General features: G+C 53.9%; 51 protein-coding genes and 1 pseudogene (1 of these 52 cut by a window edge). 30 read left to right on the top strand and 22 right to left on the bottom strand.

What is annotated here, in order from left to right:
• Together CUN67_RS29365 and CUN67_RS29370 are read left to right on the top strand one after the other, a co-directional pair.
• The coding region (locus CUN67_RS29365) for an ATP-binding protein (protein WP_208719150.1) at positions 1 to 216 on the top strand (216 nt) is incomplete at its 5' end.
• A gap of 109 nt (positions 217 to 325) precedes the next feature.
• Positions 326 to 701, top strand: a pseudogene (locus CUN67_RS29370) (IS66 family transposase); the annotation flags it as partial.
• Here CUN67_RS29370 and CUN67_RS29375 read toward each other — a convergent pair.
• Positions 698 to 1,603: a pyridoxal-phosphate dependent enzyme gene (locus CUN67_RS29375; protein ID WP_208719152.1), complete on the bottom strand. Its 906-nt coding sequence runs from the start codon at positions 1,601 to 1,603 to the stop codon at positions 698 to 700. The pseudogene CUN67_RS29370 and the gene CUN67_RS29375 overlap by 4 nt on opposite strands.
• 184 nt (positions 1,604 to 1,787) lie before the next feature.
• Here CUN67_RS29375 and CUN67_RS29380 point away from each other — a divergent pair, with 184 nt between their 5' ends.
• From CUN67_RS29380 to ccdB, 5 genes are all read left to right on the top strand, one after another.
• Entirely contained in the window at positions 1,788 to 2,210 is a 423-nt protein-coding gene (locus tag CUN67_RS29380) for a hypothetical protein (protein ID WP_254711460.1), read from the top strand.
• 381 nt (positions 2,211 to 2,591) lie between these two features.
• Positions 2,592 to 3,155 carry a hypothetical protein gene (locus CUN67_RS29385; RefSeq protein ID WP_208719154.1) on the top strand — a complete coding sequence of 188 codons (564 nt, stop codon included), beginning with the start codon at positions 2,592 to 2,594 and terminating at the stop codon, positions 3,153 to 3,155.
• Positions 3,156 to 3,203: 48 nt separating this feature from the next.
• Positions 3,204 to 3,533, top strand: a complete 330-nt coding sequence (locus CUN67_RS29390) for a hypothetical protein (protein ID WP_208717869.1) — start codon at positions 3,204 to 3,206, stop codon at positions 3,531 to 3,533.
• Between the two features lie 482 nt (positions 3,534 to 4,015).
• Positions 4,016 to 4,234, top strand: coding sequence for a type II toxin-antitoxin system antitoxin CcdA (gene ccdA, locus CUN67_RS29400; RefSeq protein WP_208719156.1), 219 nt, complete (start codon positions 4,016 to 4,018; stop codon positions 4,232 to 4,234).
• 2 nt (positions 4,235 to 4,236) lie between these two features.
• Positions 4,237 to 4,542, top strand: a complete 306-nt coding sequence (ccdB, locus tag CUN67_RS29405; protein ID WP_208719158.1) for a type II toxin-antitoxin system toxin CcdB — start codon at positions 4,237 to 4,239, stop codon at positions 4,540 to 4,542.
• A gap of 408 nt (positions 4,543 to 4,950) precedes the next feature.
• Here the strand turns inward: ccdB and CUN67_RS29410 are convergent, their stop codons facing one another.
• Complete coding sequence (locus CUN67_RS29410; RefSeq protein ID WP_208719159.1) at positions 4,951 to 5,430, bottom strand: Rrf2 family transcriptional regulator; 480 nt, start codon at positions 5,428 to 5,430, stop codon at positions 4,951 to 4,953.
• Positions 5,431 to 5,582: 152 nt separating this feature from the next.
• On the opposite strand from CUN67_RS29410, the gene CUN67_RS29415 reads away from it, so the two are divergent.
• The 3 genes from CUN67_RS29415 to CUN67_RS29425 all read left to right on the top strand — a co-directional run bounded on the left by CUN67_RS29415 (position 5,583) and on the right by CUN67_RS29425 (position 6,822).
• Positions 5,583 to 5,960 carry a DUF1360 domain-containing protein gene (locus CUN67_RS29415; protein WP_208719161.1) on the top strand — a complete coding sequence of 126 codons (378 nt, stop codon included), beginning with the start codon at positions 5,583 to 5,585 and terminating at the stop codon, positions 5,958 to 5,960.
• 515 nt (positions 5,961 to 6,475) lie between these two features.
• Positions 6,476 to 6,634 (top strand): hypothetical protein, encoded by a 159-nt coding sequence (locus CUN67_RS29420; RefSeq protein WP_208719163.1) that lies wholly within the window; start codon positions 6,476 to 6,478, stop codon positions 6,632 to 6,634.
• Between the two features lie 32 nt (positions 6,635 to 6,666).
• Entirely contained in the window at positions 6,667 to 6,822 is a 156-nt protein-coding gene (locus CUN67_RS29425; RefSeq protein WP_208719165.1) for a hypothetical protein, read from the top strand.
• A gap of 192 nt (positions 6,823 to 7,014) precedes the next feature.
• On the opposite strand, the gene CUN67_RS29430 is transcribed toward CUN67_RS29425, so the two are convergent.
• The gene (locus tag CUN67_RS29430; protein WP_208719167.1) at positions 7,015 to 7,329 is read right to left on the bottom strand and encodes a hypothetical protein; all 315 of its coding nucleotides are present in this window, start codon (positions 7,327 to 7,329) and stop codon (positions 7,015 to 7,017) included.
• Positions 7,330 to 7,341: 12 nt separating this feature from the next.
• Here CUN67_RS29430 and CUN67_RS29435 point away from each other — a divergent pair, with 12 nt between their 5' ends.
• Together CUN67_RS29435 and repA are read left to right on the top strand one after the other, a co-directional pair.
• Entirely contained in the window at positions 7,342 to 10,263 is a 2,922-nt protein-coding gene (locus tag CUN67_RS29435; RefSeq protein ID WP_217621312.1) for an AAA family ATPase, read from the top strand.
• Positions 10,203 to 10,655 (top strand): plasmid replication initiator RepA, encoded by a 453-nt coding sequence (gene repA, locus CUN67_RS29440; protein WP_208719171.1) that lies wholly within the window; start codon positions 10,203 to 10,205, stop codon positions 10,653 to 10,655. Before CUN67_RS29435 ends, repA begins: the two co-directional genes overlap by 61 nt.
• 526 nt (positions 10,656 to 11,181) lie before the next feature.
• Here the strand turns inward: repA and CUN67_RS29445 are convergent.
• The 3 genes from CUN67_RS29445 to CUN67_RS29455 form a co-directional block, all read right to left on the bottom strand.
• A complete protein-coding gene (locus tag CUN67_RS29445; protein WP_208719174.1) occupies positions 11,182 to 11,481 on the bottom strand; it encodes a helix-turn-helix domain-containing protein in 300 nt (99 codons plus the stop codon).
• On the bottom strand, positions 11,468 to 11,833 hold the full coding sequence (locus tag CUN67_RS29450) for a type II toxin-antitoxin system RelE/ParE family toxin (protein WP_208719176.1): 366 nt from the start codon (positions 11,831 to 11,833) through the stop codon (positions 11,468 to 11,470). Before CUN67_RS29450 ends, CUN67_RS29445 begins: the two co-directional genes overlap by 14 nt.
• A 946-nt stretch (positions 11,834 to 12,779) precedes the next feature.
• Positions 12,780 to 13,181 (bottom strand): H-NS family histone-like protein, encoded by a 402-nt coding sequence (locus tag CUN67_RS29455; RefSeq protein ID WP_208719178.1) that lies wholly within the window; start codon positions 13,179 to 13,181, stop codon positions 12,780 to 12,782.
• A 547-nt stretch (positions 13,182 to 13,728) separates the two neighbouring features.
• Between CUN67_RS29455 and CUN67_RS29460 the strand changes: the two genes are divergently transcribed.
• Positions 13,729 to 14,316: a DUF2913 family protein gene (locus CUN67_RS29460; RefSeq protein WP_208719616.1), complete on the top strand. Its 588-nt coding sequence runs from the start codon at positions 13,729 to 13,731 to the stop codon at positions 14,314 to 14,316.
• A gap of 270 nt (positions 14,317 to 14,586) precedes the next feature.
• Here the strand turns inward: CUN67_RS29460 and phnV are convergent, their stop codons facing one another.
• The 5 genes from phnV to phnR form a co-directional block, all read right to left on the bottom strand.
• The gene (gene phnV / locus CUN67_RS29465; RefSeq protein ID WP_208719180.1) at positions 14,587 to 15,384 is read right to left on the bottom strand and encodes a 2-aminoethylphosphonate ABC transport system, membrane component PhnV; all 798 of its coding nucleotides are present in this window, start codon (positions 15,382 to 15,384) and stop codon (positions 14,587 to 14,589) included.
• Entirely contained in the window at positions 15,378 to 16,235 is an 858-nt protein-coding gene (gene phnU / locus CUN67_RS29470) for a 2-aminoethylphosphonate ABC transporter permease subunit (protein ID WP_439332306.1), read from the bottom strand. The genes phnV and phnU overlap by 7 nt, the downstream gene beginning before the upstream one ends.
• Positions 16,236 to 16,248: 13 nt before the next feature.
• A complete protein-coding gene (phnT, locus tag CUN67_RS29475; RefSeq protein WP_208719618.1) occupies positions 16,249 to 17,367 on the bottom strand; it encodes a 2-aminoethylphosphonate ABC transport system ATP-binding subunit PhnT in 1,119 nt (372 codons plus the stop codon).
• A 6-nt stretch (positions 17,368 to 17,373) separates the two neighbouring features.
• Positions 17,374 to 18,387 carry a 2-aminoethylphosphonate ABC transporter substrate-binding protein gene (locus CUN67_RS29480; RefSeq protein WP_208719184.1) on the bottom strand — a complete coding sequence of 338 codons (1,014 nt, stop codon included), beginning with the start codon at positions 18,385 to 18,387 and terminating at the stop codon, positions 17,374 to 17,376.
• Between the two features lie 143 nt (positions 18,388 to 18,530).
• Positions 18,531 to 19,250 (bottom strand): phosphonate utilization transcriptional regulator PhnR, encoded by a 720-nt coding sequence (phnR, locus tag CUN67_RS29485; RefSeq protein ID WP_208719186.1) that lies wholly within the window; start codon positions 19,248 to 19,250, stop codon positions 18,531 to 18,533.
• A gap of 138 nt (positions 19,251 to 19,388) precedes the next feature.
• Here phnR and phnW point away from each other — a divergent pair, with 138 nt between their 5' ends.
• The 3 genes from phnW (at position 19,389) to CUN67_RS29500 (ending at position 22,712) form a co-directional block, all read left to right on the top strand.
• Complete coding sequence (phnW, locus tag CUN67_RS29490) at positions 19,389 to 20,492, top strand: 2-aminoethylphosphonate--pyruvate transaminase (RefSeq protein ID WP_208719188.1); 1,104 nt, start codon at positions 19,389 to 19,391, stop codon at positions 20,490 to 20,492.
• A gap of 9 nt (positions 20,493 to 20,501) precedes the next feature.
• Positions 20,502 to 21,311, top strand: a complete 810-nt coding sequence (gene phnX, locus CUN67_RS29495) for a phosphonoacetaldehyde hydrolase (RefSeq protein WP_208719190.1) — start codon at positions 20,502 to 20,504, stop codon at positions 21,309 to 21,311.
• Between the two features lie 348 nt (positions 21,312 to 21,659).
• Positions 21,660 to 22,712: an ABC transporter substrate-binding protein gene (locus CUN67_RS29500; protein ID WP_208719192.1), complete on the top strand. Its 1,053-nt coding sequence runs from the start codon at positions 21,660 to 21,662 to the stop codon at positions 22,710 to 22,712.
• On the opposite strand, the gene CUN67_RS29505 is transcribed toward CUN67_RS29500, so the two are convergent.
• From CUN67_RS29505 to CUN67_RS29535, 7 genes are all read right to left on the bottom strand, one after another.
• The gene (locus CUN67_RS29505; protein WP_208719194.1) at positions 22,697 to 23,941 is read right to left on the bottom strand and encodes a LysR family transcriptional regulator; all 1,245 of its coding nucleotides are present in this window, start codon (positions 23,939 to 23,941) and stop codon (positions 22,697 to 22,699) included. The genes CUN67_RS29500 and CUN67_RS29505 overlap by 16 nt on opposite strands.
• A 66-nt stretch (positions 23,942 to 24,007) precedes the next feature.
• Positions 24,008 to 24,886, bottom strand: coding sequence for a phosphate ABC transporter substrate-binding protein (locus tag CUN67_RS29510; RefSeq protein WP_208719196.1), 879 nt, complete (start codon positions 24,884 to 24,886; stop codon positions 24,008 to 24,010).
• Positions 24,887 to 24,913: 27 nt separating this feature from the next.
• On the bottom strand, positions 24,914 to 26,464 hold the full coding sequence (locus CUN67_RS29515) for an acetolactate synthase large subunit (RefSeq protein ID WP_208719198.1): 1,551 nt from the start codon (positions 26,462 to 26,464) through the stop codon (positions 24,914 to 24,916).
• A gap of 4 nt (positions 26,465 to 26,468) precedes the next feature.
• Positions 26,469 to 27,326: an HpcH/HpaI aldolase family protein gene (locus CUN67_RS29520; RefSeq protein WP_208719200.1), complete on the bottom strand. Its 858-nt coding sequence runs from the start codon at positions 27,324 to 27,326 to the stop codon at positions 26,469 to 26,471.
• Positions 27,327 to 27,355: 29 nt separating this feature from the next.
• Positions 27,356 to 28,201: an amidohydrolase family protein gene (locus CUN67_RS29525; protein WP_208719202.1), complete on the bottom strand. Its 846-nt coding sequence runs from the start codon at positions 28,199 to 28,201 to the stop codon at positions 27,356 to 27,358.
• Between the two features lie 14 nt (positions 28,202 to 28,215).
• Positions 28,216 to 29,241: an amidohydrolase family protein gene (locus CUN67_RS29530; protein ID WP_208719620.1), complete on the bottom strand. Its 1,026-nt coding sequence runs from the start codon at positions 29,239 to 29,241 to the stop codon at positions 28,216 to 28,218.
• An 11-nt stretch (positions 29,242 to 29,252) separates the two neighbouring features.
• A complete protein-coding gene (locus tag CUN67_RS29535; protein ID WP_208719204.1) occupies positions 29,253 to 30,212 on the bottom strand; it encodes an ABC transporter substrate-binding protein in 960 nt (319 codons plus the stop codon).
• Here CUN67_RS29535 and CUN67_RS29540 point away from each other — a divergent pair.
• From CUN67_RS29540 to CUN67_RS29575, 8 genes are all read left to right on the top strand, one after another.
• A complete protein-coding gene (locus CUN67_RS29540) occupies positions 30,211 to 30,351 on the top strand; it encodes a hypothetical protein (RefSeq protein WP_208719206.1) in 141 nt (46 codons plus the stop codon). The two genes, CUN67_RS29535 and CUN67_RS29540, sit on opposite strands and share 2 nt — an antisense overlap.
• Positions 30,352 to 30,402: 51 nt before the next feature.
• Positions 30,403 to 31,398: a LysR substrate-binding domain-containing protein gene (locus CUN67_RS29545; RefSeq protein WP_208719209.1), complete on the top strand. Its 996-nt coding sequence runs from the start codon at positions 30,403 to 30,405 to the stop codon at positions 31,396 to 31,398.
• Positions 31,399 to 31,607: 209 nt separating this feature from the next.
• Positions 31,608 to 32,639, top strand: a complete 1,032-nt coding sequence (locus tag CUN67_RS29550) for a Bug family tripartite tricarboxylate transporter substrate binding protein (RefSeq protein WP_208719211.1) — start codon at positions 31,608 to 31,610, stop codon at positions 32,637 to 32,639.
• A 109-nt stretch (positions 32,640 to 32,748) separates the two neighbouring features.
• A complete protein-coding gene (locus tag CUN67_RS29555) occupies positions 32,749 to 33,600 on the top strand; it encodes an amidohydrolase family protein (protein WP_208719213.1) in 852 nt (283 codons plus the stop codon).
• A gap of 119 nt (positions 33,601 to 33,719) precedes the next feature.
• A complete protein-coding gene (locus tag CUN67_RS29560; protein WP_208719215.1) occupies positions 33,720 to 35,711 on the top strand; it encodes a tripartite tricarboxylate transporter permease in 1,992 nt (663 codons plus the stop codon).
• A gap of 32 nt (positions 35,712 to 35,743) precedes the next feature.
• Positions 35,744 to 36,277 (top strand): carboxymuconolactone decarboxylase, encoded by a 534-nt coding sequence (locus CUN67_RS29565; protein ID WP_208719217.1) that lies wholly within the window; start codon positions 35,744 to 35,746, stop codon positions 36,275 to 36,277.
• A gap of 38 nt (positions 36,278 to 36,315) precedes the next feature.
• Positions 36,316 to 37,842: an aldehyde dehydrogenase (NADP(+)) gene (locus CUN67_RS29570; RefSeq protein ID WP_208719219.1), complete on the top strand. Its 1,527-nt coding sequence runs from the start codon at positions 36,316 to 36,318 to the stop codon at positions 37,840 to 37,842.
• Positions 37,843 to 38,017: 175 nt separating this feature from the next.
• Entirely contained in the window at positions 38,018 to 39,370 is a 1,353-nt protein-coding gene (locus CUN67_RS29575) for a porin (RefSeq protein ID WP_254711462.1), read from the top strand.
• Between the two features lie 78 nt (positions 39,371 to 39,448).
• Here CUN67_RS29575 and CUN67_RS29580 read toward each other — a convergent pair whose 3' ends face one another.
• Entirely contained in the window at positions 39,449 to 40,393 is a 945-nt protein-coding gene (locus CUN67_RS29580; protein ID WP_208719221.1) for a LysR substrate-binding domain-containing protein, read from the bottom strand.
• Positions 40,394 to 41,439: 1,046 nt separating this feature from the next.
• On the opposite strand from CUN67_RS29580, the gene CUN67_RS29585 reads away from it, so the two are divergent.
• Genes CUN67_RS29585 through CUN67_RS29595 form a run of 3 tightly spaced genes read left to right on the top strand, consistent with a single transcriptional unit; the run spans position 41,440 to position 54,542 of the window.
• Positions 41,440 to 43,104: a ShlB/FhaC/HecB family hemolysin secretion/activation protein gene (locus tag CUN67_RS29585; protein ID WP_208719223.1), complete on the top strand. Its 1,665-nt coding sequence runs from the start codon at positions 41,440 to 41,442 to the stop codon at positions 43,102 to 43,104.
• Between the two features lie 12 nt (positions 43,105 to 43,116).
• Positions 43,117 to 54,243, top strand: coding sequence for a hemagglutinin repeat-containing protein (locus tag CUN67_RS29590; protein WP_208719224.1), 11,127 nt, complete (start codon positions 43,117 to 43,119; stop codon positions 54,241 to 54,243).
• The gene (locus CUN67_RS29595) at positions 54,240 to 54,542 is read left to right on the top strand and encodes a hypothetical protein (RefSeq protein WP_208719226.1); all 303 of its coding nucleotides are present in this window, start codon (positions 54,240 to 54,242) and stop codon (positions 54,540 to 54,542) included. Before CUN67_RS29590 ends, CUN67_RS29595 begins: the two co-directional genes overlap by 4 nt.
• Positions 54,543 to 54,584: 42 nt before the next feature.
• Here CUN67_RS29595 and CUN67_RS29600 read toward each other — a convergent pair whose 3' ends face one another.
• Together CUN67_RS29600 and CUN67_RS30735 are read right to left on the bottom strand one after the other, a co-directional pair.
• Positions 54,585 to 54,767: a SymE family type I addiction module toxin gene (locus CUN67_RS29600; protein ID WP_208719228.1), complete on the bottom strand. Its 183-nt coding sequence runs from the start codon at positions 54,765 to 54,767 to the stop codon at positions 54,585 to 54,587.
• Between the two features lie 94 nt (positions 54,768 to 54,861).
• The gene (locus CUN67_RS30735; RefSeq protein WP_208719230.1) at positions 54,862 to 55,467 is read right to left on the bottom strand and encodes a hypothetical protein; all 606 of its coding nucleotides are present in this window, start codon (positions 55,465 to 55,467) and stop codon (positions 54,862 to 54,864) included.
• Here CUN67_RS30735 and CUN67_RS30545 point away from each other — a divergent pair.
• Entirely contained in the window at positions 55,457 to 55,765 is a 309-nt protein-coding gene (locus CUN67_RS30545; RefSeq protein WP_254711463.1) for a hypothetical protein, read from the top strand. The two genes, CUN67_RS30735 and CUN67_RS30545, sit on opposite strands and share 11 nt — an antisense overlap.
• Before the next feature lie 21 nt (positions 55,766 to 55,786).
• Positions 55,787 to 56,680 (top strand): polymorphic toxin type 25 domain-containing protein, encoded by an 894-nt coding sequence (locus tag CUN67_RS29610; protein ID WP_254711464.1) that lies wholly within the window; start codon positions 55,787 to 55,789, stop codon positions 56,678 to 56,680.
• 598 nt (positions 56,681 to 57,278) lie between these two features.
• On the opposite strand, the gene CUN67_RS29615 is transcribed toward CUN67_RS29610, so the two are convergent.
• Complete coding sequence (locus CUN67_RS29615) at positions 57,279 to 57,434, bottom strand: hypothetical protein (RefSeq protein WP_208719232.1); 156 nt, start codon at positions 57,432 to 57,434, stop codon at positions 57,279 to 57,281.
• A 95-nt stretch (positions 57,435 to 57,529) separates the two neighbouring features.
• Between CUN67_RS29615 and CUN67_RS29620 the strand changes: the two genes are divergently transcribed.
• Positions 57,530 to 57,671, top strand: the start of a protein-coding gene (locus CUN67_RS29620) for an alpha-amylase (protein WP_208719234.1). It continues 1,889 nt past the right edge of the window; only the first 142 of its 2,031 coding nucleotides appear in the window; its start codon is at positions 57,530 to 57,532; its stop codon lies off the right edge, out of view.

Consider the following 57,671-nt stretch of genomic DNA (forward strand, 5'->3'; position numbering starts at 1 on the left):
CGTTACGAGAAAGCGAGCATCATCCTGACGTCCAACAAGAGCTTCACGGACTGGGGCGAGGTGTTCGGAGATCACGTACTGGCAACGGCGATCCTGGACAGGTTGCTGCATCACTCAACCACAGTGAACATCAAAGGGGAAAGTTACCGTCTTAAAGATAAACGTAAGGCTGGTGCAGTACCAAAACCGGCGGTGAAGGAAGAAGCCGAAGAATAGATGCTAAAAAGCGGACACCGAAAATGGTGAAAACCGGGCAAAACGCGTGCTGAAAAACGGCCAGCCAGTCGTGGTGTTGACACAGAAAAGCCAGGTCTGTTCCGCGTAGTCGCTGTATGACTGGATGCAGCCGCAAATGGCAACGCTGTCGCGCCACTCAGATACGGCAAAAGCGTTCGCCTATGTGCTGAAGCAGTGAGATGCACTCAGCCTGGACTGCCGCAACGGCTGGACCGAAATAGACAATAACATCGCGGAGAACGCCTGCGTGGCGTTGCCTGGGCCGGAAAAACTGGTTATTTGCGGGCTCAGACAGCGGAGGCGAGCACGCCGCCGTTTTGTATTCGCTTATCGGTACCTGCCGTCTGAACGGCGTGAGCCCGGAGGTATGGCTGCGTTATGTCATCGGTCATATTCAGGACTGGCCGTCGAACCGTGTTCGTGACCGGTTACCGTGGAAATGCGACCTGACATCAATCAGTTAAGTCCCGGTGATGGTGTTAAGGCTAACGGAAGCACCACCACAAACAATGACGAGAACGTTGTCAGTTTCCCTGAAGGTTATTTCATCCCCATAAATAATCGACAGAGAAGCTCCGCAGGCAGGTTCGGTTAACACCCGATGATCCTCAATAAATTGCCGGCAGGCATCAAGAGTTTCGTCATCGGATACCAGTATACTGTTAACGTTCATTTTGCTGGCTACGTTAAATGCATTTTCGCAAACCCGACTGGCTGCCAGCGTGGTCGCAATACCACTGACTTTTTCCAGAGTAATCAGCTCATTAGCATTAATAGAAGCGTTCAGGGATCCAGTGCCATGCGTTTCCACGGCATACATCGGAATATGACTCAGCCGGTGCCTGTTCAGACCCTTGGCGATACCGGATAAAAGGCTGCCACCACCTACAGAAAAAACGACTGCGTCCGGTGTCAGACCCGCCTCAATCACTTCGTCTATCATCCGGGCGATACCTTCCCAGAGAAGGGGGTGATCAAAAGGATGAATATATACGGTATGGTCATCTGTTAAGGAAAGCGCATACTCATTAGCTTCACTCCATACTTTTCCTCTGACGACTAATCGTGCACCTTCCTGCTCAATCAGTTTTCTTGCTGTTTGAGATGTTGTTTCTGGCACTACAACCGTCACCGGTATACCTAGTTTACGGCCGCTGTGTGCCACTGCGATCCCGGCATTTCCGCCAGAGGAACTGACAAAAGCCTTAGCACCTTCTCTGGCGTAGTGGTGACATATATGACCTGCACTCCTGAGCTTGAATGAACCGGTAGGCTGAGAAGATTCCATCTTCAGCCATATATTGCAGCCTTTTCGCTGGCTCAAAGGAAGAGAGTGAATGAGAGGGGTCTTTATGCTTATTTCCATTTAATACAATCCTAAGAAGATGAATCGGAACATAGCTGGTCTTAATGGTTCATCATATGATTTATAACGAGAAAATGTTGGATACAAACCCTACCAATTAAAATGGTTACAGTTGAAACGTTGTTCTACCGATAAGTGGATTTAATACATAACGGAAACTGATGAAATTTAACAGACGGTTTCTATGAGCCGCTTACCTTTGCAGGACCAGGCAATCAGCCATTCTGCCGGTGGAGGAGTCCTTACTGATATGGCGGGGAGCGAGATCATGAAGGCCTGGCTTGTGTCCTTCCTGGTGGAATGGCAGGGCGTTTGTTCAGAGCATCATGTCCTTATCCGATCGCATGACAGTGAGCTGGCAGAGGTTGGTGTCATGCATATGGGGCGAGTCTGGTGGAGAAGTGAAGCGCGTGAAAGTGACGGATGCTACTGGTGCTTTGGACGATGCAATGATGTCTGGTTTACAACGATGTTGCCGCTTCCGCCATCAGAGACCGGCGTTCTTACCTCCCTGGTATTTCTCGATGAATGGACGGTGACCGGAACTCCGGATGTGCCGGAGGTCTGTGGCGGGAGTGGTTGCAAATGGGAGGAGTTCAGGGACTGATCATTACAGAACTCGTCTGCCAGGGCGTTAAGCCGGCAAAGGGAGGGCCGGTGCAGATGCACCGGCTTCCCCTTTGCCTTTATGTTTATCAGAAGCGCAACTGCTCTTTGTTTATTTTCTGAAGAACCCGTCAGATGTTCTCTATCCCACTCATGACAAATGAATACACCTAACACATGTCTCCCGGCCACCTTCGGCTCCCCGGTAAACCGGGGCGTCAGGCACTGCTGCGCTAACCGACAAAGCCGGTAAGCTCCGCCGAACCGCAGAAAGCGCGTTTCGGGCCTTGCGGCCACGGTCCGATGGCTTACATCTACGACCCCCCTGCCGCGACGTGAACTCACCGAAACATGGATAACGACCACCGACAGGAGTAACAGCATGAACACACACAACATCAAAACCGCCACAACGGAATCTTCCAAAACATGGGTTGAAAACCATTTCGATACTCAGCTGGCCGTACGCACCAATGCGCAGGTTCTGCTGGAAAAAATCGAAGGGGATCTGATGGTATTGAGTGCTTTCGACAGTCTCGGTATTGAAATCGCTGAAGTGGATGACATCTTGACCACGCTTCACATTGCTGCCCGTCATGTTGCCTGCATGATTGAAAATGGTGAAATCACCACCCCTGTCATTTATGCGCTGGCAACCTCTGTGCAGACATTGGCGCAAAAAGTCTGCTGCGATGCCTGGAAGTGTGGCTTTGAAGGGTTGCCGCCACTGGAAGAACTCCGTGCCGATGCGTTACATCAACGGGAGCGGATTAGAAATCTCATTGCTGAAAGTAAGCGATCCTTCCAAATTGAAGTAGATGGGCGGATGGAGTACCTGGAAGATGATCTCCGGTATGGGACTTTTTTCAGGGACAGCGCCATTACTCTCGGTGGGGCAGATTCAATTCCGGAGGCGATGAACCGCATCAGAGCGATGAAAACGTGAGGAAGCTGGCCCATCAGGGAAGAGGGTAAAGATTACTATGACCCTGATTTGGGTATTGATGCCGGACCAGTCAGCTTTCAGCCTCATCTTGCGATTATCAGAGACGTAGCCGGGCGCATCGTCATCAGAGGAAATGTTCGTCATCTCACCTGGTACAAACCCGCGACCGATCCGAATGAGATCGCCATGATTCAGATCCAGCAGCAGGCATTGTATGAAGAGGCAGCCTTTGAAAGTGGCTGGGACAACTACGAAACCGCGCGCATGTTGCTGGAAACCTCAGATGAGGTAGGGGCTCGACTGATTGATGAAGTCTGGATAGGGCACCCGGAGGTGCTGGCAGCGCTGATCGATTTTGAAGAGGGCAGGAAGCCATAAGCCGAACGGGAGACTGCTACGATTATAATTTATCGCAGAAGGGTTGTAGCGTGATTCCTGCCAGGCGATAGTGCGTAAATAATCCGGATCGACTGCAAACCATTTTCCCGCTTACTAAAGCAATCTGCGGTTGTGCTGGTGGAGAAAAATCCTGAGATCAGCATGAAAATAATGTGATTTGAAATGTGTATAGCCGTCCCTGGTTTTAAAATTTCCAGGAGCGTATCTTATCCGAGATATCATTAACGCCCAATTTCCTACACACCACTCGCAATCTCTGATCTGGACGTTACCCTATTCAATGGTACTTGCTTGCTGATGGGGAATTGCAGGTTAATTCTTTTAATTTCAAATAAAACAATGGGTTAAATTTAACCTCTCGAACGGTTTCCAACCGGAATTCGAAGAGTATTGCCATACTGTAGATTGAATAATGTACTAACTGAGTATACACTCAAGGTGTACATAAAAGGGGCTATCTTATGAAACACCGAGTCAACGTTACCGTAGATAAAGACAACTATCAGATTCTCAGTGCTGCTGGAGTGAACATATCTGGTCTGGTTAATGATGTGATAGGCAAAGAAGCCCGTCGAATCAAGGCTGAGCAGTGGAAGGAAGATAATCGCGAAGGTATGGAAGAAGTGGCAAGATTTATCGCACTGAATGGTTCTTTTGCCGATGAAAACAGGGACTGGTGAGCATGCAGTTCATTGTTTATCGATATAAACGGGCAAGCCACTACAAAATGTTGGTCGATGTACAAAGTGACATCGTTGAGTCACCAAAACGACGGATGGTCATCCCCCTTATCGAGTCGCATCATCTTTCTGAAAAAGTGAACAAAACACTGTTTCCTCTGATACGGATTAATGGCGAATATTTCCGATTGATGACCACTGAGTTATCGAGTGTTTCTGTCGAGTTTATTGGTGAAACAATCGCTGATCTCAGTGATTATGGGGCTGAGATCAAAGATGCTTTAAATCTGATGTTTTGGGGTATTTAGCAGAGATTTATAGATTTTTGATAATCGAGTGTTAGGCTAAGATTAAGTCTGTATTGTTAGCCGATCAGATAAATCGCGAACTTCCGCTGGTCGCTTACAGAGGTCTCACCCCATACGTCCTGCATCTTCATTTCAGAAACAGCCATGACTTGATTGAAAATGTTTTATTACTTAGTTTGACAGCAATACAGGACTTTAAGCATAGTAATATCCTCAATGCCATGAGAAGTATGTCGGAAGAGGTTAAGACTGGCTTCGCGGGCACTTACAGAGAAATTACTAGGATTTGATATTGTCGTTGGCAGACACGAAATATTATTACGTTGCAATGTCTCTAATGAGAAATAATATTCTAAATTCGCCCTTGCGGTATTCAAAAAAACTCAGTTTCAAAGCAACCTTGTTGTTTTATATGTCTGACTGTCGCAATTTGGCGATACACGCGGTATCTCCTGCCTCCAGGTTTTCAGGAAAGTGACTTTCGAAACCTACTTTCAGGTCGTCCAGGCTAATTTCAGAAAAACGTGCCAGAAGTGTCTGTTCGGCCTCATCCAGAACATTTCCCAGCGCCTGATTTACCGCTGCTTCTACAGCGCATTCTGGGTTTTCATCGCCCCCACCAATGGCGAAAAGATGACTAATCCCTACCGCTCGATAGATATCCAGTAAGCTGATCTCACGCAGATCAACAGCAATACGCCAGCCGCCGTGATGCCCTTTGACTGCAGTGACAAAACCTTCCTCACGCAGACCAGCCAGAGTGCGCCTTACTACAGCGCTGTTTGTCCCCAGCATCATGGCGATTTCTTCTGAGGTATAAACTTTGTTGTGACGTGCCATATGCAGTAGCACGTGCAGTGTGCGGGAAAGCTTGTTGTCCTGACGCATATCAACTCTTCTCTCTGATTTACATTCATGTATCTTACAGTGTTACATAAGGTTGACAACGGCAAATATCATGTGATTTCATAAGTCACATGAAGGGGTCGCATTAGAACGAATGCGAAAAATACAACTATTTGATGTATAAGGAAACGATAATGACTCCTGTGTTATCTTCAGACCTCTCAGTATGCCTGATGATTGCTTTGGCATCAGCCAGTCTGTCAATGACAGTTACTCAAACTGAACTCTTCGCGGCACTACGAGCATGGACTACGAGAAAGAATGGTATGCTGGGGCATCTTTTTAGTTGTTTTTACTGCATGAGTCACTGGATGGTTGCGGCTGGTATGCTGATCTACAGACCCGTGCTTGTGCACAGTAACATCGGTTTTATCGACTGGCTGATGACCGCTTTTGTCGTACTCACTGTAACCACATTTATCAATGGATTATTGTTCAAAGTTTTTCAGGCTGCGATTCGCACTCATGTGATGAAACATGAAGCGCAGGAAATATTGCATCCAAATGAGTAAATGACAGAGCGGGCATGTGTACCCAATCCTAAGATATTTTGACAGCGAACTTTTCTACACGTATGACGTCAGCAATTCATCATTTGTTGTGATTAACGGCAATCTGTATTTTTTATTACATTGCTATGGGCTGGTCCAACTATTGATGCCAGAGATAATTTTCTCCTCTGTGGATACTGTGAACGAAATCATTTACCTCTTCATCAAAAATCCCAGCCGTCGTTTGGCTGATGTCTATTCCACCTCCGATTTTTTTGGCGGAATGTACCGGTAAGCTGAAGAAAGCTGAGATAAGAGATCGTTGTAAATCGTCATGAGTAATCCAGGCGCTTTTGTGCCAAACTCGCGGCGGACAGCGTTGATGGTTTCCCCTCATAATAGCCAGTCACAGCTGCTCTTGGCTGACAATTGACTATTTTGATGATATAAATGATTACGTTCGCGAAGATCTCAGATGACATTGTACCGTGTATGAGAGTCAGTGGAGTTATTTTTTGTTAAGGAGAAAGCAAAGCATGTCTGTTTATTTAAAAATTGGTATCCCGATGATATGCGTAGCTTTCACTATGTTCTATCTGTTACGTATCAAGAAGGATAAAAATTACCTTATCCCTGGTGTTGTTATTTTGATGGCAGGGGTTGTCGATGTGATAGTTGGCCTGAAATTAGGTTAACAGTCAAATGAAGTGTTAAAAAGGAGGGGGTAATGGAAATTTTCACCATGCTGGCCATTGCTTTGTGCTTTTCAGGGATAACCAGCCTGATGTATGCCGCGGGCAGTAAAAAACAAGCATACCTGTATGTAGGTTATCTCTTATCTATGGCTTCAGTATTGTGTTCTCAGGCTGGAATGATATGGTGATATGAATAATACGAAATGGGATGAGATTCGTTTGGGGGTTGTTAATTTTGATCCATTTTCAGGTGGAAGATAACTACTTCAAGCCATGTTCTTATGACGATATTTTTCATCTTAATCTCTTTAAGATAACCCATTATGTTTTTTATATTAATGGTTCATTATCTTATGGAGACAATATCTACTTATCTCTCATTACTGCCTGATTCCGCCCCGGACAACATATTTAATCAGCGTATCAATACTGATATTGTATTCCCAGCAGATATCCTTCCTGATTGCACCTTCACCCAGTTTCTTTTTAATCTCTTCAATATCACTGTTCGATATTTTCCTGTTGCTACGTTCTTCCGGTATAGAAATCCCTTCCTTCTCACTGACCTTTTTCACAGCATGATAAATTTGCGCCCGGCTGACGTGACAGGCACGTTCTATTGCGGCCAGCGTCTTTCTCGGCGAGGCAAAGTACATATCAGCAATGATTTTCCAGCGCTGCCAGCGCAGTTCCATTGCCGCAAGATCTTGAGCAGATTACGTAGCCTGAAACCATCCGGGATTGCGACTGAAGTGATACAGCGCATAGGTCAGGACACCGCAGACCAGCGGCTGGCGGTTGTCGCCCGCCTTTATGCTCAGGAAAAAGCGCAGGGGGGCAATGTTGTCCTGCAGGCGGGCAATGCCCGCATGCGCGATCAGCTGACAACGCGTACCCGGGAGGCCCTGACTGAAGTGGGGCAGCTCGGCGCTGTGCTGGGTGAAGTCACCGCACGCGTGCCGGTCTGGCTTGACGCCACTAATCGTAACGATCGCAGCCGTTACCACGCCGGTATGGTGCTGGAGCATAATCAGAGGAACGGTCTGCCGGAGATTTTTACCATCACAGGCGTGAGTGAACGGCTCAATCTTCTGACCGTTTTGGATGAAAAAGGACAAACACAGGGGCTGAATATTGGCCACATTGACAGCCAGTGGCGGTTATTTCGTGAAAAAAAGCTGCAACTTCGCGATGGAGAGCAGCTTCGTACCACGTCTCTTATCAACCCGAAAGCGCCCCGCAATGAAAAGCTGAGGGTGGCAGGTTTTAAACCGGGTAACTGGCTGTTTAAAGACAAATTTGTGATGGAGAACACAAAAGGCGAGATTCTGCATCTGAACGGGAACGCTCCCCTGTATGTGGATTACGACTATGCCGAATCCTTTGGTGCGACCAGACGCAGTGCCGGCAGCGTCATCGCGGTGCTGGCAGGGAAGGATGTGACGGATGCGACGATCAATATGCTCCGGCGCAGCGGCGACAGGGTTGTTGCTTTCTCGCCACTCGATGAAAACGCCATTAACCGGCGACTGGCGCAAAACCGGGCGTCGGTCACCGTGACACAGAGCCTGCAGGCCTTCACCGGTCAGGAGCGCCTGACCGACGCGATCCGCAGCGTGGAGGCGAAGAAAATGTCGCATGCGGAACGTGCTGTTCGCCTGACGATCGAAAAGATCACCGGTACCGGCGTCACCTTCAGCGGATTAAACGTCCTTGCCACGGTCATCACCGACGAGCGGAATCTGACCATTGAACGTACTCAGCAGGAATTACAGAGGCTGACAGCGCGCGGCGAGATTATCCCTCTGACGCCTGAGCAGAGAGCCGCAGGCAGCTTTATTTCCCGTGAGAACTTTGAGAATGAAGTGACCATCCTGCGGCATATCACGGAAGGCAGGAAAAGTGTGCCGCCTTTTTCCGCGACGGGACTGCGCCAGGAAGACGCAACCGGGCTGACCACCGGCCAGCAAAAGGCAGCCCGGATTATCCTGACCTCACGTGATCGCATCACCACAATTCAGGGCTATGCCGGTGTCGGAAAAACCACGCAGTTTCGCACGGTTGCCGCCGCGCTCGGACAACTTACACACCCGCCTGAGATGACCGGCCTGGCCCCTACACACCGGGCGGTCAGTGAACTGAGTCATGCGGGAATACCGGCACAGACCATTGCCAGTTTCCTCAGTGAAAACGGGCAGTGGCAGGTGGACGGGCAATCACATGATTACCGGAACAGACTGTTTGTTATCGATGAGTCATCGATGAACGGCAATGCCCAGCTGGCCTCTCTGCTGACGGTGATCACGGAAGGCGGAGGCCGTGCGGTGCTGAGTGGTGACCGAAACCAGCTGAAATCGATGGAGTCCGGTGTGCCTTTTGCCCTTGCACTCGATCGCAGTGCTGCTGACCGGGCCGTGATGCGTGAAATTGTCCGGCAAACTCCGGCGCTGCGTCCGGTGGTGGAAGCCATGATAGCCGGAAATGTCAGTGAAGCCTTACGCGTGGCCGCAGAGACACGCCCGGATGTGGTATCCCGCCAGGCGGGCGCATTTATCCCGCCGTCCAGTACGGTGAATGGCAAATCACTGCATAACACAGCGGAAGACGATCCCCCCGATCTCACCGGCATGATTGCCGATGACTATGCCGGACGTATCGCGCAGGCGCGTGCCGATACCCTGATCGTGGCAGAGCTGAATGCCGACCGCACCGCGATAAACGACGCCATCCAGCAGCGGCTACAGGGAAATGGCACGCTGGGTGACAGTGTCACGCTGCCGGTGCTCAGTCGGGTCAATAACAGTCAGGCTGACCTGGGGCGGCGGGCTTTCTGGCAGGAGCAGACCGGTAATATTGTCAGAGTCGGGGAAGCGTATTTCCGCGTGAGTGCGCCGGATGCAGAATGTGGCGTTATCAGGATGGAAGGCCTGGATGGCCTGTCCGACCGCTGGTTCAGGCCCGCTGAATTGCGCAGAGAGAATGTGGCGGTTTTCGAACAGGCAGAGCGCGAGTTCAGCGTGGGTGAGAAAGTCAGGCTGACCGCAACCGACCGGGAACGTAACCTGCGGGCGAGCGATATGGCCACGGTCACCGGCATGACTGATGAGGGTGCGATTCTGCTCAATACCGGTGACCGGACGCTGTCGCTGGATCCTGCCGGCAGCCATGCCGACCGGCATATCGATTATGGCTATGCCGTGACGACTTACAGCTCACAGGGTACGTCCATCCCTTATGTCATCGCGCTGGTGGGCGCTGAACAGGGACGGCAATTTATGGCCGCGCTGGACAGCACCTATGTTGCGTTTTCCCGGGCGGCAGAGCATCTCCAGGTGTATGCAGATGATATGGGGGAATGGCTGGGGGCCGTTAAACACAACAGCGGGGAACGCGAGACGGTGCATGACGTGGTGATGCGCGCGGAAGATATCCGCGCCGGGCGCGAAACGCAGCTGTGGAATAAAAGCCTGCCGGTGTCGGCGACGCGCTTTGCGCTCAGAACCGATCCGGCGCTGACGGCCGATGCGCGCTTCCGGTACGGGAATTTACCCGCTTCGGCATTACCGAAATGCCCGCGCTGGAGTGGGATCCGGTTGAGAAATACTGGATGCCGCGGCATATCAGAGTGACGGACCTCTTCTGGAAGCTGTGCGGCGTGAATATGGATAAGCTGCTGGCACAGCGTAATGCCCGGCTTGCGTCTGAGGCGGTGGGTGGCAGTGAACCCGGCACCGAGGATTCAGTCCGGGAAGCCCGCGAACGGTGGTACGACAATACACGGATCGCCACCTTGCGTCAGCGGCGGGAAAGGGCGCTACGCGGGAAGCAGAAGAAACAACTCGCACGTCTGCCGCTTGATGAAAGGCGACACGCGATGGCAGCATGGATAGTCAGAACATATCCCGCTCACGAGCTGTTTGATATGGACAGCGACAGTTTTAATCGCCTGGTGTGGCAGAACCTTAACCGGCTTGAGCTGGGACTCAGATACGAGCCATCCCCTCCCGAACCGCTTCACTGAAATTCACTGTTATAAATTTACCGCCTTTGCTGGCGGTGAAGTCGTTTGTTCCGGTTCATGGCCAGGGCACCCGGCCAGCTAAAAAGGCAGGATTTCCGTTGACCGGGTTGCCAGTCAGCACAATCCGGATTCTTTTCCACATTTATCTGCAAACAGGGAGATAAAGTCAGTTGCAACGGATAACCCGGTGAGCTGCAATACCTTCCTGACCTGTGGTCAGTAAAGAAATAATCAAAAGAGAATCAGTACTCAGTGAGCAATGAATAGGGGGTAAAAGGCTGACTCTGGGCGACGTATAGCCCCGGAGTGAGTTCACATGAATAACATAGATAGATGGTTTTCATGTGGACTTAACTGCGTGTTCACCGAACGCCTTCGACAGGAGAGGGTATTATGTTTTTACAACTTTGGGTCACCATTACATTGAAGCTAACACTGACCGCCGGGTCAGACAGTTAAAATCAAAAGAAGGATGATATTCAGTAGGGGAAACTGCGCCTCGCATGTTTATGCGGGGCGCAAAATTTTAAAGGTTGAAAGCGATTCGTTTGCCACCGGGCAGCGTAACATCGAGGCTCAGTTCACCACCAAGTGCTTTGACATAGCGCTGAAGAGTGGAGAGGCGTGGATCATTTTCCGGTTGTTCCATACGATTGACGGCGGGTTGGCTGACACCCATTGCCACCGCCATCGCCGTCTGCGAAATATTTAGTTCTTCCCGCAGCTGAGCGAGAGCAATTTTGATGCTTGCAGCTTCTACGCGAGCAGCAACACGTGCCTGCATTTCAGGACTTTCTTTCGCCAGCAATTCTTTATAACTTGCCATACCTTTCCTCCAGATTTGCCAGATGTTGCCTGTATTCTTCATCAGCCAGCGCGATCATCTTTTTGTAGAATCGTTTTTCATTAACACCGGTTTTGTCACCAGCACATAACACGATTGCGCTTCTTGCTGGATCGAACGCAAAGAAAGCCCGAATCGGATCGCCAGCGTGCTGAATACGTAATTCTTTCATGTTGGGAAAGTCTGAGCCATTGAGTGTGTCTACATATGGCCTCCCCAGACTCGGTCCAAATTTCTCAAGCAATCCCATTGCTTCGTATACAGATTCTCTTAGTGGCTCATCCTGAGAAAGAAGCCACTCAGTAAAAGAGTCCGTCGTATTTACGTCCCACATTAGCGTCCCTCATAACGAATTCGCTATAAATAATATAACGAATTCGTTATGAACTCAAGCAGACTGCCCGTTTAGGGTACGACGTGATTAGCCAAAAATCCTTATCAACTTAGTATTATGCTCCGGTCAAACCAAATACCAGTCCATCATTAAAATGATGAATACCAGGAGTTATGGTTTTTCGAGAGGGATTAATGCATACTCCCACACTAATTAGTTACAACAAGCAAAAATTACTTTTAACTCAACATCATTGCAAAAATCCACCATCCAGCCCCTCCATACATATCGCAGAGCTGAACCTTAACGAAGTGCCCCTTCTCAACACGCACGTGCCACTCTGAAACTCCGAGTGCCCTTTGACAGGCCGAAGGCCCGTATGATTTAAGTCGCTGTTAATGTCTGTTGTAACTAAGCCTCTAACCTTTCCTGTTCAAAACAGGAAAGGCAAGACCCCGGAAATCACAGATTTCGCGTCGCAGGCGCCACAAAATCTGCTCACCGGGGCGTTGGGCTTAGAAAAAGATAATCATCGCTGACAGTGCGTCTGGCTTGACAGGGAAGTGTGTCCCGCTGACGCCGTTCATCTGGAAAGATATCGCAAAATTCATCGGAGAGAATTTACTGAATTGGACAGTCCTGCTGATATCATCCCATTAATTTCTGCAGGTGACATGAACGATAACAGCCCCACTCCGTCTACGGACGACTGGCAAAGACCTTATCGAAAAACCAGCCAGGTTTATCGTAAAGGTGATGCATTAATACAGGATATCGTAGCGGGGCGCCTCACCCAGTGTCTGGATGAGGATGGGAGAGTTACGGATATCAGGCCCGGGAAATTGAAGCTGCTGTAAAAAAAACTGAAGGTCAGCAGATAGCTGCTGACCTGACTGAGGCATTGAATACCCGAACTGGTGAAAGAAGAGTTTCAGCTGACCGATAATTAGATCAGAAAGTCGTCCAGTGATTTACCACTGTCGATCGCTGCTTTGATCGGGGCCGGGGTGCGACCCTGACCGGTCCAGTGTTTTTCCTGACCATTTTCATCGGTAAATTTGTACTTAGCCGGGCGTGGTGCGCGTTTTGTACGGGGTTTACCTGCACCCTGCAAAGAACCCAGCAGCTCAGTTGGATCAATACCTTCTTCCATGAGCAGCTCACGGTATTTAACCAGCTTCTCTTCTCTTTCACGAACGGCTGCTTCCTCTGCCTGGCTATCTTCACGACGCTCAGCAACCACAACACTGAATTTTTCCAGCATTTCTTCCAGCTCTGCGAGGGCCAGATCACGCGCCTGAGCGCGAAGGATACGAATATTATTTAATGCTTTAAGTGACTCACTCATGAACATCTCCATAATCCGGGTTGCTAATTGTTTTAAGAGATTTCTTTAATTGCTGCGAAATTGATTATATACACACATGACAATCCAGAGAAGCGAAAATAAACGGAAAAAGGAATGCAGTAAAATCCTCTTATTTACTCTTCGTAGTATTGTTTAAAGGTTGACGTAACCTTGATCATTAACCGTTATTTTCAGACAAATGTTAGCACCAGTAAAAAAATAGTTTGATTTTACTGATTCTGGCATGCGTCGACTGAGATACTGCAAACTGAGCACCTTCAAAACAGGATTCCCCTTGTCATATTCACCGGGGAATATCGGAACTGAGGGAAATTGCTTCAGAAAAACTATCTATGCCTGAAATCACTTCAAAAAATTAGAGCTCATAAGCATTTTTTGCCAGAAACCATATACAGCTGCATGATATTTTTTGCATTATCTCATTTCACCTGAAACGATCTTTACATCGTATGACCACGATCTTTTACTTGTGCATAAAGGGTTCACTCTTAATTACAGGGACAGGTAACGCGTGATAACTGAATCAATGACAGAGAAAACCGGGCATCTGGCATGGTGCGCTTTAATTGCGCTGCACCTGGCAAGACATGATGGTCTGATACATTCCGAATCGCATGAAAATATATTCCTGACACGCTGGCTGGCAACAGCACTTAAACAACATCGTTTCCCTCGTGAAGTGGCGACGGATATCCAGTGGTTGCTGAAGCAGGGCAGGACTCTCGGAACAAGAGCAAAACTTCGGCATAAACTGGACTATCTATGGCGCTCCTGTACCGGAGACCTGACAAGGCAGACCGATTTATTCCGGCTGACCTATGCCATCGAAACCGCCAAAGAGTTGCAGTGGGTATATCGGATTCTTAGTGACCGGGAATGGTCAGGACGACGCGCTGTAATAGCGAATGCCGATATCAACGCTATTTACCTGTCACGTTCAGGACTGGATATCGCTTTCGATGATGAAGGCGTACAGATTGCGCCTCTGGTGGCCAGACTCACCGGCAGGATCCCGGCGTTTAAGAAGCTATTAGATCGCTGTGGCTGGCATGCTGAAGTTTATCCCAACGCTGATACTTCCTCCGTGTTTCTTCTGACGGCTAAGTCTGGTTGAATTCACACCTTGGCGACCTGAACCATTGACTCTTCGCTAACCTTACGGCACTGATTTCAATTTGCCCGAGGAACATAATTGCCTAACATTATGATTATTAATACATTATATAAGCAACCTAAGTTCCTTCCTGATGATTCGCTTAATCCAGGCACCCAGAGACTCATCTCCATACTGAGTTTGTGCTTCTTCCATTTTCCTGCGTAGTTCAGGGGCGAGACGAAACTGAAAAGGAGGATTTCCTCTTCTCTCGTTGTGCACTGCGACCCGCTATGGATTGGATAGCCGCTGTGCCATCCTCTCCAGCTTTACCGTCAGCCACAGGATCACCGCCACCAGTACAATGGTCAGGGCGGAACCATCGGCAATGCTGCCACGATCGGTCAGGCTGAAAATCGCCACCGGCAATGTGGTCCAACCTGGCGGGTAAATCATCACTGTAGCGCCAAGTTCGCCCATCGACAGTGACAAACTCAGTGCCAGCGCGGACAACATCCACGGCATGAGCAGTGGCAACGTAATATGCCGCAGGCGATACGCAGGGGGAGCACCCAGGCTCGACGCTACGTTCTCGATATCAGCGGATATACGTGCCAGCCCGGTAGAGAGGTTGCTAAAGCTAAAGGCGGATATCAGGACAAAATGCGCGACCAGTACGATCCACACGGTGCCGTTCATCTGCAGCGGCCCCTGACTGAAGGCCACCAGAATGCCCAATCCCACTGACACAGAGGGCACAGCGCTTGGCAGGAAGAAGATGATGCCGAGACGCTTTTGCCATTTCACACTGTATTGACGCAGTGCCAGGGCTGCCCAGCAGCCACAGAATAGGGCAAACAGGCTGGCTGCAAATCCCACGACCAGGCTGGAAAACAGCGCGTCCCAGGCGGCTCCTTTGAAAGCGTTGATGAAGTGATCAACGGTGAAACCCGAGGGTAAAAAACCATTCCACTGCTGGCTAAGGCTGGAAAGCAGGATCACCAGTAGCGGAAGAAGAAAGAACAGGGTAAACAGTGTGACAGCCACAGCACTGGTCAGCCTGCGTGCACTACGTGACCAAACTAGCATGATGAGCTCCTTGTACCGGCGCGACTGGCCGCGAGGCGATACAACAGAAACAAGCCGAGCGACAGCAGAATATTGATGACAGCAATGGCGCAGGCGCTGGTGTAATCAGACTCAAGAATCGCCTTGCTGTACACCATCATTGGCAGGGTATTCACACCTTTTGCGCCGATAAACAGCACAATGCCAAACTCATTGGTTGCCAGCAGCAAGCACAGACTGCCACCCGCCAGCAGCGCGGGCAGGGCCGCAGGGAAAATCACCTGAGCGATAACGCGTAGCGGATGCGCGCCCAACACGCTCGCGGCTTCTAACTGGCTACGGTCGAGCTGGCGCAACGCAGCCATCAGCGGGCGCATCACCAGGGGAGTGAATACCGTGATTTCCGCCAGAATCACGCCAGGCATGGAGTAGAGGAAATCTATCGGCGGTAGTTCGAAATGAAACAACGCCATCAGCCCGCCATTCAGCAAACCGGCGGAACCATAAATAAAGGTGAACGCCAGGGTGATGAGAAAGGTTGGCAGCGCGATAAAGGTATCGATCACCAGGCTGATAAACCGGCTGCCGCTGAAGGGAATAAAGACCAGAATCAGTGACATCACGCTGCCTAATAGCAAGCAGCCGAAGGTGGTGAACAGCGCGATTTGAATGGTGTTGAGCAATGCGCTGATAAAGCGGCGTGATTCCAGCACCTGCAAAAATGCTCCGAAACTGCTGTGGCCGCTGTCGTTCTGTAGCGCTTGTTGCACAATCAGCAATAGTGGATAGAAGAATAACGTACTCAGCACCAGCAGCGGTAACAGTAAGCTGCCGTGACGCTGAAGCGCCAGTCCACGCCACCATGTGCGCATTACGGGGAGGGTTTCAGACATGCTCAACCTCCAGCAACACTGCATCTTCCGGTTCAAACCATAGCGTTAGCGCCTCTCCCGCTTGTGGCAGCGGATTGAGTTGCGTCAGCACCACGCGCACTGTTTCCCCCGCCACATCACATAAAAGGTGAGTCAGATCGCCTTGCCAGTGTAGCGATTGCAGGGTGGCATTCAGGCGATTGCTACGTGGCGAACGTGGCTGCAACGTAATGTGCTGCGGGCGTACACAGAGTAATTTGTTGCGGCCGCGCATGTTGCCCGACGTACTGGCGTTGACCAGCGTACCGCCACAACTGACGCACACTTCACCTGACTGCTGTTGCACCTCCAGCGCGGTGGCAGCAAGGATGTTGGCGCGTCCAAGAAATTCCGCGGCAAAGCGATTGGGCGGGCGTTGATACAGCGCGTGCGTTTCACCATACGCCACCATCGAACCGTCTTTCATGATGCCGATTTTATCCGCCAGCGTCAGGGCTTCGATCTGATCGTGTGTGACGTAGAGGATGGTCAGTTCAGGTAATTCCCGGTGCAACCGCGCGATTTCCTCCACCATGTTGTGACGAATCTGTGCATCCAGGGCCGATAGCGGCTCATCCAGTAGCAACACTTGCGGACGCGTGGCGATAGCGCGGGCAATCGCCACGCGCTGTTGCTGACCGCCAGAAAGCTGGTGCGGATATCGAGTGGCGAAATCGCGCATTCCCACCATCTTCAGGGCATCCTGCACACGCTCAGTGATAAGCGCCCTGGGCTGCTTTTGTGCACGCAGACCGAACGCCACGTTGTCCTCCACTTTCATGTGCGGGAACAGGGCATAGTTTTGTACCACCATGCCGAGTCCGCGCTGATAAGGGGGCAATGCACTGATGTCGCGATCGCCCAGCAAAATGCGCCCCCCTGCGGGAGGCACAAAACCTGCAATCGCGCGCAATACCGTGGTTTTTCCCGAGCCGGAAGGCCCAATCAGCGCCAGCACTTCACCGGGTTCAATGGTAAGGGTGAGCGGTTTGAGCACGACCTGGTCGTGGTAAGCCACACGCAAGTTATCCAGCACGATGCCCGAGGTGTTGGCTGCGATAGCCGGTGCGGCGACAGAGGTTTTCATCAGCATCACGGGTTACTCACTGTCAGTCACGTTGTGCCATTGCGCGATATCGGTTGAGAGTGAATTTGCCACCTCATTCCAGTCTGGCTGCCACACTTTCACGCCCTGTAATGCGGCTGTTGCTTGCTGATAATTGCTGTCATCAGGTGTGATGTCACGGCGAACGGGCATGCCCCATGCCAGAGAACTGACCTGCATTTGTGCGGCGTTATCCAACAGGAAGTTAATCAGTTTTTTACCGTTCTCGCTTTGCGGCGCGTTTTGCACCAGACCAATCACATAGGGCAGGGCCAATGCGCTGCGTTCACCCTGAGCATCCGCTGGCCAGAAAATCTGGATATTCGGATTTTGCTTCATTTGCGACAGGTTCATCTGCAGGTCACCGTTCGCCACATATAGCTCGCCTTTATTCACCAGGGCGGTCAGTTTGCCAGTGGAGGCGGATGGACCCACGTTGTTGGCCTGCAGCTTACCCAGATAATCGAAGGCGGCTGGTTTGCCACCAAAGCTGTGGAAGGCTTGCAACATGACTGCGGTGCCATCGCCCGCCTGACCAGGCGTGGAGTATTGCAGTTTGTTCCTGAAGCGGTTATCAAGCAGATCATGCCAGCTGGCAGGGGCGGATTTCAGTAACTTGCGGTTGTAGATAAAGCTCAAATAGTTGTTCACCAGAGGGACATAACGCGCAGTGGCTCCGGGAATTTGCGCGGCGGCATCTGGAGTGAAATCGGCTAACAGGTTGTTGCTGGCGGCGCGTTGAATGAACGGTGGCACGGTCACTAATACATCTGCCTGAGGATTACTGCGTTCTTTCGCCAGGCGTTCGACAATCGCTCCCGATCCGCTCTCCACGTACTGCACCTTGATTCCCGTGGCTTGAGTGAACGCGGCAAATTCTGCCTGATACCAGCTGTTATCACCATCGTGCAGGCCATCGGCCGAGTAGACGGTGACAACTGAATCTGCCCAAACCGGGCTTGAAGCAACAGCAAGAGCGGACAGCAGAGCAAGGTGAGAGAGTTTCATCTGTTGGGCCTCGTAGCGTGTGAAAGTTAATCTGGTATGTACCAGAATTGCGTTTAACGCTAATCGGCATATGTGACAGAAAAATGAAGCAGGCAAAAAAAAGCCCTGCTCATGGCTGAACAGGGCTTTTTTATTCGCTGGATTTAGTGGGTATCAACCTCAATCCGCAGGCTGTCATGGCGCCAGAACTCAATATCGTAATCGAGTACGCGACCATGCTGGTCGTAATTGAGTCGACTCAGTTGCAGCGCCGGCAAACCCTCCATAATGCCCAGCGCGGCCGCGGCATGCGCCGGAATGGAGGTGGGGTAGAAAGTCAGATGCATGCTGGTATAAACCAGGTCGTAATGGCTTTGATAAACCTCGGTCAGACTGCCATTGAGGTCGTGACGCAATAGCTCAGGGACCCGCGCGGGCAGGCAATGGTTTTCGCAATAACAGATAGCGCGACCATCAGCGTAACGCAGACGCGCGAGCAGATAAATCTGGTCGAATGGCTGCAAGTCCAAAGGCTTCATGACATCAAGCGGCACGGTGGTCAAACGACCACTGAGCAATACCGTTTTCGGCTCACGACCCTGTTCGAGGCAGAGTTTATGAAAGTTGGTGTTCTGTGTGGGATCAAGCCAAAGGCGTTCCGGGGTGACAAACCAGCCACGGCGATCGGAGCGATAAATGACGCCGCTCGCCTCCAGCTGCGCCAGGCTTTCGCGGATGGTGGTGCGGGTGGTAGAGAAGATCGCACACAGCTCGCGCTCTGACGGCAATTTATCACCGGTATTCAACGCACCACTTTGAATGCGCGCCTGAAGCTCGGCCTTGATCAGCAGGTATTGCGGGATATCACTGGTTAACGATTTCATGCGGATTCGCTGTAGTTTTTTAAGACGTCATTATACATGCCCAGATGAATTTTTTGTTGCAGTGGCGATTTCTCCTTGTGATGACAAAAGCGATTCTCTAATAATAAATGCAATCTGGTATATACCAATGGTGAAAAAATGACTTCCCGTAATTACCTGTTGCTTACCCCCGGTCCACTGACCACCTCCAGAACCGTGAAAGAAGCCATGCTGTCCGACAGTTGCACCTGGGATGATGATTACAATCTCGGAGTGGTACAGGCTATAAGACAGCAATTGGTCTCATTAGCGACGTCTGCTGCTGGTTACACTTCTGTACTGTTACAAGGCAGCGGCAGCTATGCCGTGGAAGCGGTATTAGGTAGTGTGATTGGCGACACCGGCAAAGTGCTGATTGTCAGTAATGGCGCGTATGGTGCGCGCATGATTGAGATGGCATCACTGATGGGCATCGCGCATCACGCCTATGATTGTGGCGAAGTGGCACGCCCGGATGTGGCTGAGATTGAACGCGTGCTGCGTGAAGATAGCAGCATTACGCATATCGCCATGGTGCATTGTGAAACCACTACCGGCATGCTGAATCCGATTGCTGAAGTTGCTGCTCTGGCCCAGCAGTTCGGCAAGATCTATATCGTCGATGCGATGAGCAGCTTTGGCGGTATCCCGCTTGATGTCGCAGCACTCAATATCGATTTTCTGATCAGCTCTGCCAATAAATGCATCCAGGGCGTACCCGGCTTTGGTTTTGTTATCGCGCGCCAGAGCGAGCTGGAGAAGTGTAAAGGGCGCTCCCGCTCCCTTTCACTGGATCTCTATGCGCAGTGGCGCTGCATGGAAGATAACCACGGCAAATGGCGCTTCACTTCACCCACACACACGGTGCTGGCTTTTGCGCAGGCGCTCAAAGAACTGGCTGAAGAGGGCGGTGTGGCGGCTCGCCATTCACGTTATCGCAATAACCAGCAGAAACTGGTGGCTGGCATGCGTCAGTTGGGCTTTGAAACCTTACTGGAAGATGCGTGGCACTCGCCCATCATCACCGCATTTTACTCTCCCAGGGCCGATACCTATCGATTTGCCGATTTTTATCAGCGATTGAAAGCACAAGGTTTTGTGATTTATCCCGGCAAGGTTTCAAAAAGCGACTGCTTCCGCATCGGCAACATCGGTGAGGTGTATGAAGCGGACATCACCGGCCTGCTCAACGCCATCGAACATGCCATGTATTGGAAAAAATGAGGACATACCATGCAACGTATTAGCGCCGTGATTCTGGATTGGGCGGGAACCACCGTGGATTTCGGCTCCTTCGCACCCACGCAAATTTTTGTCGAAGCCTTTCGTCTGGCATTTGATATTGAAATCACGCTGGAAGAAGCACGCGTGCCGATGGGGTTGGGAAAATGGCAGCACATTGAAGCGCTCGGCAAGTTGCCAACCGTGGATGCGCGCTGGCAGCAGCGCTTTGGCCGGGCGATGAGCAAGGAGGATATCGACGCTATCTACCAGGCTTTTATGCCGCTGCAAATTGCCAAAGTGGTGGATTTCGCACAGCCAATCGCAGGGGTAACCGAGGTGATAGCCCAGCTTCGCACTGACGGCATCAAAATTGGTTCCTGTTCTGGCTATCCGCGTCCGGTGATGGAGCGACTTGTGCCCGCCGCTGCCGAGGCAGGTTACGCGCCGGATTACTGGGTGGCAGCTGACGATCTTGCGGCTGGAGCGCGTCCGGGTCCGTGGATGGCACTTCAGAATGTGATTGCACTGGGCATTGATGCGGTCGGTCACTGCGTAAAGGTCGACGACGCCGTACCAGGCATCGAAGAAGGGTTGCGCGCGGGGATGTGGAGCGTTGGCCTGTCGGTCTCCGGCAATGAATTTGGCGCAACCAGGGAAGAATATCAGCAGATGGATGGCGCTGAGATTGCGCGTCGCCGTGAAGTGGCCCAGCAGAAACTGAGCGCTGCGGGGGCACACTATGTCATCGATACGCTGGCAGATTTACCGGCGGTGATGGCAGATATCAATGCCCGACTGGCACGGGGTGAACGGCCTTAATTTACCAGGGCGGCGAAGGTGTGATGCGCCGCCACTTTCTTTATCATGACCAGATATTTTTTGTGGGTGATGGCAATCTGGAAAATATCCTCAGGGAAAAGAGACGAGTTACGCGATAAAATTGAAACATAAATCATCCTTGTGCATCATCAACCTCCCGCATCGCCAGTAATAGGGTGAGATAACAGTCATCAGTAATACTGCCCCTTCCTCGTACCAACAACCCCCATACAGTCAGAAAATGAATGGAAAAATTCCTTTTTTGAATTGGATTTGTTAACAGCCGACCAATAGCCTTACATACAGTCGCAAAGTTGCAAACCTGATGACGCATTAAGGAGAACGCCAGTGTCGCAAACAATCAATCTTCAACGTCGTCGATTTTTACAGCATTCAGCTCTGATTGCTTGCGGTATAGGCCTGTCAGGGACAGCGATACCTGTCATCGCCCAAAGCACGTCTTCCCACATCAGAATTGCCTTTAATCCTGGAGTGGAGAATTCCACGCTAACCACATTAATGAGCCAGCAGGGATTTTTCAGGCAATATGATGCCGATGTCACTTTCATTCCAGCTTCGGGCACAAGTGGCCCATTCAAAGCTATTACCAGTGGCGCGGCAGATCTATGTATGACATCAGGTTACAACGGTCTGCTATCGCAGATTGCCCGAGGTGCAAAAGTGAAGATTGTGGGTGCCGGGATGAAAAAAACCGCACTGGCGATTTATGCCGCGCAAGATCGCATCGAAACGCTTCAGGATCTGAAGGGTAAAATCGTAGCCGTTGGATCATCAATGGGTTTATTACATATGCTGATGCTGGAATTACTGAAGGAAAAAGACATTGACGCTTCTCAGATAAATTTTGTTAATAAGGGAAGCAATGAGGCGTGCTATAAAGCAGTGATACAAGGTGAAGCCGATGCCTGCTGCTCAAGTGTTTCTCATTTGAATAATAAGGATGGTCTGGCGGTGATCCAGGAAGGCAATCTTTGGCAGTCACTACCTGATTATATTTTTCAGACTGCCTATGCTTCCGACGCAGCGCTCAAAAATAAACATAATAGTATTGTCGCAGTGATGGCCGCCTATGGTTCTCTCTATAACTATCTGATGTCTCCAGACGCCCATGATGCATTTTTTTCCGCACGAAAGCATGCCGAAAAAATATTTAACCCAGAATCCGCACAGGCGGATTGGGATTTTATTCAAATGCAGAAACCTTATTCAAGCGACTTATCACTGACAGAAAATGATATTAGTTATCAGCAGCAAATATCACTGCAACTGGGGAATCTGAAGCAGAAACAACCGTTCTCCATAATAGCAGATATGTCGGCGGCGGCAGATGCAGCAAAACTGGTCAAGACTGGTTCCCTGGCCAATCATGCGATTTCCTGACAGGCTTGATTCGTTAGCTGAAGCGTAGCTGCACGTAACTCACCAATAAAGGCACTATGAGCCGCAGAAGGTTGCCATTCTCGACGCATCGATATCCCAATCTGAACAGTATCATCAAAAAATGGGCAATGGAGTTCGCTCAGTATGCCGTGCGTTAAGTCATATTGGACTGAAGAGCGAGCCGCTAACGTGAGCATGTCTGAGCTGAGCAACAACTGCCGACTAATTGAATGCGAGGTTGTTTCGCAAAAAAAATCGGGGGCTGTATGCAACCCATGAAAAATTCTGTCGATCCGGGCACGTCGTGGCGAGCCATTCGGTGGTCCCACCCACTGAAAATAAGCAATTTCAGCTGGCATCACCTCCTCAAATTGGGTCAACGGGTGTTCAGGCCTTGCCACGACACAATAGTTGTCGTTCATCAGAACTTCCCGACTAATGAGACTTGCATCGTCGCCCCTGCGCAGCGTCCCGACCACGATATCAATGCGATTGCTGGTTAAATCCGCGAATAATTTTTGATAGCTACCCGATATAAGCCGGACTCTGACGAATGGAAACAATGACCTGAATTGATGCGTTGCTTCTGCCAGGATTTGCGCACCGGCAAAAGGTAATACCCCTACGACAACCTCATCACAGCCATCTTGCACAACGCTGAAAGATTCGTGAGGCAAGGATTCAAACTCCCTGATTGCACGCCTGAATTCACCGGCGAGGAAATGCCCTTTGTAATTGGGTTCAAGCCCGCGACTGCTCCGCTTAATCAACGGTGTAGCCAGCGCGCATTCGAGTCTGCGCACGGAACGTCGGAGTGAGGCTGGGGATACGCCGGGTTCATGGGGAAAGCCATCTGTCGATTTCTGATCGCTTAAGGCAATTAACGAGCGTAACTGTGAACCCGTTATCAGCCGGTCTACCTGTTGTCTTTCGTCTCTTCTGCCAACTGGCTGAGATAAAATACGCGCGATAGCGTTGTCGAGTGTTTCCAGGAAGCGGTCGATGCGCAGCAGGTAATACTGGCCTCGTTGGGTTGGATAACATCCGCGAGGGGCTCGCTTAAACAGCCTGAAGCCCAGTCGATCTTCAAATTTGGCCAGCGCATGCGTGATTGCCGGTTGTGAAGTATAGAGTGTTCGCGATGCATTACTTACCCCGCCCATTTTACCCACGCTTTGGATCATACGTAGATGGCGCAGGTTCAGGTTTTCCAGGGGGTGAGTCATCATGTTATTCCTGATGGAATGGCCCCGGAAGATACCAACCCGGAACCATAACGTTGAAAAAAGCCTGATTCACCCCAGGTTGCCTGTCACATCATCGAATAACTCATCGATCGACAGCGCACGAGGAATGATCTTTTGGTCAAGCGCCCAGTCAATCGCGGTCTGTAAACATTTACGATTGGCCTCCAACCCCATTGGCGGGAAGATCTCAGGTAATCCCCCGGCGGTGAGATCACGACTTTCGCCGATCATGCGGTAGATTTCACGCACCGCCTCCGGGTGCTTCTTAGAAATATCCTGATGAACCACGAACATATGGTTGACAGGCACAAATCCTTCGCGCTGAAACCATGTTCTTGCCGCGTTGTGTGCATCGGGCACCAGCGTAAGCACGCGCGGATCTTTTGGCATGTCTTCACCTAACAACGCCGCTGCCAGTTCACCCTCCAGCATCATTTGCGGGATATTTGCACCAGCAGGCAAACGGACACAGTTAGCCGGGTCGTGATACTCGGCCAGGTGGCCATCGCCCAGCGTCATCCATGTCACTTTATCCAGATCAACACCGTATTCATGGCGGAGTACCCCACGAATCCACAGTGCCGTGGTTTGCGAGTAGGTACGAACGCCCACCTTTTTGCCCTCAATGTCTTTAGGATCGAGGTGACCAAAGTCGCTGTTGAAACCGGCACAATGATGCTGGAAGCGCCCTGAAATCGGTGCGGGCAGCAACACATAGGGTTTGCCATAGGCCTTAGCCTGCAGGAAAGTAACGATGGCAAGTTCACCAGCATCGAACTTGTTCTCGCGAACCATCGCTTTAAAGCCATTATGTGCAGGCTGAGGGCCACAAAAATCGAGGGTGACCTGGTCGGACGTAACCCGGCCATCTTTCATCGCTTTAGTGACCGGGTAATCGGCCAGATTGGTGCGCAGAGTTAGCGCCATAAGCCTCTCCTTTAGTTTGATAATTTTTCACAGACGGACTTCAATCAGGCAGGGACCGGGTTCACGGGCTGAGTTAATCATGGCCTGATAAAAACCCTGAGCGCTATCAACTGCAACGCCTGGCACCCCCATACTTTTCGCCATGGCAAGCCAGTCGATGCGTGGCTCACCGATGTCGATCATCGACAGCGCACGTTCCCCTGGCGTTCCGGCACCCATGTTGGCGTACTCCGCTTTCAGGATGGCGTAGCTGTTGTTGGCGAAAATAATGGTGGTGACGTTCAGATTTTCCCTGGCCTGCGTCCACAATGACTGGATGGTGTACATCGCGCTGCCGTCTCCCACCATGCAGAATACGCGGCGGTCAGGGCAGGCTAATGCCGCGCCGGTTGCCACAGGGGTGGCATAACCGATGGAGCCACCCATATTGTTGATGAGGTCATGCGGACGGGCACCGATAGTCAACCCGATTGACTCACGACCGGTGGTTAACGACTCATCCACCAGGATGCAGTGCTCAGGCATGGCCGCCGCCAGAGCATGGGCGATACTTGTGGGGTTAAGCGCGCCCTGCGGAATGGGCGCTTCAATGCGTCTTTGTGTCTTTGCTGCGGTACTGCTGGCACCGAGTGCCTGCAACAACATGTCAAAGGCCAGCTCACTGTCTTCGTCATCTTCAACCAGTTCATGCACAAGGGTTCCCTCCGCCTTCAGCAAACTCGGTTTGTCTGGATAGGCGAAGAAGGCGACTGGCTCACGGGTTTCAACCGTAATGATATGCCTGAATTCCTTCAGGAAAGCGATAGCCTGCGGAACGGCATAAGGAATCCGGGCGATGGGAACCACCCCGGCACCTCGCTCAATTCGCGCCGTAAAAAACTGTGAGCCTAACTGCGCGCCAGTCGCCGCAGCAACCCGGCCCGCTTTTTCCAGCGCCGCGCCGCGCGTTGCCTTGTTGGCGAGGATAATCAGTGTAGGTTCACCGGAGCGTAACACCCGTGCGACATGCTCAATACGTTCGCTGCGTGGCGTTTTGCGGCTGAGGCGGGGTGAGTGTGGCATCACCTGGGGGGCACGCACCTGTTGCCACGATGCGTCGCCAGGCAGGATCAATGTCGCGATCTTTCCTGGGTGTTCGCCAGCCCGTGCCACTGCCTGAGCGGCATCCCAGCCGATGGTATCGGCTGATTCTGCACGGCGCACCCAGTGACTGAGGGGGCGAGCAAGGCCCTCAATATCAGACGTCAAAGGTGGGTCATATTTCAGGTGTGACGCAGAATGCTCGCCAATGATATTGACCATGCCTGACGAGGCACGTCTGGCGTTATGGATATTGGCAAGACCATTAGCCAACCCCGGCCCGAGATGCAGCAATGTTGAGGCAGGCTTATCCTTCATTCGATACCAGCCGTCAGCCGCGCCAGTTGCTACCCCTTCGAACAGGCAAAGCACGCTGCGCATCCGCGGGTTCTCCCCCAGAGCCGCAAGGAAATGCATCTCCGAGGTACCTGGGTTGGCAAAACAGATATCCACCTCGTGGTCAACCAGCGTCGCGACCAGGCTTTCTGCTCCGTTCATCGTCTCAGTACCCCGCCATTTCACGGGACTGGCCGACCACGCCATAAGAGCGTTTCGGCGCAGACAGCAATAAACGGTAACCTTCATCCAGCAGGCGTCGGTGGTTATTCACCGTGACGTGCGGATTACCCACCACAACATTGTGTTTTTTACAGGTTTCGACAATGCGTCGCATCGCATCCTGCACTTCCGGGTGCTCGTACTGGCGCGGCAGACCCAGCTCCTGGCTGAGGTCACCTTCACCAATCAGGATAAAACCAATACCAGGCACATTGGCGAGCATGTCGTCGAGGTTTTCGATCGCCTGAGTACTTTCGCACATCAGACCGACCAGGATTTCCCCTTGCGGAGCCAATGGCCAGACGTCTGCCTTTTGATAGTATTCGGCCATCGACAGCCCCCAGTAACGCGCGGCATTGGCCGGGCCGTCACCGCGCACACCTTTCGGTTCGTACAGCGGCGCGTTTTTTGGGCGGGCATAGCGGCAGGAAGCCACAGCGTTGTATGCCTGTTCCACCGTCGCCACATGCGGCCAGACCACACCATAGCAGCCACGATCCAGAACCTGCTTGGCAAAGCTCTGATTCAGTTCAACACCGTTAGCCGGAATACGGGCAATGGGAGTGACCTGTGGCGCTACCGAGCCGGATTCCACGATTTGCTTGCGGCTCAGCATATATTGCAGCGCATCGCCCAGCGCACTGACATCGTACGGGTTGTGTTCCATCTCGTAGACGATGCCATGATAGGGGGAATCGCTCATCTCGATGGCGGTTTGCTTGTCCAGTTTGGCAAAGGCCATGTAGGCCGGGTTGCCAGATTCGAAAGCGTGGATGATGCTGTTCAGACGTGTAGCGGTCATATTCTCTTCCTCATGAGATGGGGTATGCCTCAGCGCAAGGCCGGGTAAAGTTTTTGAGCCGTCTTGCCAAATACCCAGCTGCGTTCCTCCTCGCTCAGACAAACCAGGCCTTGCTTTGCGGTCGCCAGAATCTCCGTCAGCGTGCCCGGGGAGGTGGGGAAATTTGATCCCCAGGCCATGCGCTGTGCACCGAATGCTTCCGCGACGCGGGGAAAGAAGGTTTCAGCGCTGGCCTTATTCTTCACAACGTCACCAAAAATGCGCGGTGTCAGCTTCAGGTAAATGTTGGGCAGGTCGGCCAGGGCGAACAAACTGCTGGCGTCGTGATAGGGCGGGCCATCGAGTACGTCAGGACGCCCAAGGTGATCGAGGATAATATTCACATCGGGAAAGGTTTCAGCCAGCATACGAACCTGCGGCAGGCCAATCGGGCCAGTCTGGATACACATGGGCAGCCCCAGTTCAGCCAGCACCTCCCAGGCTTTGAAAGCTTTAGGATTTTCAAGTTCACTGGGATCAAAGTCTTTAGTGGAGCCACCAGTAAAAATACGCAGACCAGCAAGGCCTTTTCCCACCCAGCTCCTGATAACCACTGGCACATCGTCGGCCAACATATCCACGGAACCCACCGCCACCAGACGGTCTCGATGCTGGTAGCAGCCGTCAATCACATAGCTGTTATCAAAACCGTAGGTTGTTGACGAGTGAACAACTGCGGCTTTGGCGACTCCCGCCTCGTCCATCGCAGCAATCAGGGATTCAACTGTGTTTGGTCGCTCCTGCGACCAGTCTGAACGCTTGCCGAACAGTGGGGCTGGCGGGTAGCGCTTTTCGTCGTCTGCGATAATATGTGGATGAATATCAATGATGTTCATGCTCAGCTCCTGCTTTATTTACCTTTAGCCTTCAGATAGTTATCCAGACGCGGATAGACACGTCGCGCATTGCCTTCGAAAATGGCGTGGCGATCTTCATCAGAAAGCGCTTCACACGCATCGATGTAGCGTTTGGTGTCGTCGAAATAGTGCCCGGTGTCAGGGTCTTTACCGCGCACAGCACCGATCATCTCTGAGCCAAATAACACGTTGCGGGTCGGCACTACCTGCGTCAGCAGTTCCACACCCGGATGGTGGTAGACGCAGGTATCGAAGAAGATGTTATCCAGCAGTCCTTCCAGCGGTCGTTTGGCCATCTCTAACGACATACCGCGATAGCGACCCCAGTGGTAAGGCACTGCTCCTCCGCCATGCGGAATCACCAGGCGTAAAGTCGGGAAGTCTTTGAACAGATCTGCCTGTAACAACTGCATGAAAACCGAGGTGTCAGCATTGAGGTAGTGAGCGCCCGTGCCGTGGTGGCAAGGGTTGCACGATGCTGCGACGTGAATCATGGCCGGCACGTCCAGGTCACACAGCGCCTCAAATATCGGATACCACTCACGATCGGTGACAGGTTTACCTGTCCAGTAACCTCCGCTGGGGTCAGGGTTCAGGTTACAACCGACAAAACCCATCTCCTCAATACAGCGCCGGAGCTCTGGCACAGAATTTTTTGGCGGAGCCAACGGCGATTGCGGTAACTGACAGACGGGAACAAAGTTGTCGGGATAAAGATCGCAGACGCGTCGTACCAGATTGTTGGAAACTTCCGCCCACTCCAGACTGGTACGTTCGTTGCCCAGGTGGTGGCTCATCAGTCCGGCAATCGGTGAGAACAGGGTAAGATCTCCACCGCGCTCTTGCTGCAACCGCAACTGGCCATGACCGATCCCCTCACGAATCTGATCGTCAGTAACATGGGCACCAGCAAGCGGTGGAGCATTTAGCGGATCATCAGCGTACTCAATTTGTTTGGCACGCCAGTCACGGAACGAAGCCGGGACGGTGGTGAAGTGGCCGTGGCAATCAATAATCATCATCTGCTCCTTCAGGCCTGTGGGTCGACGAACAGTTCGTTCATGGACATACGCCGCGGAGTGAGACCCTGTTTGTACGCCGTTGCTTCCAGTGCTTCGATAGTTTTACGGTTCGCCTCAATGCCATAGGGCAGCGGGTCGTGACCGACAATCTTCCGAAGCTCAAGGTATTTTTTGTCGGTTTTACTGGTGGCTTCACCCGTATCAAGGTGGGCAAGGTAGGCTTTTTTCGCCTTGTCGAAAGCGTCATACAGGGATTTAGCAATCCAGGGGTGCTCGGCCAGTACTGAATCCTTCACCACGATCGTGCCATGCATCGGATAAACGCCAGTACGTGCGTAATATTCAGCTTCTACCTCAGCCGCATCTGGCAGCAGATCGGGATAGTCTGCGGCGACTTCTTTCCAGCCATCAGTCGGGTTGCCAGTTCGGCCAATCCCCGCATTGCCGCCAAATCCGGCCACCAGCTCGCCCTCAGCCATCATGTCAGCGAGGGGACGAGTTGCGTGAACAACATTGGCTGGCAGTTTGAGCTGGGTTACATGCTCCTCATCATCAACCACCCATGTGACCTTATCTGAGTCCAGGCCGTATTCATCAATCAGCACCTGACGGTTCCAGACGCCAGTCGTGACGGAATAGGCACGAACGCCGACCTTTTTACCTTCCAGATCCTTCGGATGGCGGATGTTGGCATCCGGACGCACCAGCAGCCCCCCATGATGAAAACGGCGCACAACAAAAATGGGCAGGGCAACGAACGGAGCACCATAGGCACGGGCAATGATGTAGGTGGTGGGGGCAATTTCGCAGACGTCGAACTCAACATCGCGCACCATGCGTCGAAACGCCGCGATTTGTGGTTTCACAGTAATGAATTCAGCATCCACGCCTTCAATCGGAATAGCACCGCTGCGAATCGCAGCAGTATGCGGATGGTCGGCGATAGCAATTTTAAGATGAACTGACATGTTTCTTTCCTTAGTGGTGATGTTGTCAAACAACGAATTGCAGACTGACGAGACAGCCCTTTTGGTTAAAACTGACCGTCACTTCCTGGCTCTGGATCGCATTTTTATGCTGCCCGCTGGATGGCTGTCCGTCGATTGAGTAAAAAAGAGTGAGGCTTAACAAAATGGTAAAACTGCTGAGGGAGAGAAAATGGCAGAGTTTGACTGGTACCTTCAGGTCAACCTGAAGGCACGGCACCTGCGCCTGCTTGTGGCAATAGACACTTACCGCAATTTGACTCAGGTGGCCGAGATCACCCATGTGACCGTGCCAGCCGTGTCGAAATCGCTGGCTGAGCTTGAACGAGGGCTGGGCCTCAACCTGTTTTCACGCACCATGCAGGGCGTGGTGCCGACGCCTTACGGCGAATGCCTGATTCGCCATGCGCGCGCAATGACGGCGATCCTGCATCAGGCGCGTGATGAACTAAAAACTCTAAGTTCCGGGGCCGAAGGTAAAGTTCGCATAGGTATGTTGCCCGCCTCGGCTTCCGCATTGTTGCCACAGGCGCTGAGCATTCTCAAACAGCAATCACCGGGAACAAATGTGACGGTGCTTGAGGGTACTACCGAGTCGCTGCTGCCTGAACTCTGGCTGGGACATCTTGATTTGGTGGTGGGGCGTCTGCCTGCTCCGGATACATCGAGCAGCTTTGATGAGCAGGAGTTGCTGGAAGAACCGGTGATGCTGATGACCGGACGTCACCATCCGCTGGCGCGTTGCAAAAACGTGAAGTGGACGGACCTGGCGGCTTATCCCTGGATATTGCCCCCACCCGGTTCAATTCTACGCGACCCACTGGAGCGGGTGCTGGAAGCAAATAATGTGCCCCTGACGAATAACTATATCGAGACGCTGTCAATTCACGTGGTACGCGCACATTTGCAGGTCTCTGATTTTATTGCCGTAATGGCAGGTTCGATCGCCAAAGACTTCGCGCAACCGCTGCATACGCTGCCATTGAGTTTACCGCGACTGGTTCGCCCGGCCGGGATGTTATGGAATCGCAACCGTGGTCTGACCCCCAGCGCCAAAATCATGGTTTCCTGTCTGGAAGAGGCAGCCCGGCAGCTGTCTGCCAACCTCGACAACACCTCACCTCTGGTTTCATCCTCTATCAATACCTTGCCAGACCACACATATTAAACATCCGCGTTGTTCTGATCCCCCGACCGGGGGCTATTAGCCCCGGCCCTCGGCGACGTTTACCCTCGGGTTAACCATTTGCTCAAACCATGAGTCGCTTTTCTCAATGGACACCAGGTTAACGCATGGACAACATTTGGCTAACGAACGATAAACATTCTGGCTGACCTGGTCAGCCTCACGCCAATGATGACCAGGAGAGAAAGGCTATGGGGATTTCACGCCAGGGGATATTGCTCGGTTTAACGCTGACAGCAGCGACATGCGTGAGCGGTCCTGCTTTTGGTCAGTCCGTTGCCGAGTTCTATCACGGCAAAGTGCTTACGCTGCTGGTCAGTGCCGATGCCGGGACGCCAACCGACACCTTTGCACGTCAGTTTGCGCGTTTTTATGCAACCCATATTCCGGGTCACCCGATACCAGTAGTGCAGAACGTGGTGGGGGCTGGAGGGATGGTTGCCGCCGCATCACTTCAGTCTTCGCAGCCGAAAGATGGCACCGTAGTTGGGTTCCTGCAACGCAACAATCTTTACACACCGCTGCTGGAACCTGATGGCAGCAATTTTGATCCGCGCCAGTTAACCTGGCTGGGGAGTCTCGACAAAGTCAGCTACTCACTGGTCGCGATGACCCGGACCGGCGTGACTACAGCTGACGATCTGTTCAGGAAGACGTTATTTATCGGTGCGACTGGCTTCTCCAGTGAGAACCGGGTTTTGCCCGCCATGCTCGACCAGTATGCCGGTAGCAAACTAAAAATCGTTTCGGGCTACACCGGGCGTAGTGAAGTTTATCTGGCAATGCAGCGTGGTGAAGTTGATGGCTGGGCCTCGACGGTGGATGGGCTACAGGAGGGAGAACCAGCACGTATGCTGGCAGATGGCCGCATGAAGGTGGTTTTGCATCTGGGCTGGCACAGCGATCCTGCTTTCCCCAATGTGCCCAATCTCAGCAGCTATATCACCAATCCGGATGCCAAAGCGTTGTTTAACTTTTTTCTCGCGCCGTTCGAAGCAGGGCGACCCATCGCGGTGCCGAAAGGCGTACCGCAGGATCGGTTGGATGCATTACGCAAAGCGTTCGCCGAAACAGTGACAGATCCCGAGTTCACGGCGTCGATGAAGGCGTCTGGTTTCCCGATTGAAGCAATTGACGGTAAGGAGGTGGAGAACATCATCGACGCGCTTTATGCCACACCTGAAGCGGTGCTGAAGCAGGCACGCAAGTTCCACAATCGTTAATTCATACCCTACATAGAGTCTGTAAAGCATTCAGCTCTGATATTCATAACAAAATGTCATGATCCCGCAGAGGATAAATGACAGCAAATCATTAAAAGGCCCGATCAATATGACACCGGAAATCATCGATATTCATCCGCATATTATCTCCACCGACACTGACCGTTATCCGATTGCGCCTCAACATGGGCACCGTTCGAAATGGTCTGCCACCCGTCCTGCCACACTGGAAAAACTGATTGAGGAAATGGATGAGGCGGGGATAGCAAAAGCAGCGATCGTGCACTCTTCAACCACCTACGGCCACAACAATGCTTACGTTGCCGATTCCGTAGCGACGTATCCGCAGCGCTTTACCGGTGTGTATTCCTTCGACCTTCTTGCCCCGGATGCATTACACACTTTCGAATACTGGTTAGCCAGAGGAATGGGGGGAATTCGGCTATTCACCGGCGGTGCCACCCATCAGACTGACGGCAGCTGGCTGGTAAACCCGGCAACGTTTCCGATCTGGCAGCGTTGTGCCGAACTTGGCATGACGATGGTCATCCAGACCACCCCGGAAGGGTTGAACATGGTGGCGGAACTGGCTGAGCGTTTCCCGGATGTCAGGATTGCGCTCGATCATTGCGGGCGTCCTAATCTGGAAGGGGGATTCCCCTATACCGCATGTAACGGGTTATTCGAACTGGCGAAGTACCGCAATATTTATCTCAAAATCACACCTAAAACTTTCGAGCTGGCACAGGCCGCTCCGGGTGGTGCTGAGGCATTTTTCGCTCATCTGGTAACGGTCTTTGGCGCAGATCATCTCGCCTTTGGCTCGAATTATCCGGCATCAGCAGGCCCGATGAAAAAACTGATAGAGCTGGGGCAAACCTGTTTCTCGGCGCTCAGCGAAGAGGAACAAGCCTGGGTCTGGGGGCGTACGGCGAAAATTCTTTATCCGGCTCTTGCCTGACTGGATAAAAGGCGCTTAAGACGCGCCTGCCGGGAAAGCACAACGGGAAAGTGACGTTGTGTCTGTCCTCAAAACTCGTCTTCTCACTGAGTGAGCCAGCCTACTAATCAGGATGAATCATGGATTTCTTTCTCGATTCTTCAATACTCTCGACAGCGAGTCATGCGCTGTCGCTCATATTATCGTTAGACCGTCTGGTATTTGTCATCGCTGGCGTATTAGTTGGGATAGCCATTGGGTTAGTACCAGGTGTGGGGGGCCTGACTGGTTTCGCACTGCTGGTGCCATTCACCTACACTATGGACCCGATCGCGGCGTTAGGGATGTTGCTGGGGATGCATTCCGTTACCGCAACCTCTGATGTTCTCGGTGCCGTACTGTTAGGGGTGCCTGGCAGCGCCGCTTCGCAGGCGACCGTGCTCGACGGATTGCCGATGACCCAGCGTGGTGAAGCCTCACGCGCGCTGAGTGCCTGTTATACCTCCTCGCTAATGGGAGGATTGATCGGTGCCGCCATTCTTGCCATTTCCTTACCGTTGATACGGCCATTGGTTCTTGCGATTACCACTCCCGAAATGCTGGCACTGACCATTTTTGGCATCACTATGGTTGCGGTGCTGTCCGGTAAAGCGCCGCTCAGGGGCGTTGTTGCAGCCTGTTTCGGTATTCTTATCGGCATGATTGGTACCAACGTGGAGACCGGCCAGTTGCGCTGGACAGGGCATTTACTCTATCTGGAGGAGGGAATCCCCATCCTGCCGGTTCTGTTGGGGGTATTCGCGCTGCCTGAACTGTGCGATCTGGCGATCAAACGCACCACCATCAGCAACCATACGTCTGTTGGCACCTTTAAAGGCATGGGACAGGGCGTCAAGGATACGGTGCGCAACTGGTTCCTGGTGCTGCGCTGCGCTTTTATTGGAGCATTCTGCGGTACCGTGCCGGGTATCACCGGTTCGGTGACCGACTGGATTGCCTATGGCCATGCACTGCAAACGGAGAAGGGAGCCAGTCAAAGCTTTGGTAAGGGGGATGTGCGCGGGGTGATTGCCCCGGAGGCGGCAAATAACTCGCGAGAAGGCGGCATGCTGGTGCCGATGCTGGCATTCGGGTTACCCGGTGGCGCAGCACAGGCTATTTTACTCGGTGCGCTGATGGTTCACGGCTTTAACCCAGGGCCGGATATGCTGACTAAACATCTGGATCTGACCTACTCCATGGTGTGGTCGATCGCTATTGCCAACATTTTTGGGGCTGGCTTGTGTTTCCTGTTCAGCGGCCAGTTTGCCAAAGTCGCGGCGTTACGTTATTCGCTGATCCTGCCGGTTATCATTCCTGTAGTCATGGTTGGCGCTTTCCAGGGTTCACGCAGCTGGGGCGATCTGTTTGTAGTGCTGATTGCCGGATTGATTGGCTGGATCATGAAGCGTCAGAAATGGCCTCGGCCACCCCTGATTCTGGGACTGGTGCTTGGTTTGCTGATTGAACGTTATATGTCGATTTCGTTCATGCGTTATGACACCGCCTGGCTGCTGCGTCCTGGGGTTATCGTCCTGCTCACGCTTTCGGCCTTTGTTCTGCTCAGCCCCCTGTTCAAACTGATGAAAAAAGGCGAGCTGGCGCAATTGTTCTGGCGACCACAGGGTGCCAAAGCCACATTTCACGCCGAAGACTTTATCTATGTTTTTTTTATTGGAATTGCCATTTTCATGCTGGTGACCGCGCAGAAGTGGAACTTTTTGGCATCGATAGGGCCAACGGTGGTCGCCAGTATCCTGATCATCGCGGGTGTAATCAGTCTCGCCTACAAAGTTCTCTTCACCTCAACACATGTACCTGAAGGTCGTACCTTATCCGCACCGTTGTCTGCCAAACTGACTCTGCTACGGGCAATGCGCTTCTTCGGCTGGTTTATTGCCTTTCTGATCGTTACCGCATTGATTGGCATGCTGCCGACCATCCCGCTGATCATGATTGCTTTTATGCGTGTTGAGAGCCGTGAACCCTGGCGGCTGAGCATCATCCTTGCAGCCTGTGTAACGACATTTCTGTATGTGGTGTTTGACCGGGTTCTGCATATCGCCTGGCCAAGCCATCTTTTCGTCTGGTGAAGCCAGCAAACTTTAACAGAAGGAGAAAGAAGATGAATTCACGATTACAGAAAATTGAACCCGATAATGCCTCCGCCTCGCAGCAGGAAGTCATCGCAAAATTAAGTGAGGCCAGAGGGCGCATTCCGACGCCGTTCAACATCTGGCTGCATAACCCGAACCTCGCCAAAGGCATGGAGATTATTGGCACGCACATTGACAGTTCGCCGGTACTGGACGAGGTGGAGAGTGAAGTCGCCATTTTATCCACTGCAGTGTTCTGGAACGCCCCCTATGTAATTGCCAATCATCGCCGACACGCCATTGAGGCAGGGGTGCCGGAAACGGTGGTGGAAGCCATTCTCAGCAGGCAATGCCTCGCAACAGGTGATGACCGTCTCGGTCTGATATGTCAGGCAGTATGGGATCTGCTTGGTGGAGGGGAGATTAGCGACCAACGCTTTGCCCGTTACGCAGCGGAACTGGGCCGGGCAGTGATTGCCGAGCTGCTTATCGTAATCGGGTATTTCACCTCGGTGTCACTTGCCATGACCTTACATGCGTTGCAACCCAAAGCCAGCGGCTAAACAGCAAAACCACTCATGCATATTTAAAAGGAGGTCCGATGAACGGCACAACCCCTTTCATTCCCCACGGTCAGCATTTTATTGCTGGCGAACTGGTAGCGTCCGAAGCGCAATGCTTCTCGACTCCCGTCCACGGCCCGGCACATGCCTTCTCAATGGGTACAACGGCGCTGATCGAAAAAGCCTGTCGTGCTGCGGAAGAGGCGTTCTGGTCGTATGGTTATAGTTCGCGTGAAGAACGTGCCCTGTTTCTGGAGACCATTGCGGAAGAGATTGAAGCCCGTGCTGATGCGATCACCGCAATCGGCACTCAGGAAACAGGTTTACCGGTCTCCCGTCTGGTCGGGGAGCGCGGACGGACGGTGATGCAACTGCAACTCTTTGCTGCGCATATTCGCTCCGGCGATTATCTTGATCGTCGTTGCGATTCCAGTCTGACGTTTCCGCAGCCGATGACAAATCCCAGACTGCGCTCAATGCAGCGTCCCATCGGCCCGGTTGCCGTTTTTGGCGCATCCAATTTCCCGCTCGCATTTTCCGTTGCCGGTGGTGATACCGCGTCAGCGTTGGCAGCGGGCTGTCCGGTGGTGGTTAAAGGTCATCCCGCGCATCCGGGCACATCGGAAATCGTGGCACAGGCGATACTGACGGCTACTTCCCGATGTGGCATCCATCCGGGGGTTTTCTCATTGGTACAGGCCGGGCCGCGCAACATTGGCGAAGCACTGGTCAGGCATCCGTTGATTAGAGCGGTTGGGTTTACTGGCTCGTTGAGCGGGGGGCGCGCCTTGTTCGACCTCTGTGCAACCCGTCCCGAACCGATTCCTTTTTTCGGCGAGCTTGGTTCGATCAACCCGATGTTTGTCATGCCTGGTGCACTGGCGGAACGCGGTGCGGAGATCGCGCGCGGTTGGGCTGAGTCACTGACTATGGGCGCAGGGCAGTTTTGCACCAATCCCGGCATTGTTGTGGTCATGCGTGGTACGCAAGGTGACGCTTTTGCTGAGGCGGCCCGTGCTGCTCTGGTTCAGATTCAACCGCAACCCATGCTGACCGAGTCCATTGCCAAAGCGTATCAATCCGGACGCGACCAGATTGCGGCAGTGCCGGGGGTGAAAGCGTTACTGACCTCGTCGGGTGAACCACGTATGGCCACACCCAATCTGTTCTGCGTGGCAGCCGCAGAATGGCTGGCAAATCATAACCTGGCCGAAGAGGTCTTCGGCCCACTGGGTCTCATCGTCACGGTAGAAAATGTCGCCGGGATGCGAGAGATCGCCCATTCTTTCGCCGGACAATTGACGGCAACGATACACAGTGACGAGTCAGATACCGAGGCAGCCCGTGACCTGCTACCGATCCTTGAACGTAAAGCAGGGCGAATACTGTTCAATGGATTCCCAACCGGTGTGGATGTCTGCGATGCGATGGTTCATGGCGGCCCTTATCCTGCATCGACCAACTTCGGTGCGACCTCGGTCGGTACGCTTGCCATTCGCCGTTGGTTACGTCCCATTTGTTACCAGAACTTTCCATCAAGCTTATTACCGGATGATTTACGATGAGATAAATAATATTTAAACCCTACATGAACTTCCCACAAAGCGAATTACCGAAGGTTGTGCCATGACATCGGTAGAGCAGTCCATGTCCGTTCTCTGGCGTCTGAAGACGCCACTTCGTGTGCTTTTCGGTCAGTTTATTTAACAAATCCAATAAATAAAAAATAGAGTTAATAACATGACGAAATACAGGAATATCGTACTGGCCTGTTCGGCACTGACATATATCAATGTTTTACCTGCATGGGCTGAGCAAGATACAGAACAAAGTAAACAGCTACAGATGCTGACGGCACAGATTGCGGCAATGAGTAAAAGACTTGACCAGATGGGAGAAGAATTACAGGAGCAAAAGATTGAAAATCAACAACTCAGGGCCTCAACAAAGCAACCTGAGCAGAAAGTGGCAAACCCACCGCCGCAAAAGGTTGTCACCACCTCACCGCCTAAAAATAACAACACATTAAAAGCGCTGGCTCACGAACATAATATCTCGATGTATGGTCAAATAGATCTTGGCGTTGAGCATATTAATAACGTCAGCGGCAGTGGAAATGTGACGCGTTTAAGTTCCGGGATTGGGACTTCTTATTTAGGTATTCATGGGACAGAATATATTAACAATAACCTGCGCGCGATCTGGAACCTGGAATCTGGATTCTCACCCGATAATGGCACCTCGCTTCAGGGGGGGCGCATTTTCGGTCGTCAGTCCTGGTTGGGGCTGGCAGGTAAATATGGTGCGCTGACGTTAGGTCGTCAATATAACGTACGTTTTCTGGCATGGAAGGAACTTAACCCGTTTGGTGCAGGATCACATGGCATCACTACCCTGGATGAGGGTTATACAGGCACAGCGCGTTCTGATAACTCTATCCGCTATGTGCTGCCGATTGGTGGGTTTACCTTTGGTGGTAACTACAGTTTTGGTCGGGATGCGGTGAAAGGGACCAGTGTTGTAGCCAGTAATTGCGCCGGAGAAAGTGACGATACGAATGAGTGTCGCGAATGGGCCGTTATGGCTAAATACGATGCCAAAAACTGGGGGGTATCCAGCGCTTATGAACGAATTTATGGCGGAACACCAGAAACTTATGGTGGGCTGACGTCTCCTGACATTACGGACAATCGCTTCTTGCTGGGTGGTTACTATATGATCAATAAAGCGAAGATTGCGATCGGTTGGGTAAAACGCGACAACGAGGGTATCGATAACCCACGGAGTAACCTGGTGTGGATCTCCGCGAAAATGCCAGTGACTAAAAACATCTCGATCGACGGCATGCTGGGGCAGCTCAAGTACGACAATTCGCCCAATAAAGCCCAGGCGATTGTGTTACGTGGGGTTTACTCGCTTTCCAAACGGACAGAGCTGTATATGTCAGCTGAGCATATGAGTAACAGTGGCGACCTCAGCCTGCCCGCGACAAACTCTTCACCCAAGGTTGCCCCGCCAGCAGGAGGGTCACAGTATTCCATCATTACCGGGATAAAATTCCGCTGGGGTGGTAATTTCGATACCGAAGATTAACGTCTTCTCCGCAGGCCCGACATTCCCGCTAAATCTGGGGGGTGTCGGTCAATATGAACATGCCTGCGTGATGATAAGTTATTGTTTACCTGCGCTATCCAGTTGCTGAGCTGCTTCTTCCAGGCAGGAAACCATCAGTTTCGCACTGGGCGTCAGGCCACGGTTGCGATTCCACAGCACACCGGCTGGCCGGAGCAATTTCGGCAGTTTCAGGGGAAGTTTATAGAAATAATCGTCGGCATCATTGACGAGAGACACCGCCATCACTGCAATGAAATCAGATGCCTGTAAATGACCGCGCACCACGTGAATAGAGAGTGTCTCAATATAGTTATTGGTCAGCGGCACATTCTTCGCTTCAAGCACTTGTTCCAGTGGATCGCGCAGAAGGGAACCAGGTGGAGGCAGTATCCAGGGGTAAGCGGCCAGATCTGTCCATTGCACACTCTTCCTGTGCGCCAGTGGATGGTGACGACCGGTCATCAGCACCACCGGCTCTTCGAGCAGTTCTTTTTCCTCAAAACTGCCGAGCGTATCCATCGCGGGCAGGCGGCCAACAACCAAATCGAGCTGTCCCTGCCACAACTCCGGCAGCAGCGATTCTGTCGTACCTTCGGTAACTGTTATATTGGTTCCCGGAGATCGCTCTTTCAGCAATTGTAACGCCTGCGGCAGCAGAACCGAGGCAGAGGCGGCTAACATCCCGATACGTACCTTACCTTCAGCGCCAGAATTCAGCGCCTTCAACTCATCGCGTGCCTGATGCAAAATCCCCAGCATGGTTTTTGCGTGCCGAATCAGGCATTCGCCGTACTCGGTCGGCATCAGACCATAGGTGGTGCGTGAAAATAACACGAGCCCCAAACCCCGCTCAAGCTCAGCCAGTGATTTCGACACTGCGGGTACGGTGACATGAGTAATCTCAGCGACCTGCGTCAGGTTGCGATAGGTATCGATTGCAACCAGCAAGCGCAGATGGCGGGCCTTCAGATTGATTTGAAGATACCAGTCGAGATGGTTCATTAAATATACCTCTGCCGTTGTTTATCTGATTGCTCTCGCTGACAGCCATGTTCAGCCCAACGGATACAGAAAGAGGATAATGCTGAAATTCGGGCGTATTCAGAAGCAATGAATAGCTGGCTGGCGTTAGTGAAAGCGTATGAAAACGCCCGGGAAAGCAAACAGATACTGCCTGTCTGCCCTGTTATTAGCTATTGAGAAAATCGGCATACAGCTTGAGTAAATAGTTAAAACAGGATTGAACAGCCCGGTACGGTAATGGGTATCGCAATACAGGAAGTGCGGAGGAGGGTACGTAAATTCAGTTGCGCATGAGTCCATTCAGCCAGCGGCTCATATGTTGTCAGTAGATCTTCCCGTGTAACATAAACATTGAAGATGTGCGGCATAGTTAGCGAAGAGGCCCTGCTGCTCTCCGGCTTCAGCCTGGCAGACCTTCAGAAGGTTAAAATAACGTAGAAAGTTATGGTGGAACGCTGGCAGAAGCCATTCAGGATCTGGCCAACCGGTTCAGGATTGTGCTTTGGATTTCCTGCGGTTGTCTTGCTGTTTTTGTCTGGGTTTGTTTCTCAGGCGACCGTCTTTACACCATTTCCATGGGTGTCGGTTTGCTATTCACCATGCTCATCGTGGTATTCATTCAGCCGCCAGTTCTCTCTTAAAAGTCCTGGTGGTACTGGAAAACGCATCATCATTAACATAACAGATTATCTACGGGCTACCGGTTTTGGATTGAGCATCATCTGCTCGCTTCGGTAAGAGCCACTCTCTCCAGCTAATGATTCCGTAACAAGCTAAACTTCTCAACATCGTTCCGGCTTATCTGAACCCTAATCCACTTTGAGCCAGATTTATTGAGATATACCACCCGCCCACAATTCGACTGAATATTTGCCTTACGTAAGTGCAGTGCCATGTACTAATTCGAATAATTCAACCCTTATCGCTTTTCCCGGCAGACCAGGAAAAAACTGATTGTTTAAGTGTTATTCTGCACATTCTTGCTTACACAAAATTTACAATCAGATTAATTAAACCTTTCGACGATGATGGCAAAAAAAGGGAAGTCTCTGGTGCTGTGCGCCAGCCTTATATGCTTCACCGGGGTGGCTGCGCCGCTGACGCCTGGCGACCGTGATTTTATTCAGACTCAGCAGCAGCAGCGCCTGCAGCAGGACCAGCAGCAGCGCGATGCGCTGTCGCATACGGTAGCGCCGCAGAGCCCGCCAGCAGCGGCTTCCGGTCAGTCAGGACCCTGTTTCCCGATCCAGCATGTTGAAATTCGTAACGCCACGCTGATATCGGAGAGTCAGCAACAGACGCTGACTGCTCCTTATATTAATCAATGCCTCGACTTAACAAAAATTAATTCGCTGGTACACGCGATTTCTGACTGGTATATGCAGCGCGGCTTTATTACCAGCCGGGCTTTTTTAACTGAGCAGGACCTGTCGCAGGGCGGGTTAATTATTCCGGTGCTGGAAGGGAAACTGGATACCATCCGCCTCGACGGTAAACATCCGTTAATGCTGGCGATGGCCTTTCCTGGTCTCGAAGGCAGAATCCTCAACCTGCGCGATATTGAGCAGGGCATGGAACAGATTAATCGCGTGCGCAGTACTCCGGTGCAGATTGAAATCCTGCCATCCCCCAGAACGGGTTATTCGGTGGTGAATCTGACGGAATACCCGCAATTTCCCCTCAGTGCGTCAGTCGGATTTGATAACAGCGGGCAGAAGAGTACCGGCGTCGGCCAGCTCACTGCATCACTGGTGGGTAATAACCTGCTGGGCCTGGCAGATCGCTGGTTTTTCAGCGGGGGACGCAGCAGCGACTTCCGCGAATGGCGCGACGCGCAGAACCTGCAGGCCGGAGTCAGCGTACCTTATGGCTATGGCCTGCTGGACTACAGCTACAGCTGGAGCAACTATCACAGCAGCTTCGTGAATAACGGCTTCACCTGGTACAGCTCGGGCGACAACATTGCGCATCGCCTGAATGGCTCCTGGGTGTTGTTCCGCAATGGTGATATCAAAACCGGCGTGCAGCTCGGACTGAATCATTATTCCAGCCGCAACTACCTCAACGACACGCTGCTGGAAAGCAGCAGCCGCAAAATCACCAGCCTGCAGTTCGGTATCAGCCATACCCAGAAAATCCTCGGCGGCATCGCCACCCTGAATCCGACGTTCAGCCGGGGTATGCCGTGGTTTGAGGCTGAAAGCGACGCGGGCAAAACCGGCGATTTACCCAAAGCGGAATTCCGCAAGTGGAGCATCAGCGCCAGCTTTCAGCGCCCGGTGACCAGCAAACTCTGGTGGCTCAGCAGCCTGTACGCGCAGTGGTCGCCGGACCGGCTGTACGGCAGCGAGCGCCTGACGATTGGCGGGGAAAGCTCGGTGCGCGGTTTCAAAGAGCAGTATCTCTCCGGGGATGCCGGGGGCTACCTGCGCAATGAACTGAATTACAGCCTGTTTACCCTGCCGGTGATGGGCGAGGTCAGCGCGCTGGCAGCCGTTGACGGCGGCTTGCTGAAAAGTGATGCGCAGGACCGCGAACCCACCGGCACCCTGTGGGGCAGCGCGGTGGGACTCAGCACCCGCAATAAATACTTTTACACCCAGTACACGCTCGGTATCCCGCTCAGCTACCCCGGTTATCTGCATCCGGATCACGTCAGCATCTACGCCCGCATCGGGCTGGTTTTCTAAGAGGTAAAGATTATGGACGATCGCCAGCCTGTCTCCCGTGCCCGCCGCGCCCTGAGTTATCTGGTCTGCTACCTGATTGCGGTGCAGCCGATGTTGCCAGCAGCAGCTGCAGCTATCACACCCGTGACGCCGGGTACGCAGATGGATGCAGCGGGCAACGGCGTGCCGGTGGTGAATATCGCCACCCCGAACCAGGCGGGCGTCTCCCATAACCAGTACCAGCAGTTCAACGTCGGCAGCGAGGGGCTGATCCTCAACAACGCCACCGGACAGCTCACCCAGACCCAGCTCGGCGGCCTGATCCAGAACAACCCGAATCTGACGGCCGGACATGAAGCCCAGGCCATCATCAACGAAGTGACCGGTGCCAGCCGTTCCCAGCTGCAGGGCTATACCGAAGTGGCGGGGAAAGCCGCCAGCGTGATGGTGGCGAACCCCTATGGCATTACCTGTAACGGCTGCGGGTTTATTAATACCCCGAACGTAACGCTGACTACCGGTAAACCGCAGCTGGATGCCAGTGGCAATCTGGCCGCGCTGGAGGTGACCCAGGGTTCGGTCACCATCGAGGGCCAGGGTCTGGACGGGACGCGCGCGGATGCGGTGTCGATCGTTGCACGCGCCACGCAGATCAATGCCGGGATCTATGCGAAAGACCTGTCAGTCACTGCCGGGGCCAACCGGGTCGGGTCGGATGGCTCGGTAACGGCGATTGCCGGAACAGGCACGGCACCCTCAGTGGCCGTGGATACCGGTGCACTCGGTGGCATGTACGCCAATCGTATTCATCTGGTGTCGAGCGAGCAGGGTGTCGGTGTCAATCTCGGTAACCTGAACGCGTCGGTCGGCGATATGCAGATCGACGCCAGCGGTAAACTGACGCTGGCAAACGCCAGTGCGGCAGGCAGGCTTTCCGCCAGCGGGCAATCCATTGCACTGCAGGGCACCCAGCAATCGGGCGGCGATCTGAGCCTAAGCAGCCAGGGGCAGCTTGCCGTGCAGGACAGCCGGCTGAGCAGCGGCGGTAACATGACGCTGGCAGCCGGGCAGCTGACGTCCGGTAGCGCCGCACAGGTGGCTGCGGCAGGGAATATCAGCGCGGCCGCCGGTAATAACGGGCAATGGCAGGGCAGCCTGACGGCGGGAAAAGATCTGCAATTTAGCGCCGGGGATTTCACCAATGACGGGCTGATCGCCGCCACCGGTAATACGAACCTCACTGCGCAGCATCTGACTAATAACGGCACCCTCCAGGCACAGACGCAGACGGTTCTTGCCACAACGCTGGATAACAGCGGGAAGATGCAGGCCGCAGGGACGCAACAGATCCAGGCAGACAGCCTGGGTAATAACGGCACCATCGGGACCGGCGGCGAGTTACAGCTCACTTCTGATCAGGTGCTGACTCAGGATACAGGCGGCACCATCACGGCCGGTGGTGCGCTGGAGATCAGCGCCGGGCAGGCCACACTGGCGGGCAGCCTCAGCGGACAGCAAAACAGCCAGCTGAATTTTGGCTCTCTTACCACCCGCGACGACTTCTCCCTCTCCAGTACGGGCAGTCTCGCGCTGACCGCCGACAACGCGCAGCTGGGCGGATTACTGTCCGGCGACAGCGCGCTAACCGGACGGTTCGGACAACTGACCACCAACGCCGGTTCGCAGATTCAGTCGGGTGCTGATGCGGATATCCAGACCACCGGCAGCACGCTGCTGAACGGCAATCTGCGTGCCGGAGGGAACCTGAATCTGCTGAGTGGCTCGCTCAGTTCCGGCAGCGGCGCACAGACTTATGCGCAAGGCGATGCGCAGGTCAGCGCCGGGAACAATGGCGTGTGGAACGGCAGCCTGACCGCAGGCGGTAATCTGGATCTTAATGCCGCTGACTTCACCAGCAACGGCACCCTGGCTGCCGCCGGTGCTACGCAGCTCACCACGCGGCAGCTGACCAGCAGCGGTCTGATTCAGGCACAGGGCGTGCAGACGCTGAAAACTGACGCGCTGAACAACAGCGGCAAAATGCAGTCCGGCGGCGCGCAACACATTACCGCCAGCATGCTCGACAACGAGGGGCTGATAGGTTCGCAGCAGGGGCTGGATCTGCATGTTGCCAGTCAGCTGACTCAGGGTGATGCGGGGTCCCTGTTCGCCGGCGATCGTCTGACCCTGGACGGCGGTCAGGCCGTCATCGGCGGTGCGCTGACCGGTAAAAATGGCCTGACGCTGAATGCCGGTTCCCTGCAGACCGGGCAGGATTCGCAGCTCACCAGCCTCGGTGATATTCAGCTCAGTGCGGCACAGCAGACGCTCAACGGGCAGCTGTCCGCGGGCGGAAATGCAGACCTGCATGCCACCGATTTATCTGTCGGGGCGCAGGGCAGCGTGCACAGTGATCAGGTGTTATCCCTCGATGCGGGCCAGACTGCGACGCTGTCCGGTACGCTGGACGGGCAGACGTTCAGTGCCAGCGCCGGTGCGCTTCAGGTCACCGGCAGCGGTACGCTGACTTCAACCGGCGATATGCAGTTATCCGCCAGCCAGCTGCAGCTCGATGGCACCACCAGCGCAGGCAACAATCTGACCCTCAGTGCCGGTACGCTGAACGCGGCGACGGGCGGCAAAACCTCGGCGCAGAAGGATGTGCTGGCCACGGTGAACAACGGCGGCCTGTGGTCCGGCAGCCTGATCGCCGGACGTGATCTGAATTTTACCTCGGGGGATTTCAGCAACAACGGCACCCTGGCGGCCAACCGCAACGGGCAGTTCAGCTTTGGCACCCTGATTAACAATGGCCTGCTGCAGTCGCTCGGCACCCAGCAGCTGACCGGCGATGTCTTCAGCAATAACGGCACGGTGCAGTCCGGCGATGACCAGACGCTGACGCTGAATCAGTTCGATAATCAGGGTCTGACCGGCACCAGCGGTAATCTGGCACTGAAAATCCGTGACAATGTCACCAGTGGTGACGCCAGTACGCTGCTCGCCGATGGCAGACTGACGCTGCAGACCGCGCAGGCCGATTTAGGCGGCAGCCTGAGCGGCACGCAGGGGGCGGATTTGAATGCCACGTCCCTGACCAGCCGCGCCGGTTCGGTGCAGAGCAGCCAGGGCGATATCAGCATCAGTACCGCAACGGCAAACCTGAACGGTTTCCTCTCCGCCGATGGCAGCATGGCACTGGACACGCAGCAGCTGACCACCGGCAGCGACTCTCAGACGCAGGGTAAAAACCGTCTCGGGATCAGTGCGTCCGAAAAAGCTGACCTCGGCGGCAAACTGGTCACGCCGGGCACGCTGACGCTGCAGGCGGGCACGCTGACCAATACTGCCGCGCTGGGCGCAGAAAATGTAGAGATTAACGCGGATCAGCTGACCAACAGCGGGTCAGTCAGCGCCGATGATGGCCTGCATATTCAGGCTGATACCCTGCATCAGCAGGGCAGCCTGATGGCACAGAACCAGATGAATCTGGAAGGCCGGACGCTGGACAATCAGGGCACCATTTCCACCCGCGATCTGAGCATCAGCTCCCGCAACAGCCTGACCAACCAGCAGACCGGGGTGATCGCAGCGTCCGGAAATGCACAACTGACCACGCCAGAAGTCATCAATAACGGGACGCTGGCGACGCAGATCCTCGGCGTCACTGCCGGTGACATCAGCAATAACGGGTTACTGCAGGGCACCGGCAGCGCCACGTTCAGCGCGAATTCCCTGACTAACGGTACTCAGGGGCAGCTGCTGTCAGCCGGTACGCTTGATGTCCATGCCGGTGAGACGCAAAACCAGGGCCGTTTTCAGGCCGGACAGTTAACCCTGACCGGCAACAGCCTGACCAACGGCGGCACGTTACTGGGCACGGCGGGGCTGAATGCGCAGGTGCAGGGCGATTTGCACAACAGCGGCAGCCTGCTGTCATCGGGTGATGCCACGGTGGGTGCCGCCACGCTGGAGAACAGCGGCAAACTGCTCAGTGAAAAAACCGCTACCCTCAATGCCACACATCTGACCAACCAGGGGCAGATACAGGGCGATACGCTGGCGCTGAGCGGCAACAGCGTTGATAACAGCGGCAACCTGATTGGTCTGCAGGCGCTGACGGCGCAGCTGCAGCAGGACCTGACCAACGCCACCTCCGGCAACATGCTGACCCAGGGGGCGCTGAACGTCACTGCCGGGAACGTCACCAGCGACGGCAGCTGGCAGGCCGGCAGCGCTACGTTGCATGCCAGCCAGCTGGATCTCGACGGTGCGATCCAGACGACCACGCTTGCCGATCTTAACCTCAGTGGCGCGCTCAATACCCAGGCACAGGGCAGTATTGTGTCCAGCGGACTGGCTGTCCTGCAGGCGGCCAGCCTGAATAATCAGGGTAACTGGGCGGCGGATAACCTGCGCTTAACGGGGGGAACGCTGACCAGCAGTGGCAAAGTGACCGGGGTCAGTGCTCTGGCAGCCACGCTCAGCGGGCAGTTGCAGAATCAGCAGGGTGGTGCGTTACTCAGTGGCGGCACCGGCACCCTGGCGGCGGGTAATATCGCCAACAACGGCACGATCCAGGCCGATAACCTGACCCTGAACGCCGGAAGCCTGACCAATGCCGGGCAGGTGCAGGGGCAGCAAAACCTTACCGGGACAATCCAGGATGCGGTCAGCAATCTGAACGGCGGCACGCTGCGCAGCCAGGGCACCCTCAGCCTTGGCGCAACGTCGCTGCTGAACCAGGGGCAGGTACAGGGCGATGGCGTGACCCGGCTGACGTTCTCCGACAATCTCAGCAACCAGGGAACCCTGCTGACCGGCGATCGCCTGACGCTGGCTGCGCCGGTGATCACCAACAGCGGCATCCTGCAGGCGCAGGGGCTGACGCTCACCGGCAGCAGCCTCAGCAACAGCGGTACGCTGACCGGCCAGGGCGACAGCACGCTGAATGTGGACCAGGCCGGCAATCAGGGCCAGCTGCAGGGCGACCGCCTGAGCCTGACCGCGAACGCGCTGCATAACAGCGGCACCCTGTTTGGCAGCCAGCTGCTCGGGCTGGATCTCGGCACCACCGATAATCAGTCAGGCGGCAGACTGTTCAGCGCCGGGGATCTGACGCTGAACACATCCAGCCTGAGCCAGGCGGGCAGCATGCTGGCGCTGGGCAATATGACGTTACAGCTGGGCTCGGGCTTTACCCAGACCGGCACCCTCGCCGCCGGGCAGACCCTCAGCCTGAGCACCCAGGGCGATCTGAATGTGCTCGGCACCCTGCAGGGGAATGGTATCCAGCTCAGCGCGACCGGCGACATGACCAACAACGGTCAGCTGAACGGCGGCAGCGGGACGGTCGGCGTGGATGCCGGCAATATCACCCTGAATGACAGCGGCAGCGTACAGTCCGGCGGCGACATCCGTCTGACCAGCCAGGGGCAACTCAGCAACTACGGCTTTGTCGGCGCGGCGGGCAACGTCCTGATGTCCGCCCCCGGCCAGCTGTATAACAACGCGCTGCTGTACGCGGGCAACAATATGCAGCTGCTGGCCGACCATCTGCAGAATGATCGTGGCGATATTCTGGCAGGCAACAGCCTGTGGATGCAGAAAGACGCGGCGGGCAGCGCCAGCAGCGAGGTAGTGAATAACTCCGGCAATATCGAAACCACCAACGGTGATATCACCATTAATACCGGCCATCTGCTGAACCAGCGCGACGGGTTGAACGCCACCAGCACCACGGTGACAGCAGACAGTCCGGCAGCGGGCAGCCCGGTCAAAATAAAGCTCCACAACGCCGACTTTGCGCTGGGCGAACTCGAATCCTACTCGGTCACCACCCATGAAGGCAGTGACGGCAAGAACAACGGCGTCAATGTCACCCGCAACTATGTCAAACCGGTTGATAGCGGGCTGGAGAAACGCTACCTGGTCGGCACTTCAACAGTTGAGGTGACGGCCAGCGGTGGCGCAGGGCGCATCGCCGCCAGCCACAATCTGAACGTGGCGGCTGATACGCTGGATAACCTCGCCGGTAATCTGCTGGCCGGGCAGGATATCACGCTGTCCGGTAGCGAGCTGAATAACCAGTCCTGGCAGCCCTCGGTGCAGCAGGAGTATCTGACCTATGCATACGACACCCAGCAGGGCAGCCGGGTTTATCAGGGTACGGCAAACAACGCCAGCTTTGATTTTTACCTGACGGGTACGCCCGAATACGAAACCACCACGACGGGCGAGGGGTATCGCGCCGTCATTCAGGCCGGTGGTGCGGTTAACGCCAGCTTCAGCAATAACATCAGCAATACCACCACCACAGCAAATGCGGGCGGCCTGACGCATGCCATCAGCGCACCGACCCTGAACGGCACCGCCGCGCTGCAACCCGTCAGCGGTACGCAGAGCCAGCAGCTGGCCGGGGACAGCGGGCTGGTCGTGGGCTCGGTGCAGTGGACCAGCTCCGTCAGTAACGCGTTGCAGCAAATCGGCAACCAGGGCGCGGCGCTGACCGATTACCCGCTGCCGACCGGCAACAGCGGCCTGTTTGTCGCCAGTAAAGACCCGGCCAGCCCGTATCTGATCACCACGAATCCGCAGCTCGGCAGCGTGGGGAAAACCGATCCGGCGCTGTTTAATGCGCTGAATAATTACCTGGCCACTCCCGCAACAGCCGTCGCGTCTCCGGCGCAGAAAACCGCCCAGACTGGTCCTGCGCTGACGCTGGCAACCACGACGGTTGCGGATCAGGTGACCACGCCGGTGGTGCAGGCCGCTACTCCGGCCACCACGCCCCGTACCGAAACGGCTGCCGTGTATACCGATCCGGCTCAGTTCATCGGCTCATCTTATCTGCTGAACCGCCTGAACCTCGCGCCGGATACGGACTATAAATTCCTCGGCGATGCGGCGTTCGATACCCGCTATGTCAGCAACGCGGTACTCAGCCAGACCGGACAACGCTATATCGGCGGCACCGGTTCTGACCTGGCGCAGATGCAGTATCTGCTCGACAACGCCGCCCAGCAGCAGCAGGGACTGGGTCTGCAGTTTGGCGTCAGCCTGACGCCGGAACAGGTGGCCGGGCTGACGAAAAGCATCGTCTGGTGGGAAAAAACCACGGTTGACGGCCAGACGGTGCTGGTGCCGAAACTGTACCTGTCACCGGGTGACAGTACCGTGGCAGAGGGCAGCGTGATTGCCGGGAACACCGTCAATCTCGACGCCGGACAGATCGTCAACAGCGGCAGCACCTTACAGGCTGAGACGCAGCTGGCGGCGAAAAGCAGCACATCGCTGGAAAACCTCAATGCAGGGCTGATTACCTCAGGTGGCAGCGTTCAGCTCAGCGCGCTGGGCGATATCAACAATATCGGTTCCTCGATTGCCGGGCAGACGGTGGCGCTGGCGTCCGTCAGCGGCGATATCAATAACGTCACCCAGGCGCAGCAGTGGACCGCTGCCCCGGTCAGCAGCGGGAAAACCTCACAACTGACCTTCAGCCAGACTCAGACCGGTGACGTTGCCAGTATCTCGGCCAGCAAAGGGCTGTCGCTGACGGCCGGTAACGATATTAACAATACCGGCGCGAAACTCACCGCAGGCAGCGACCTGCAACTGGTGGCGCTGAACGACCTCAACCTGGCAGGCAACGCGCTGAGCACCACGCAGACCAACGCGAAAGGCAGTTCTCAGACCACCAGCAGCCAGGCCAGTGAGGTCAGCGCAGGCGGTGACCTGGCCGCCTATGCGGGGCATGACCTGACAGTGACTGGCAGCGCGATCGCCGCTCAGGGGGATTCCAGCCTGACGGCGGGTAATGACCTCAGTCTCAACACGATGGACAACAGCAGCCATCAGACCAGTGGCAGTGATAAAACCGATAATAACAACGCCACCCGCACGGTGGTCAGCAGCGGCGGCGACCTGGCGCTGAACGCCGGTCGTGACATTAACTCCGAAGCCGCGCAGATCTCCGCCACGGGGGATGCTTCACTCAGCGCCGGACGCGACGTGAATCTGAACGCGCAGCAGACCAGCACTTACAGCGAAAAACACGGTCATCAGAGCGTCAGTATCCGCCAGGACGTCGCGCAGGAAGGCACCGAGCTTGCCAGCGGTGGAAGCACCCGCATCGCTGCCGGACGCGATATCACCACCCAGGCCGCCCAGGTCAACGCCACGGGTGACCTTGCGCTGAACGCCGGACGTGATGTGAATATCACCACCGCGACGGAGAGTGATTATTCGTACGATGAAGTGACCAAGACCAAAAAGAGCCTGTTCAGTAAAAAAACCACCCACACCATTGCCGAAGACAGTTCCACCACGGAAAAAGCCTCGCAGCTGAGTGGCGATCAGGTCTCGATCGTCGCCGGTAATGACCTGAAAGTCACCGGTTCTTCGGTAGTGGGCGAGAGTGATACCGGCCTGAAGGCCGGTCACGATCTGGCGATCAGCGCCGCAACCGAAGAGCAGAGCAGCTACCGCCTGAGTGAAACGAAGAAAAGCGGCATGTTCAGCGGCGGCGGACTTGGTATCACCATAGGCAGCGCCTCTTCCCGCCAGCAGCTGAAAGAAGATGGCACCACCCAGAGCCAGAGCGCCAGCGCGGTCGGCAGCACCGGCGGCAGCGTCACGCTGGTTGCCGGTAATGATGCCCATGTCGCCGGTTCTGACGTGATCGCGAAGCAGGATGTCACCCTGGTGGGCGGCTCCGTGACCATCGATCCGGGTAACGATACCCTGACGCGTCATCAGTCTTACGAGCAGAAGCAGAGCGGCCTGACGCTGCAACTCAGCACCCCGATCACCGACGCGCTGCTGACTCTGGGGTCACAGGCGAAAGAAGCCAGCGAGGCCGGGAATGACCGCCTGAAGGCGCTGGATGCCGTGAAGATGCTGGAAAGCGGCTGGGCGATGGGGAAAGGGGCAACGCAGTCCGCCACCGCGCTGGCAAAAGGCAAACTGGAAGATGCCGGCATTACGATCTCGCTCAGCGTCGGATCCAGCAAAAGCAAATCCAGCTCGGATTACGCCAGCAACACCGTCAGCGGCAGTTCGATCAGCGGCGGCGGTGACGTCAGCGTGATCGCCACCGGTGCGAACGGCACCAGTGGCGACCTGAACATGGCGGGCAGCGGCATCACCGGCGGCAACGTCACGCTGGCCGCTGCCCATGACCTGAACCTGATAGCGGCCAGCAATAACACCGACCAGAAGAGCAGCAACTCCTCGTCCGGCTGGAGCGTCGGGGGGCATATTGCCTATGGTCAGCAGACCGGAATTGGCGTACAGGCCAGCGGCTATGTGGCCAGCGGGTCAGAAAACGGCAACAGCACCGCATACGTCAACAGCCGCGTTAACGCCCGCGACACCCTGGCGCTCAGCAGCGGCAACGACACGCTGCTCTCCGGGGCACAGGCGCTGGGTAACCGCATCGTCGCTGATACGGGCAATAACCTGACGATAACCAGCCTCCAGGATATCGACAACTACCAGAGTAAACAGCAGAGCGCCAGCGGCGGCTTCAGCGTCACCTTCGGCAAACCGAGCGGTTCGGTGGGGGTCAGTGTCAGTACCAGCAAAATCAACAGCGAATACGCCAGCGTCGGTGACCAGAGCGGCCTGTTTGCCGGTGACGGCGGCTATGACATCTTCACCGGAAATCACACCCAGCTGAACGGGGCGGTGATTGCATCCACCGCCGATGCGGCCAGCAATACCTTTTCCACCGGCACCCTCGGCTGGGACAGCATCGGTAACCATGCGAAGTACCACGCCAGCAGCGCCTCGTTCGGTTTCAGCGGCAGCTTTGACAGCAGCCAGAAGCCGGGCGAGCAGTACACCGCCTCCGCCTTACCGGCGCTGGTGAATATATCGGGCAGCGCCTCCGGCACCACCCGTTCCGCGGTGGCGGACGGCACAATAACTGTACGCGACACGCAGAACCAGACGCAGGATGTGGCGGGGCTGAGCCGCGATACCGACAGCGCCAACGGGCATATCGATAAGATATTCGACAAGGAGAAGGTCGAAAACCAGATGGCGTTTGCGCAGGGTGTGCAGGAGCTGGCCGGTAAGGTGGCGGGGGATGTCAGCGCTTATAAACTGGATGCGGCGGAAAAAGAAGCCTCGGACCGGTTGCTGAAGGAGGACCCGAAGAACGCAGAGCTGTCGCAGCAGGCGCTGCACGATAAGGTGCTGGCTGACCCCGCCTATCAGGCCGTGGCGGCAGAGTGGGGCACCGGCGGAACCTACTCGATGGTGGCGAGCGCAGTGGCAGGCGCACTGGGCGGGCTGAGCGCCGGAAACATAGGTGCAGCGGCCAGCGGGGCAATGGCACCGTATATCGCCAACGAAATTAAGCAGAAGACGACCACCTATTACGCCGACGGTACCAAAGATGTCAACGTGGTGGCGAATACCATGGCCCATGCGGTGGCGGGCGCGGTGCTGGCGCAGCTGGCAGGGAACAGCGCTGCAGCAGGTGCCGCCGGCGCTGCCAGCGGTGAGCTGATTGCGAATGCGATTGTGAAATCGATGTACCCGAATACTGATGCGAAAGACCTGACGGAGAGCCAGAAGCAGACAGTCAGCGCACTGAGCCAGCTGGCAGCTGGCCTGGCCGGAGGGATGGCATCGGATTCGGCACTGGGCGCGGGTACCGGGACAGTGGCCGGGAAGAATGCGGTTGAGAATAATGCACTGAGTAATGATGAGGAGGAGTTCGAAGCGACACACGGGAACCGGCCTGTTAAAACTTACCAAATCAACCCGATGGGACCGAAGGTTCTGGATGAAGATGGCGAGCCAATCAAAGGAGGGGGACGTGGGATACTTAAGGGAGGAGAGCCAACTGAATCTGACATCTCAGCAAAAACACCTACTGGCTCAAAAGGTAATCCACTAAACATCATTGATGGTTCAAATAAGCCAGTTACAATAAATAATCGTGATTATTCCAGCCATTCCTTAGATCGTATGCAACGTCAAGGTATTACACCAACAGCAGTAGAGAATGCAGCACGGCCAGAAAATGCTGTGGCAGGGAAAAGGCCAGGAACAACAGCATATTACGATAGTGATAATAATATAACTGTAATTACGGATACCAAAAGTGGCACTGTGGTTACTGTTGATTATGGAAAAATAAAGCAATGAACTTACTTTCTGATATGAAATTAAATGAATATGATCAACGCCAACTTTCTCTAATGGAAGAAATGTTGGATTTATATTCATCAGATAAAATAACACTTAAAAAGCTGATTGATAATCTAGAAGGGCTGCTATTATGTTTGCAATCAGTTGATTCTGAATGGAAAAATTCATTTCATGAGCATTGGTTTGTTTTAGAGCAAGCTTATGCAGTGGCGTTGTTTAGAAATGAAAGCATCGATCATGATGATCCTGATATACAAGAGTCTCTAAAGCAATTAAGACGGTTATTAAAAAAGTAACCATAAAATCAGTTACCCTTCATAAGCCAGCCGGATGATCAGCTACCCCGGCTTCGTGATCACCTCGATCCTCTGCCCGATGGTGAAGCCCAGTGGCTCCAGCCAGCGTCCGTTAAGGGTCAGCTGTGGGGCCGGGTCCGGCCTGCCGCCGTTGGAGCGGTATCCCACGATGCAGCGATGTGCCTGGGGTGTGGCGGGTTCTGACTTATGATGTTGCGCAGCCATGATCAACTCCTTCTCAGTTGCTTGTGGTGAGCGGGCTGCCGGTGGTGAGACATCTTCAGCCCGCGCTAAATATCTTCTTCAGCTGTCCGCTGTCCTATGCAACCACCTCCTCCAGCATCTCCGCCACCATCTTCTGCCGTGCCTTCGGCAACCGGCTGATAACTTCAATCTGTTGCTCCAGCCGTGACGCCGGTCCGCGCCTGCGCGGCGTGCGTTCTGCCTCTTCACCCAGCAGCACTTCCAGAGAAACCGAAAGCAGCCGGGCCACAGCAGGCAGTACGGATATCTGTATCCGGCGTCTGCCCGCCTCCCTATGAGTACGCCGGTATGGCTGCGGCGGGAGCAGCCATTGCAGACGCTCTGAACGGGGATAAAGACGGTGAGTCAGCCCCGAATGTGGGTGCAAATCTGAGTGATGAAGAGAAAGCGGAGCTGGGCGGGAGTGGTTCAGCGACTCCACCGCCGATGCGGCGAATAACACCTTCTTCACCGGCACTCTCGGCTGGGACAGCATCGGTAACCATGCGGAGTACCATGCCTGCAGCGCCTCGTTCGGTTTCAGCGGCAGCTTTGACAGCAGCCAGAAGCCGGGCGAGCAGTCCACCGCCTCCGCCTTACTGGCGCTGGTGAATATATCGGGCAGCGCCTCTGGCACCACCCGCTCAGCAGTAGCTGACGGCACGATAACGGTGCGCGACACGCAGAACCAGACGCAGGATGTGGCGGGGCTGAGCCGCAATACCGACAGCGCCAACGGGCATATCGATAAGATTTTCGACAAGGAGAAGGTCGAAAACCAGATGGCTTTTGCGCAGGGTGTGCAGGAGCTGGCCGGTAAGGTGGCGGGGGATGTCAGCGCTTATAAACTGGATGCGGCGGAAAAAGAAGCCTCGGACCGGTTGCTGAAGGAGGACCCGAAGAACGCGGAGCTGTCGCAGCAGGCGCTGCACGATAAGGTGCTGGCTGACCCCGCCTATCAGGCCGTGGCGGCAGAGTGAGGCACCGGCGGAACCTACTCGATGGTGGCGAGCGCAGTGGCAGGCGCACTGGGCGGGCTGAGCGCCGGAAACATAGGTGCAGCGGCCAGCGGGGCAATGGCACCGTATATCGCCAACGAAATTAAGCAGAAGACGACCACCTATTACGCCGACGGCACCAAGGATGTCAACGTGGTGGCGAACACCATGGCCCATGCGGTGGCCGGAGCGGTGCTGGCGCAGCTGGCAGGGAACAGCGCCGCGGCAGGTGCCGCTGGTGCAGCCAGCGGTGAACTGATTGCGAATGCGATTGTGAAATCGATGTACCCGAATACTGATGCGAAAGACCTGACGGAGAGCCAGAAGCAGACAGTCAGCGCACTGAGCCAGCTGGCAGCTGGCCTGGCCGGAGGGATGGCATCGGATTCGGCACTGGGCGCGGGTACCGGGACAGTGGCCGGGAAGAATGCGGTTGAGAATAATGCGCTGGGTGATGGCTTCCAGTTGCCAACAGGTATGATGAATTATGGGCAGGCGGTTGCCTCATGGAATCAGTATGCGGTGGTCAATAATCTGACTCCGGAACAAACTCAAGAAGGGATGAATCAAATTGCTATTGGAGAAGGGCCTTCTTGGGGGGCTGAAGGAAAAGTTAGTCCAACAGGACAGATCAGTGGTGACTTTGCTATTGGTACCGGTTATACACTTACAGGTTCTATAGATGATAAACATTTTTCAGTTGATGGTGGAAGTATATATGGTCTTGGTGCACACGCAGGCGCATCAATTGGATTAACTTTCGGTCCTTATTTTCCGGGCGTATTTGGCAATCCAGAGCACGACTATTCACTTAATATCGGTGCTGGAGTTGTATCCTTCGGCGCAACTGGAAACAAGGATGGCATTGGTTTCTCCTTTGGAGTTGGACCATCTTGAGGGATCAGTGGCACCGAAGTTCATGGCGTTGATTTAAATGGAAGTTCTACAGATGAGATTTATAACCATGACTTTAAATGATTTTTATTATTTCAATATTGTTTTAGCGTTAATTTGTATACTGGTGTTCATTGCATGCTTCATTCGATTTGTATATAAGGAATTAGGAGGGGTAAAGGTGGGTAAGGATTCGTTCCTATTTTTTGATTTTATACTTTTTGGCTCTGGTTGGAAGTCTGACATTCCTGCCTTGTCGATGGCCGCAGCTTTGTTTTTTGGTAATTCTTTTGATTACATGAGAAATCATGACATTACCACCATTCATATAAATGCCATTGGTTTCTTTGCTGCATTTTCCCTTTTTGTTCATTGCAGATTTTTTTCAGGCATAATCTATAATGGTCAGAAAGTTAAATTCATAAAAGAGTTATTCCTTAATTTAAACTCATCTCCTAAGTATATTTCTCTATGGTTGTCAAGAATACTTTATATGATATTCGTAATTTGTGTATATAGAAGTTGAGCATAATAACCTGAGTGTAAAGGAAAATCAGTCCCGCACAGCTGAAATTACGCAGTATGACATCTTCACCGGTAATCACACCCAGCTGAACGGCGCGGTGATTGCCTCCACGGCTGATGCTGCCAGCAATACCTTCTCCACCGGTACCCTTGGCTGGGACAGCATCGGTAACCATGCGGAATAGAACATTTGCAGACCGGAAATTGCTTGTTTTTGATCAGTATCACTCATCCCTTTTCATCCTCCCAGGAAAACTGCACCCGGGAGGAGTTCATAGGACCAGCGGAGAGGCAGACTTAAAAAAATCACACAGGAAGGATCCCGCAATGAAACTCGCTGTGTTTGCACCGTTGTTGATTCCCGGGATGGCCTTTGCCGCCTGGACCACCGCTGACTTCCCTGCCTTTACTGAAGAAGGTTCTGGTCGCTTTATCAGCCAAAAAGTAATTGAAAAGGGTACTCGTCCGC

The organism is Pantoea cypripedii (genome assembly GCF_011395035.1).
GTDB classification, from domain to species: domain Bacteria; phylum Pseudomonadota; class Gammaproteobacteria; order Enterobacterales; family Enterobacteriaceae; genus Pantoea; species Pantoea cypripedii_A.

Bases quoted from the DNA above. Each gene is read 5' to 3' on its own strand.
- CUN67_RS29585 (WP_208719223.1), top strand. From the start codon at position 41,440: ATGATGGCAAAAAAAGGGAAGTCTCTGGTGCTGTGCGCCAGCCTTATA.
- CUN67_RS29545 (WP_208719209.1), top strand. From the start codon at position 30,403: ATGGCAGAGTTTGACTGGTACCTTCAGGTCAACCTGAAGGCACGGCAC.
- CUN67_RS29380 (WP_254711460.1), top strand. From the start codon at position 1,788: ATGAGCCGCTTACCTTTGCAGGACCAGGCAATCAGCCATTCTGCCGGT.
- CUN67_RS29455 (WP_208719178.1), bottom strand. From the start codon at position 13,181: ATGAGTGAGTCACTTAAAGCATTAAATAATATTCGTATCCTTCGCGCT.
- ccdA (WP_208719156.1), top strand. From the start codon at position 4,016: ATGAAACACCGAGTCAACGTTACCGTAGATAAAGACAACTATCAGATT.
- repA (WP_208719171.1), top strand. From the start codon at position 10,203: ATGCCCGCGCTGGAGTGGGATCCGGTTGAGAAATACTGGATGCCGCGG.
- CUN67_RS29505 (WP_208719194.1), bottom strand. From the start codon at position 23,941: ATGATGACTCACCCCCTGGAAAACCTGAACCTGCGCCATCTACGTATG.
- CUN67_RS29445 (WP_208719174.1), bottom strand. From the start codon at position 11,481: ATGGCAAGTTATAAAGAATTGCTGGCGAAAGAAAGTCCTGAAATGCAG.
- phnU (WP_439332306.1), bottom strand. From the start codon at position 16,235: ATGCGCACATGGTGGCGTGGACTGGCGCTTCAGCGTCACGGCAGCTTA.
- CUN67_RS29555 (WP_208719213.1), top strand. From the start codon at position 32,749: ATGACACCGGAAATCATCGATATTCATCCGCATATTATCTCCACCGAC.
- CUN67_RS29515 (WP_208719198.1), bottom strand. From the start codon at position 26,464: ATGAACGGAGCAGAAAGCCTGGTCGCGACGCTGGTTGACCACGAGGTG.
- CUN67_RS29535 (WP_208719204.1), bottom strand. From the start codon at position 30,212: ATGTCAGTTCATCTTAAAATTGCTATCGCCGACCATCCGCATACTGCT.
- CUN67_RS29525 (WP_208719202.1), bottom strand. From the start codon at position 28,201: ATGAACATCATTGATATTCATCCACATATTATCGCAGACGACGAAAAG.
- CUN67_RS29415 (WP_208719161.1), top strand. From the start codon at position 5,583: ATGACTCCTGTGTTATCTTCAGACCTCTCAGTATGCCTGATGATTGCT.
- CUN67_RS29480 (WP_208719184.1), bottom strand. From the start codon at position 18,387: ATGAAACTCTCTCACCTTGCTCTGCTGTCCGCTCTTGCTGTTGCTTCA.
- CUN67_RS29430 (WP_208719167.1), bottom strand. From the start codon at position 7,329: ATGGAACTGCGCTGGCAGCGCTGGAAAATCATTGCTGATATGTACTTT.
- CUN67_RS29425 (WP_208719165.1), top strand. From the start codon at position 6,667: ATGGAAATTTTCACCATGCTGGCCATTGCTTTGTGCTTTTCAGGGATA.
- CUN67_RS29610 (WP_254711464.1), top strand. From the start codon at position 55,787: ATGGTGGCGAGCGCAGTGGCAGGCGCACTGGGCGGGCTGAGCGCCGGA.
- phnT (WP_208719618.1), bottom strand. From the start codon at position 17,367: ATGCTGATGAAAACCTCTGTCGCCGCACCGGCTATCGCAGCCAACACC.
- CUN67_RS29575 (WP_254711462.1), top strand. From the start codon at position 38,018: ATGACGAAATACAGGAATATCGTACTGGCCTGTTCGGCACTGACATAT.
- CUN67_RS29560 (WP_208719215.1), top strand. From the start codon at position 33,720: ATGGATTTCTTTCTCGATTCTTCAATACTCTCGACAGCGAGTCATGCG.
- CUN67_RS29615 (WP_208719232.1), bottom strand. From the start codon at position 57,434: ATGAGTGATACTGATCAAAAACAAGCAATTTCCGGTCTGCAAATGTTC.
- CUN67_RS29530 (WP_208719620.1), bottom strand. From the start codon at position 29,241: ATGATTATTGATTGCCACGGCCACTTCACCACCGTCCCGGCTTCGTTC.
- CUN67_RS29520 (WP_208719200.1), bottom strand. From the start codon at position 27,326: ATGACCGCTACACGTCTGAACAGCATCATCCACGCTTTCGAATCTGGC.
- CUN67_RS29550 (WP_208719211.1), top strand. From the start codon at position 31,608: ATGGGGATTTCACGCCAGGGGATATTGCTCGGTTTAACGCTGACAGCA.
- CUN67_RS29510 (WP_208719196.1), bottom strand. From the start codon at position 24,886: ATGGCGCTAACTCTGCGCACCAATCTGGCCGATTACCCGGTCACTAAA.
- CUN67_RS29385 (WP_208719154.1), top strand. From the start codon at position 2,592: ATGAACACACACAACATCAAAACCGCCACAACGGAATCTTCCAAAACA.
- CUN67_RS29450 (WP_208719176.1), bottom strand. From the start codon at position 11,833: ATGTGGGACGTAAATACGACGGACTCTTTTACTGAGTGGCTTCTTTCT.
- CUN67_RS29410 (WP_208719159.1), bottom strand. From the start codon at position 5,430: ATGCGTCAGGACAACAAGCTTTCCCGCACACTGCACGTGCTACTGCAT.
- CUN67_RS29595 (WP_208719226.1), top strand. From the start codon at position 54,240: ATGAACTTACTTTCTGATATGAAATTAAATGAATATGATCAACGCCAA.
- CUN67_RS29540 (WP_208719206.1), top strand. From the start codon at position 30,211: ATGTTTCTTTCCTTAGTGGTGATGTTGTCAAACAACGAATTGCAGACT.
- ccdB (WP_208719158.1), top strand. From the start codon at position 4,237: ATGCAGTTCATTGTTTATCGATATAAACGGGCAAGCCACTACAAAATG.
- phnV (WP_208719180.1), bottom strand. From the start codon at position 15,384: ATGCTAGTTTGGTCACGTAGTGCACGCAGGCTGACCAGTGCTGTGGCT.
- phnW (WP_208719188.1), top strand. From the start codon at position 19,389: ATGACTTCCCGTAATTACCTGTTGCTTACCCCCGGTCCACTGACCACC.
- CUN67_RS29600 (WP_208719228.1), bottom strand. From the start codon at position 54,767: ATGGCTGCGCAACATCATAAGTCAGAACCCGCCACACCCCAGGCACAT.
- CUN67_RS29420 (WP_208719163.1), top strand. From the start codon at position 6,476: ATGTCTGTTTATTTAAAAATTGGTATCCCGATGATATGCGTAGCTTTC.
- CUN67_RS29590 (WP_208719224.1), top strand. From the start codon at position 43,117: ATGGACGATCGCCAGCCTGTCTCCCGTGCCCGCCGCGCCCTGAGTTAT.
- CUN67_RS29375 (WP_208719152.1), bottom strand. From the start codon at position 1,603: ATGGAAATAAGCATAAAGACCCCTCTCATTCACTCTCTTCCTTTGAGC.
- phnX (WP_208719190.1), top strand. From the start codon at position 20,502: ATGCAACGTATTAGCGCCGTGATTCTGGATTGGGCGGGAACCACCGTG.
- CUN67_RS29565 (WP_208719217.1), top strand. From the start codon at position 35,744: ATGAATTCACGATTACAGAAAATTGAACCCGATAATGCCTCCGCCTCG.
- CUN67_RS29580 (WP_208719221.1), bottom strand. From the start codon at position 40,393: ATGAACCATCTCGACTGGTATCTTCAAATCAATCTGAAGGCCCGCCAT.
- phnR (WP_208719186.1), bottom strand. From the start codon at position 19,250: ATGAAATCGTTAACCAGTGATATCCCGCAATACCTGCTGATCAAGGCC.
- CUN67_RS29570 (WP_208719219.1), top strand. From the start codon at position 36,316: ATGAACGGCACAACCCCTTTCATTCCCCACGGTCAGCATTTTATTGCT.
- CUN67_RS29460 (WP_208719616.1), top strand. From the start codon at position 13,729: ATGACAGAGAAAACCGGGCATCTGGCATGGTGCGCTTTAATTGCGCTG.